The organism is Haloactinospora alba, assembly GCF_006717075.1.
Classification (GTDB): Bacteria; Actinomycetota; Actinomycetes; order Streptosporangiales; family Streptosporangiaceae; genus Haloactinospora; species Haloactinospora alba.
The window spans coordinates 1,689,605-1,746,211 of the sequence record NZ_VFQC01000001.1; the positions used below are offsets into that span (position 1 = coordinate 1,689,605).

The window sequence follows — 56,607 nt, forward strand, 5'->3', positions numbered from 1 at the left end:
GACGGCCGCGACGGCGGCGAGAGAAACGCCCGCTGTTGCTGTGCCGAGACTGCATCGGCGAGTTCATGGCCGGGCTCCGACAGTGAGCGATCTTCTCGCCCCCGAGCCCGCTCCCGGCGGGGCGCTGGTCGGATACGCGCGGGTCTCCACCCGCGAGCAGAAGCTCGACCGCCAACTCCGCGCGTTGGAAGAAGCCGGATGCGCCAAGGTCTTCGCTGACAAGCAGTCCGGAAAGGACGCCCAGCGCCCCGAACTGAAAGCCTGCATGGCCTACCTGCGTCCCGGTGACACCCTGGTGGTGCCCGCCCTGGATCGGCTGGCCCGCTCGCTTCATGACCTGATCACTCTGGTCGGGGATCTGCGCCGTGCCGGGGTGGGGTTCCGCTCCCTGCATGAGGCACTGGACACCACCCCCGGCGGACGGTTGGTCTTCCACGTCTTCGCCGCGCTCGCGTAGTTCATCCGCGAACTCATCGTGGAGGGCACCCGCGAAGGGCTCGACGCCGCCCGCGCGGCGGGCCTCGGCGATGGGTGAGGAGCAGGTGCGCCACGCCCGCGACCTGCTCACCCGCCCGGAGAACAGCGTTACGCCCATCGCCCGCCTGCTCGGGGTGCCGCGCTCCACGCTGTACAAGTACCTGCCCGAGTTGTCCGGCGGCCGGGCCACTCTTCCCCAGGACCACTGAAAGGCGCCGTGATGGCTGTTCCCCCTTCGCCTACTACGGCGGCAAGTCGCGCCTGGCGGCCCGGATCGCCGCGCTGCTGCCCGAGCACGCCCACTACGTCGAGCCGTTCGCCGGCGGACTGTCGGCGCTGCTGGCGAAGACGCCCAGCCGCATGGAAACGGTGAACGTGAAGATGTCAACCTCGACTGGCCCCGGAGCAACGGCCTGAGGTGGACCCGCGCGAGCTCTCTTCAGACTGACGGTTGTTGGTCGAGCAGCCCGACGGGGTCGGCGCTGTAGGCGACCATCCAGCTGGGGTCGATGCGATACCACACGTTCTCGTCCCAGAACGGATCGTCGCCGTCGTCGTCGTAATGGTTGACGAGGTAGTCGCGAACGGTCGGCCAAGTCGGGGCGCTGCTCGTCCCCTCGGGGTTCAGCGGAACGGCGTGTCCATGCGTGAAAATGCCGAGCTGCTCGCCGCGCATGAAGGTCGCGCTGATGCCGGGCCGCGCCGCGAGATGACGGGCTTTAGCGGCCTGGCGGTGGGTGCCGAAGATCCAACGGCCGTGCAGGAGGTGCCCGTCGGCGCCGCTGATGCGTGGCTCACCGCGCCGGGTGACTGTGGCGATGGCCAGGGTGCACATGCCTTGGCAGACTCGGACAACCTGCTCGGCGTCCAAGGTGCTTTCACTTGGTCGGATGATCGATTTGAGGTGGCTGCTGGAGCCAGCCAAAGACGTGTCGAGCAGGATTTGGAGGCTGTGGAGCTCGTCGGGAGTTTCGAACATTCGGCTAGTTAATCAGCTCCCACCGACAGTGTCGGCTCAGTGCGCAGTCGCCGACCGGGCGTGGGCGAGTCGGTAGGAGGTAGTGCCGGTCTCGAGGATGTTGCCGGCGAAGGTGAGTCGGTCGATGATCGCGGCGCAGTTCGGGCACTCGTGGCGTTCGACTGCGCTCGCGGCCTGCTCGGGGGTGAGATCCATCCTGGAAGTCCTCTCAGAACCCTCTCGCACAACGCTCGGGTTTCGAGAGGACTTCTGCGAATGGTGATCAGGTGGAACCGAGGTCGGCCCGGGGTTCTCAGCCCTCTCTCACAACCAGTCGTTTATGAGAGAGCCCTCGGCGTCCCAGGCGGCCAGTGCCGCTCGGAGCTCGCGCGCTACCTCGGGGGCGACCCCGGGACGGTGTGCGGTGTGGCGCAAGTACTCTTCGGCGCCCTGCTCCAGAGCGGAACGCGGATGGCGAATCACGGCAGCGACCAGCGTGTGGTCGTCGCCGATGTGGTCCCAGGAGTCCAAGCACGGACTCGGGCTCACTGCGGAGGGGATATGTCCGTCGACGTAACGCCCGTCGGGCCGGTAGCACCTCCACTCCTCCCGCAGCGCGCACCGACAGGCCAGGATGCCGACCATGTTCGGGTGGCGACGCTGCCATTCGGCGTCCAGGGGCAGGGCCTCCGCGCGCTGGCCGAGAGGCTTACCGCACAGGCAGCAGGTCAGGCGGATCTTCGGGCGTGGCACGGGCTGCTCCTCATGACTCGGTGCGCCCCATGCTGCCAGCCTGCCCATCGCGCGGCCGGGAGTCCGCGCCGGTCCCGTCGCGCTTCGTCGACGTCTACCCCCGAACCGTCGCGGCCCGCCCGGGGAAGAACCCGGGCGAGTCGCGACGACGTCGTTCACTCCTCCTCGTCGTCCAGGGGGTCGTCGGGATCGCGTAGTTCCCGGCGGCCGCCGGGCATGTCGGGGAGCAGGAACGAATAGTGCCCGTTTACGTTCACGTGCTTGCGCGCGAACGGGGACAGGTGGACGACATCCTCCTCGCGCACCGGGTAGCCCTCGCCGCGCAGCTGCTCCAGGGCGGCGTCCATGTAGACGGTGTTCCACAGGGTGATGCAGTTGAGCACCAGCCCCAGGGCGCCAAGCTGGTCCTCCATCCCGTCGATGTAGCGTTGGCGCAGCTCGCCGTGCTTGCCGTGGAACACCCACCGCCCCAGCGCGTGGCGGGATTCCTGCAGGCTGGTCTGGCCCTTGATGGCACGCCGGTAGGACTCGTCGTCGATGTAGGACAGCACGTGCAGGGTCTTGTGCAGGCGCCCGAAGTGGGCGATGGCATTGCCGAGCTGGGTGGGGTTGCCGTCGCGCGCGAGCATCCGGATGACGTCGTAGGCGCGCACGGCCCCGGTGTGGATCGAGGCGACCACCCGGCAGATGTCGTCCCAGTAACGGCGGATCCGCTCGGTATCGATGCGGCCGCGCGCGGCGGTGTTCAGCGGCCCGTAGTCGGCCGCACGGCTGATGCGCCACAGCCGGGCGCGCACCATCTCTTGGCCCGAGCGGTGGGTGGGGCCGCGGCGCAGCCGCTCCAGGTTGGAGGTCCGCGCCCCGTCGGGAACGGCGAGCAGGGCTTCCAGGCCGGCCTGCTGGCCAGGTGAGAGAAGGGCGCACAGCTCTGCCCACAGCCGCTCGGTCACCTCCTCGCGCACCTGCGCGACCAGCCGGGCCAGGACCGTGACACCCGGAAGGAGCATCGCGCGACGACGTAGCCGGGACACCGCGCCGTCGAAAAGCGCCTTGGGGCCGTCGGTGGTGGTCCACACCTGGGCCTCCAGCCATACCCGCAGCTCGTCCTGCTTGGCGGCGAAGTCCTCGAACCCGCATGCGTCGCGGGTCTCCCAGGCGTGCCGGTCTCGTCGGTGTGTAGCTGCGAAGCTCCGGACGCATCCGGTGGGACACGTCTTGCGGGCCACCCGAGCCCCATCAGGACCGAGCACTGCCAGGTACCGCCGCACCATCCGTGGGGCGCCCTCCGTCCCCACCCCGGACCACGAGTCGCCGAACGGCCCGTCGGACAGGGCGCAACGTGTCCAACCGGGGAAGTTCCAGTGCCGGGGTGGGGACGGCAGGAGTCGGCGATCAGCTGGGCTGTGTTCTCCGTGGTCGTCACCAGTTTGGTCACTGGTTGTGGCAGCTGGGGATGTAGCGGTTTCAGGACTCGCTCTCACTGGCGGCGATGCGTGTGGCGCCTTGTCGTGGAAGCCGAGTGCCTGGGCCAGGACCGGAGCGGGAGCCTGGAGCACGAGTTGGCGCAGGGCCGCGGTGCGGAGCGGGCCGCTGGGGATGCCGATCTCTGTAACCGGGGCTGCGAGGTGCAGCGAGTCCAGTGGTCGGCCCCGACCCGTCCAGGGAAGAGCCAACGTGGCTCGGCGGAGGCGACGGTCTTGGCTGCTGGGCGGTGATGACTTGGGCGTTCCGCTCGACCGCGTTGTTGTACAGCGATCCGCGCAAACGCGTCACCGCCAGCTCGACCACAAGTTGACACCCCAGGGTTGACAGAACCTCGCGTTCGGAAGACGATGGCAATATGAGTTGTCAACCCGGGGTTAACGTGGAGTGGGACGCGGTGCTTGCCCACCGGCCGGACGACGTGCGCGCTCAGGTGGCTGAGCGCTTCATCGCATGCGGCGTCACTCCTGATCAAGTCGCTGCTGTGCTCGCAGACATGGGCGACGATCTGTATGCCGCGGCGACCAGCGGTGACGAGCATTGGGCGGAAACCTACGGCGGTGGGCTCGCAGTGGCCTTGTTGTCCGCCGAGGTGAGTTCGCTGGCTGCTCATCTCAACTCTCGCGCATCTGCGGTACGGGCTGTCGCCGTCGACGGCCTGCTAGAAGACTTCAGTGCCGTCACGGTTGCGGCACACCTAGGGGTCTCCCGGCAGAAGATCTACGGCGTGGCCCGTGGAAGCGTGAACGGACCCTTCATCAAACGTGCCCCTAGAGGCGGCCATGCCTGAACTCACTGAACTCGTTGATCTCCCCGACGCCGACACCCAACCACTGGTGCATCCGCTGGACGTCCACGCGGCCCGCCGACCGTTCCTGCGTGCACAGCTGGTCGCCGCACTGACCAGCCCTCCGGTCGGACTCTGCCTCGCAGGAATCACCTGGTTCGCCGCCCAAAACTTCGTTGCCCCCTTGCTCGCCGGCTCCGCGGTCGTCGGATTCGGGACCTTGGCCGCTCACGTCTTCCGTGAGCAGGCCTGGGCGTTCATTCCCCGCAAACGTCAAGACCGTCGACGCGCATTGCCCCTGGCGTGGGAGCTCGGATCGACCCTGGTGTTAGCCGCGGTCCTCGCGGTGGCGCTGGCGCTGGTGGTCGTCCGCCTGGCCCAGCCTGATATCTCCGTCGAGGTCCGCCAGTTCACCTTCGGTATGGCCGCGGTGGCCGGTCTCCTTATGGCAAGCGAGATCCTCGTCAGATTGGCGCGCAGGCAGGGCAGGCGGGCTCTGCTCACGGTGCCCGGGGTGCTCGTCGTCGCAGGGTCCCTCACCGCCTACTACGTCCTCCTGGCCGGCTCCCCCCAGCCGGCCGCTTCGCCAACCGCCGCGGCAGGCGCGGGAATGATGCTGGTGGTCGCTGCTGGCGTCGGCACGTGGAAATACATCGAGCACCGCCGCACGGTCTCACCGTAAGCGTCTTGCAAACCAACTCTGGCGGTACGTACGAAACCGGGTTCCCAGTGAGACGGCCTCGGAAGTTTGAGGACTCTGTCCCATAGTCAGGTGGAAGCGTCCGTATGGGGTGGTGTTGGTCAGAACAGAGGGCTCAGCATGCGGCGTTCGTGGGGACCAAGGAGTTCGTCCCAGCCAGGACTGTCGAATACGTGCAGCGTATCGCGCGGGGTGTCGGCCACCACTGGGACGTCATGGATCGGCGGCTTGGGCGATGCGTTGAGCTGTGTCCCGTGCGTATGTCACGAGTTCGTCCGGCGACTCGATCCTGTACGGGATTCCGGTTGCCGTCAGAGTGATGAGGAGCCACTCCCACGAGTGGATGGTGATGGTGTAACGGCAGCTGGACTCGTCGATATCTTCCAATCGCCCCTCATGGTGCGGAAGAAGCTCGGAGAGCGTCGCGGCCGGAGCGTGGAAACGTACCACTGCTGGAGGAGGCGTTTCGGGGAAGCGGTGACTGTCCCGCACGAAACGCACGACACCGGAGGAGGGGAGATCACGCGGGTCGAAGGTCGTCCCCGGGACGGTGAGGTCGGTGATCCGGTCGACCCGGTAGGTGCGCCAGTCCTCCCGGTCCAGGTCCCAGCCGAGAAGGTACCAGCGGCGTCCGAGGAGGACCTGGTGGTAGGGCTCGGTGCTGCGCTGGCTGTGTTGGTGGGCGTGGTCGGTGTAGTGGAACCGCACGTGCTGGTGCAGGGAAGCCGAGGTGGCGAGCTGCCGTAGCGTGTGCGGGGCCACCTGTTCCGCGGTGTGGACGGGAGGGGTGGGAGGTAGGAGCGCTTCCATCCGGTGACGGAGCCGTGAGGGCAGGAGTCGTTCCAGCTTGGCGAGGGCCGTGTCGGCGGCGCTGGTGGTTTCCTCGATCTGGTCCAGCACCGCGAACCGTAGTCCCACTGTGGCAGCGAGCGCTTCCTCGTCGGTGAGTACCAGCGGAGGCATAGCGTCGCCGGACACGAGTTGGTAGCTTCCGCCCGAGCTGCGTGCCACCGGGTAACCGAGGTCCCGTAGCCGGTGGATGTCGCGGCGCAGCGTGCGTGGCGAGGTGCTGGCCCGCTCGGCCAGTTCCGCCACATGCCAGGCACGTCCGTCCTGCAGCAGCGACAGTAGTGTCACGATCCGTTCGCTCGGCCCGGCCATACGGTTCAGTGTGCCACGGGTGGTCAGGTCAGGGGCAGGGCTGAGCGCCGGTTTCGGTGCATGGAGTTCACGTGTCACCCGCATGCGCCTTCGCGTCTTCGAGAACCCCGCGCAGCATCGCGGGGGTGAGCCGTCCGGTACTGGTGTTGCGTTGGCTGACGTGGTAGGAGCCGCACAGAGTGAGAGGGGGTCCGCTGTCGTGCGCCGGCAACGTGACACTCGAGCCGTGTCCGAAGCGCGGGCGGGGGCGCTGCAGGTGCCACCCCACGGTTTCCAGAACCGGCAGCAGCGCCTGCCAACCGAACCTCCCCAGGACCACGACCACGCGCAGGGTGGGGCGCAAAAGTTCCAACTCGCGTTGCATCCAGGGACGGCACGTGTCCCGTTCCTGCGGCGTTGGTTTGTTCGCTGGGGGCGCGCACCGGACGGGTGACATGATCCGTACGCCGAACAGCTCCAGGCCGTCGTCGCGCCAGACGGCGTGTGGCCGCGATGCCAGCCCGACGTCGTAAAGAGCCTGGTAGAGCACCTCTCCGGAACGGTCACCAGTGAACATCCGGCCGGTGCGGTTGGCTCCGTGCGCTGCTGGAGCGAGTCCCACGATGCCGATGGAGGCGTCGTGAGGACCGAATCCGGGAACGGGCCGGCCCCAGTACTCCTGGTCTCGGAAGGCTGCCCGCTTGGTGCGAGCTGTGTGCTCCCGCCACTCGACCAGACGCGGGCAGGCGCGGCAGTCGACGATACGTCCGTCGAGGTCCACCAGGTTGGCTGCGTTCGGTGCTTCGTCGGCAGGGAGCATGACCTTCCCTCTCCGTCAGGGCCCCGTCCGCTTGGGGACGGCCGTCGCCTCACAGCGTTTGACCCTACCTGCCTGGCGGTTCTCCCCCGGCTGTTGTGTGGTGCTGCACCCCAGTACCACCCGGATGTGCACATGGTTCACAGAAACGACGCCGCGTCCAAGGGGTTTCGGTCTTCTGGCGTGTATTCCCTCCAGCCCCACGCACGGACACTGTGCGGCGGAGTCCGTACAGAGTGCGTTGCGGACCGGTGTCGTGGAACGTGGGGGTCGGCTGGATGGACGGTGGGTTTTCGGAGTTCGTGCCGCTGACCGGTTGGATGCGGCTCGCGTGGGCGGTGGCACTCTGCGCGGTGCTGGTGCTGCACGTGCGGCACGCCCACGGCATGGCGGGCAGCGGCCGCTGGTGGCACGGTGGGCACAGCCTCATGGCGGGTGGTATGGCACTGATGTACCTGTTTCCCCGCATGGAGCAGCCCGGCTTGCACCGTGCGGGGACGCTGCTGTTCGCCGTCACGACGCTCGCGGCGTTGACGGTGGTGGTGGGGCTGTGGCGTCACCGGCGCCGGATCGACGTGCTGTGGTTCGTGTTGACCCTGGACACGGCAGTGATGACCTACATGACGCTTGCCCCCTCGATTCGCCCTGACTGGTTGTCCCTACTGTCGGCGGGATACGCGGCAGGGATGGTCCCGCTATGGGGGTGTGGCCTGCTGGACCGGTTCCTGGCCACCGGCACCGACGGGACTGTGCGTTCACGTTCGACAACCGCACCGTGGAGGCGGCGAAAGGTGTGGGTGTTCCTGCTGACCCGGTCGTCATTGGCCGTGATGGCAGCAAGCATGGCCCACATGCTCGCCGCCATGTGACAGCGCGGCGCGTTGCGCGTCTGCGCGGCTTCCCGCGGTGCCCCACGATACGGTCCCATGTCGTATCCACGGGAGACTATGACCACTTTTCCGGAGAACCTTCCGGATGCATTGTGGAGTGCCTCCTTTGGGGCGGTAATTTTGCGACCATGCATGAACCAGCCCGTGCGTCCGATCCCCACCCCGACCAACGACAGAAGCCCTCTGCCATCCAGTGGGGGACGGATCCGCTCGACACCGCGCGCCGTCCCCGCCTACCGGACTCGGACCTCGCTCACCTCCGCGCCGAGCGGGGGAGTGCTCGGGGAAACGGTGGCTCCCGCCTCGTGCTCGTTCATAACCACCTCCGGGAGCAGCTGGTCCAACTCCGGGAACTCGTGGCCGAGATCAGCGACGGACGAAGCGACGCCGCCGCAGTTCGGGGACGGATCAACGAGCTGAGCATGCAACAGAACTACCGCAGGCTCGGAAATTTCTGTGGTTCCTACTGCCGCGTGCTGCACGTGCACCACACCATCGAGGACCAGGCGATGTTCCCGGAGCTGGTGTCGGCGCGACAGTCCCTCGGTCCCGTCGTGCGACAGCTGGAATCCGAACACCAGGTGATAGCCGAGCTCCTCACCGCACTCGACGCATCCCTGCTGTCCCTGGTCAACGGGGATGGAACACTCACCGACGTGCGGGAACACGTACAGGCCCTGGACCGGATGCTGCGGTCCCACCTGGACTATGAGGAAGAGGAGCTGGTGGAACCTCTGAATCTCCTCAATATCGACGTGTGACACCTGTATCAGGGCGGAGTGGTGGTTTCTCCCACTCATTCCGGGAGAGGACACGACTGTCCCGGACGAGAGGGCGTGCTGCTTGTCGAGCAGTGCTTCGGCATTCCCGTGGATCGGTTGTTGGGTGAAGCATTCCCCGTCGGCGTCCCCCACCGAATAGGGGCCAAGGAGCACGGGGGAGTCGATGGCTTCCACCGAGGCGGTCGCTGTCCGATCCTCCGTGTCGCTCGTCGGGACCTTTCCGGTGCCCGGTTCTCGTGTTCGTCACGCGCCACCACAGAAGGGACGCGGAACCCCGTGCCAGGCTCCCCACCCCTGTGCCCCCGGAGCACTTCTCGGCTCCGTCGTCGGGAGCGCCCTGCTTCCGCAGCCCTCCAGCCACCTCCGGCAGCGGTAAGGGAGCGTCCCGGCATGCTGATGTGGTGACGCACCGCGCCGACCTCCCGCTGTCACCCGGGTGTATTCGTTCGGTTGTCGGCCGTGCCGTCCCTCCACCGCGTCCACCACCCCGGTCCGGCGGGGATTGCTAATTTAGTGAGCGCTCATTAAATTAGGGGCATGCAAGAGAAATACGGAAGGAACAACGGAGAGGGCGACCCCCCTCGGCGCGGGCGCCCGCCCAACAGCGACGGCCGTGCGACCCGGGACCACCTGCTCGACGCGGCCCTACGACTGTTCGCCCGTCAGGGGTACGCCGCTACGACGGTCCGGCAGATCGCTACCGAGGTCGGTGTGCGTGACAGCGCGATCTACGCTCATTTCGCGGGGAAACAGGCGATGTATGACGCCCTGTTCGCTGAGGCGGGGCCGGTCTCACCCGAGCTGTTGGACCTCGACATCGACGCGCTGACCGAGGCCGGACCCAACCGCGCCGTCACGGAGCTTGTCGAGCGGGCCTTCACGGCATGGTCGACGTACCGAGCGTGTCTCTTCTTCGAACTCCTGGTGCAGCACAATGTCGGCTCTGCGGGAATCGACAACCTGCTCGCCGGTATCGAGACCACGCGTGACCGGCTCGCGGAACCGTTCCGTCAATGGCAGGAGGCGGGTCAGGTCCGTGCCGATCTGGAACCTCGCCAACTGGTCTGGGAACTGTTCGCTCCGATACAGGTACCCCGGGTTCTCCACCTACGCGGTGACGCGTCGGATTCCGATGTCGCCGCGGCGCGCAGCATGGTCGACGACCACCTGGACTTCTTCCTTACCACGGTTCTCACATCAGAAGGGAGCGAATGATGCTCTGTTCCACCGCCGTCGTCCATGAACTGCCCGACCGGCCGCCCGGATTCGTCCCGCCCGACTTGAGCCCCGACGGCCTACGGCTGATTCCGGCGGAACTGGAAAACGGTGTCTATGCCCTGATGGCCGACCGGGTTCCCAAAAACAACAACGGACTGGTCGTGGGGGAGGACGCCGCTCTCGTCATCGATTCTGGGATCACTCCCGAGATCGGCCACTATATTCAGGAGGTCGTCTCTCGCCTGACCGACAAACCCGTCCGCTACCTCGTCAACACCACGTATCATGGGGACCATTCTTTCGGGAACAGTTCCTTCGGTTCCGGGGTGACGGTTCTCTCCTCCCGTTACAACCACGCGGCGATGAACGATCTCACCGCTGAGAAACGGGCTCGGCAGGAGAGTATGCGCGGCGATACCACGGATCTGGACAGCGTTACCGGGTGGCGGCGTCCGGAGGTCGTGTTCGACCGGTACTGCGAGATCGACCTGGGCGGGAGAACCGTGCAACTGTGGCATCTGGGGCCGGGAAACGGGTCCGGGGATACCGTGGTCCATGTCCCGGACGCCGGGGTCGCCTGGACCGGGAACCTCACCCCTCCCGCCGGGATGCCTCCGATGATGCTCATCGGGGACCCGCCCTCGTACATGCGTACTCTCCGAGAGCTACGCACCACGCTGGACATTGACACGTTCGTACCGGGCCACGGCCCCCAGGGCCCCATTGATCCGGTGGTGAACAGCATGCTGGTTTACATGGAGAACATGACCGCCGAGGTCACACGCCGACGGTCGGCCGGCGAGACGTTAGAGGAGATGTACGGTTCGATTCCGATGCGCGGTATCGAACCGGTTCCCTCCGCACCGGAGAGCTATTCGAAACTGTTGACGTCCTTCCACGAACTGAACATTCTTCTGACCCACCGGTGGCTGGAAGGGGCGACAGAGCTGACAGTGTGACCGCTACCGTCACGTCCGTTCCCCGCTGCCGTGTGCCAGCGCTCGCATCCGGGTAACGGTGTTCCAGTTGCGAGTGGTAGCCGTCCCCGACACGTGTTTGTGGGCGAACGCCGGGAGCCGCGCGTTACGCACGCCTTCCGGCAGCGAGAAGTACACGTCGCGTTCGCCCACCCCCATCTCCTCCGGGGCGAAGGATGCGGTGTCCATACGGGCCAGTCGGTCCCGGTCCGGTTTCCGGGAGAGGAACATGACCAGGAACCTGGTCGGGTCCCCCACCTCGATCGGGCACTGTGCGATCAGAGTGTCCAACTGTTCGGCGGTGCGTACTACGGTTCCCACATTCATCCCGGAATCGTGGGCGAGACGGTGTTCGATCGCGGAAGCGACGGTCTCCTCCGGTTCCTCCGGCGCCACGAAGACGACGTTCCCGCTCTGCAGATATGTGCGGACGTTGTCGTAGCCGAGCCCAGCCAGAGAAGTACGCAGGTCGGCCATGGCGATACGTCGGTTTCTGCCGATATTCACTCCACGGAGCAATGCCACGTATACGGTCATGTGGTTTTCCTACCAATAGGATGTGACAGGAATCGGAAAGATTCCGGTCGAAGACCGGGTCGTGCTGACGAGTCCCTGATGCGGTCTCCGAAGGGAACGGGTATCGGTGCCACCGGTTTCGCACAGTCCAGCAACGGTGCGGGGACTGCAGGAGAGAGCGGCCAGGGCTCTGCCCGCGGAGCATGTCGAGGACCTCGACGGATGGTGGCTGCGCTACTCCGCGGGTTCGTCCTGGTGGGTGGGAACGGTGCTGCCGCATGGACATGATCCGGGGCGTGACGAACTGGTGTTCCTGGTCGCGGCTGCCGAGAGGTTCTACACGGATTACGGGATCAGCGGCCAGGTTCCAGACACTGGTTTGGCTCTCGTGGGCTGAGCTGTTGTGGGGACCAGCGTCACTGGTCCCCACAACAGGATTTCCCCTTACTTCCAATACCTGTGGTCTCCGGAGTGCGGGGGAACTGACTTGTGTGGGGCAGTGTTCCGCTTCGCGTCCGTCAGCCGCGGTCGGAGGGCAACGTGCGGAATCCGGTCAGGTCAACCGTCCACGCATCCACGATCTCCACGCCTTTTTCGGGAGGGATGGGCTCTCCGGTACCAGCGTCCGTGTGGAACACGGTGTACATCTGTCCCGCTTCGAGCGGGTGGAAGGCGCCTCCGTGGACCCTCCAACCACAGACGCGCTTCACGGGGATGGTGGTCCCGTTGGTCAGCGTATGGGAGACCTTGTCAGTGAACGAACGCAGTATCACGGCTGCGTCATTTCCACCAATGAGCGTTGTGGCGAGGTGGTCGAGCACTTCAGAGTGTTCGACCGCGTAACCGTCGTCGTGCTGGTGGAACTCGGTGCTCACTGGGTTCGTGGTTAGCACGGTCAGGATGTGGCGCCGTAATGGAGTGCCCTGGCTCAGGGCAGTGAGTAGGGTTTCGGTGCGCGAAGAGTGCATGGAATCGAGTATGCGCACAGCGACCGCGGGCACGAGGGAATCCACAAGCTGTTCAGTTTGCCGCGGAAGTTCACCCGTTCGGGTTTCGACACGACACATCAACGTTCGTTGTTTCTGAGGAAACGCGTAGCACTGGGAAGGAACATCGTGACCAGTGCTCCCAGCACGGCTGTTAGGTGCAGCGCACGTACCAAGAAGAACACGAGGGATTCCGCGTCCGATATTCCAAGGGCGGTGGCGAGTGGTTCACCTTGGACAAGTTGTGTGATCGGGCCGTAGATCAGTGTCGCTGTGCCGATACCGCCCAGCAGCACCGCGAGGACGACACGTGACCAGCCGCGCCCGTGAAGCAGCGCCACGACGATACAGCCGAATACCACCGTGACGAGCAGCCGGACACCGATGATGAGCGTGACGGGGAGTATGCCCATCCCACTGTTCGGGTCGCTGAGCTCTCCTGCGGCACCCAGCACCGTTTCGGCCATTCCCGCGGCAAGCGCCGTGCACCACAGCGCCACCGCAACCCGTATGGCCACCGGGGCGTTCTTCTCCGCAACCCGTGCAGCGGTCTTGGTGTGCTTATCCTGCGTCACGGTCGACCGAGTCCTCTCTGCCGGATCTCTCCGGCTGGGATACCGCGCCCACGATAGCTTCGCTTCCCACCGGCACAGATAGAGCGTCCCGGAGTACTCGTAATGGCCGACGACCCCGCCGAACTGTTGTCCACCGGTGCCACCGTCGTGATTGAGTGACCGCCGTCGTCGGCTGCTTTGCGGATCAGGACAGGTCCGGTGCCCGAAACCCTCCAGCAGTGGCAGAGAATCAGGCACCTGTGTGGGAACAGGCGGAGAATCCCGGACCGCGGGGATCACTGGCTGTCCGAACGGAGCGGGTTGTACGGAAGCGCCACGGCACCGGGTCCGCGGAACCGGTCGGGCCTGTCGGCCCGGGACAAGAGCCTTGCTCCCCGGACAGACGGATCCCAGCTTCGAGGGGAGATGGCTCATCCATGATGCTGCTGGTGTGCCCCATCAGCTTCGGACTGCCCGTAGCGCCCTACTTCAAACGCTGCCGTCGGGTGGAGGGGTTTCGTTGCACCCCGGGGTGACCGTCAGCCGGCCCCCTCTTCGCTCCTCTCGATTTAACTTCCGATAAGGCCCACTTATCGGAAGTGAAGATGCAGGGGGAGGTGTATGTGTTTCTGTTTTAAAACGTTATTTAATTACGTTTCCAACGCTATGAAACAAATGAAAGTGGGGACATACGGGGAGGTTCCAACGCCATGCCCCCAGGCGAGGGCAGGCCGAATGAAGCGGATGCGGCAACGCTGGGAAGGAACCGGGCTGGAGTGGGAGAAGAAGGAGACTCCCTAACAGCAGCACCCGGCCGTCGTCCCCACCGGAAGCTGGGACGCAGAGCTATGCGCCACCCGAAGCAGAACCGAGATTGTGTGTTGCCCGTAGAGCCACAGTTAACGAATTTCCCGTGTCCTCGTATGAGCCAGGAGCATGGGGACACACAAGAAAACTGACGACTTTTTTCCTGGTCACGGGGCTGGGTTCAGCCCCTCTGTCTGATGCTGCGTGTGTATACACAAGCCACCTGACCTGCAGAAACGAAGTAAGGTCCAGTACGTTGACGGGCGTCCGGCACCGACCGGGGTGAGTGGCCAGGTGCGGGGTAATGGCGCTGCCCGGCGCCGTTGGGGCCGGACGCTCTCCTTCGGCGAGATCGAACGAGGGTTGAGCGACAAGCACTATCCCGCACCGGACACGAGCGGTGGCCAGGGATTGCACGCGGAAGGCCCAAACGGGGGTTCCCGCGGCGACGGGTGGGTGCTATTTTCATCGCATTACGCAAAAAATTGCGTAAACTTTTTCATCCGGAGCGATGGGTCCGGTCATACGTTCCCGGCTCATCCCACGCTAGGGAGAAGCGATGAAACACCGTACGATCCTGTGGCCCGTTTCGGGACTGTTAGCAGCGACTGTGCTCGCGGCAACACCCCTTGCCTACGGAACCTCCTCCACCGACACTCCCCCCACCGCCTCCAGTGTCAGTTCCCCCTCCACCGCCCCCACCGAAGGCGCCGTTATGGCGCACATGTTCCAGTGGCCCTGGGACTCGGTGGCTCGGGAATGCACCGATTTCCTCGGCCCGAATGGCTACGACGGAGTCCAGGTATCACCTCCCCAAGAGCACGTTGTCCTCCAGGGTGAGGGCTTTCCGTGGTGGCAGGATTACCAGCCGGTCAGCTACCAGTTGGACAGCCGCCGCGGCGACCGTTCTGATTTCTCCGAGATGGTTGCCACCTGCAACGAGGCCGGTGTGGACATCTACGTGGATGCCGTCCTCAACCACATGACCGGAAGCGGGTCCGTCGAGAGCGGCCCGGGAAGCGCCGGATCGGAATTCGAGAAGTACAGTTACCCCGGCATATACGAGAACTCCGACTTCAGTGAGTGCCGTGCGGACATCTCCAACTGGGACGACCCTGACGAGATACGCAATTGCGAACTGTTGTCACTGGCTGATCTGAGGACCGGAGAGGAGGGCGTTCGCAGCACCCTCACCGGTTACCTCAACGACCTTATCGACCTGGGAGTTGCCGGGTTCCGAATAGACGCGGCCAAACACGTTCCTCCGCAGGACCTGGAAGCTATCGTCTCCCGACTGGATGGCGATCCCTACGTCTTCCAGGAGGTGATCGAGGACAGCGCGATCAGCCCAGCGGAGTACACCGGAACCGGAGAGGCCACCGACTTCGCCTACAGTGAAGAGCTCTCCGGAACCGTACGCGACGGCTCTCTCGCACAACTCAAAGGAATCAACGGTACAGAGGCTCTCAACAGCGACCAGGCGACTGTGTTCGTTGACAACCACGACACTCAGCGCAATGATCCCACTCTGACCTATAAGGACGGAGATCCTTACAACGTCGCCACGGCCTTCATGCTCGCCCATCCCTATGGCACGCCCAAGGTGATGTCGAGTTTCGATTTCGAGGATCCGGAATCAGGACCGCCAGCTGCATCGAACGGTATGACGTCACCCGCCAACTGCGAGGATGAGGACTGGGTGTGTGAACATCGTCAGCAACCGGTGGCCGGAATGGTGGAGTTCCGTTCCGTTGCCGCGGGCTCAGGGGTAACCGACTGGTGGGACAACGGCAACGATCAAGTGGCTTTCGGCCGCGGTGAGAACGGGTTCGCCGTGTTCAACCGCGGAGCTGACCTCTCCCGCACTTTCCAGACGTCGCTTCCGGAGGGAACGTACTGTGACGTGGCCAGTGGCTCCGTTGTCGACGGTCGCTGCACCGGAGAAACCTACGAGATAGATACTGGCGGTGTACTCAGTGCGAGCGTCGCCTCCGACAGTGTGCTGGGGCTGCACGTCGGAACACGACTGTAGAACCTAACCATTTCCATTTCGGCGTGGTACTTCCGCAATAAGCAGTTCCTCGTGTCCGTGTTTTCGCTGACGTCCCAACGAGAACACGGACACGAGGACGCGACCCGTTGCAGCGGTCACCTGCTCGATGGCTCAACTACTGTCCTCGCGCGTGACATTTGTCTGCTCGGGCCGCTCCCTGATCGGGGCGCTTGGCCATCCGCCCCGATGCGACGGTCGCCCCTGGTTCTCACGGCCGTCCCTGCTTCCAGAGGAGTAACCTTACGGTGCGCACCCGCGGACGGCCGGGAAACGGAGGATCCCATGCGTGCAGGAAGACCTCTCAGCAAGGTAGATTTCTGATTTTTCCACACAGCTCATTCCATGGGTGTACCCGTATCTCGGGTACGCTTGCGAAGAGGTGGATACAGAAAACATCTCACGGCTTTTTGCCTGGTCACAGAGGTATCGGCAAAGTCGTTGCCTCTGGAGGGCTGGATGCTCGGTAACCTTTTGACCTGCAAAAACATGGTTCCTGGTTGGGCGTGATGTCAGAAGGGCCGGGACGAACGTGCCGCCCCTGGGGTTGTTGCTCTGCGGCTCCTGACCGAGTCCCTCCAGGATCGAGCGTTCGTGCCTCACGCATCCCCTCGTTCTACGGAGTCCGGAGATGCCGTCGACAACTTGTGACGGTTCGGGGACCGGTCGGTGATCACAGTAATTTCGCCGTAACCCTGTGGCAGCGAAGGTGAGGGCCGGTCCCGAAATGTTCCTGTTCGCACCGGAGCGGACTCCGACGGACGCTGCCGCCCGCGTCAGCCGAGGTATCCATTGCTCGCCCTGCGCCTACTCCAGTCGGCATGAGTGCACGTCAACACCCTGCTACTGCAAAACGTCCTCGACGATCCCGGGGAGCGGGCCCCAGCTCGGCTCCCACGAACGCCGAGCGCTGCGCCCATTGCTCTGGTCCAACATCACCCCGCGGACTTCACTTCCGTCTGGACACGAGCAAACGTCCCGACCTCTCGAGTCCGTCTCGCCAAGAGACCTTCCTGCGGGGGCAGGCGGGCTACTCGAAGGCCGACATGAGATGAGCCAGAAGCTGTGCTGGTGCGTCTTCCTGCAGGACGTGGCCAGCACCTTCGATCCAGTGCAGCTCGGCGTGCGGGATCCGGTCGTGCAGCCACCGCGCGTAATGGGGTGGGAGGATGCGATCCTCGGTGCCCCAGATCAGGCGCGTCGGGATAGTGATCTCGCCGAGCAGTTGCTCGTACTCCTCCGTATGCTCCTGCTTGATCTGACTGTACTGGCGGTAGAAGGCGGCCTGTCCGGTTTCGCCGCGCCAGGGGGTGAGGAGCGCGTCGAGGATCGCTGGTCGGTAGCCGAGATTCGTGGCGTGGCGCATGTGGCTGGCGACCAGTTCCTGGTGGGCGTACCCCGGAAGCTGATGGAACACCTCGGGGTGCTCCAGGATGAGCTGGAAGAGGCCGCGTTCCCACTCGCCACCGCTCACGGCGTCGAACAGAGTGAGGTCTCGGAAGCTCGCCCCTTCCAGCAGCATGCTCCGCAGCGTGACCGCGCCGCCGATGTCATGAGCCACGACGCTGGGGTGAGACAGTTCCCAGTGGTCGAGGAGTCGGGCGAAGTTCCGGGCGTGCGCGGCCAGGCTGAGGTCTTGTCCCTCCCGTTGCTCGGACTGGCCGAAGCCGAGCAGGTCGAATACGTAGACCCGTCGTATGCGGGCGAGTGCCGGAACGAGCTCGCGCCAGAGGAAGGATGAGTACGGCGTTCCGTGCACGAGTACGAGCGGCTCACCGCTTCCCCGGGCCATCCACCGGATTGTCCCGCCTGGTGTTTCGAACGCGTTGTCCAGTGACCAGGTCATCGTGGTTCTCCTGTTGTTGGTCGTCGTACAGCGCGGGGATCGATCCCTCTTCCGGCTTCGCGTACGAACTCGCGTAGTCGGTGCATCGCCCGCCTTCACAGGTCTGTGAAATTGCTTGTCCGACCATAGATACACAGTTCTGTGAAGTCAACTGGGGGATAATGAGCACCGACACCGGACCGGAGCAGCCGCTGACGCCAGGCGCCCAGCGGATCGCCGACCTCGTCGAGGTGTTCGCCGTCTCCCGCACCGCACCCTGCAACGGCACTCGGCTTCTGCCGCAGCTCAGTGACCAGCGGTTTCTCTCTGCTTTGCTGCGCAGGACAGTTTCAGGAGCACGGGACCGTTAACGGGGAGAAGCTCGGCGTTGGGGATCATCCTCCAACATGGAACGGTCCCAGGAGGCGTTGTCGGCAGCGGCTTCGTAGGTACTTTGCAGGAACTCCAGAAGAGTACGCTCCGGGTCGGGCGAGGTGCGTACGTCCTCGTACGGAAGTAGGAACTCGCCGGCGGCCGCGTTGTAGTGGGCAGCTTCCGGGCGAACAGGGTGCTCTGCGAAACCGGGGGGTTCCGGGTAGGCGTAACAGTAGAACGCTCCCTCCTGTCCACCTCCCGGCCAGAATCCGCAGCTGCTGAGCTCATGAGAGTATCCCTCGACCATCACCCAGTTCCCACAGTTGGGAGCGCCTCCCGGATGTGTCGGTGCGGTTCGTCCAGAGAAACGGGTGACCGCGAGGTCCATAGCTCCCCAGAAGAAGTGAACCGGACTGACCTTTCCGATGAAACGGGAGCGAAACGTACTCAGGACGCGGTGCGCCGCTGTGAGCTGGTACCAGAAACGTCGCGCATGGTCCGGGTCGTACGAGGCGTGTTCCGTGTCCTGCTCGAAGGGGACGGCATATTCGACCTCCCGCGGCGACGTCATTATGGGGACATCGATCTCGAGTGAACGGAGCGTTGACATGACCTCGCTGTAGAAATCGGATACCGACCTCTCCTCCAACCTGACTTTCCGCTCCTCCCCGTTGGTGGAACGTGTCAACAGTTGGTGGTTGCAGAAGTCGAACTCCATGTCGAAAAGATGGCTGTTGTACGGTATCGCCGATGTTGCGAGTCCGCGCGCGGAAACGTACAGCGGAACCTGCCACCAGTGGTTAACCATGGGTGACTGGGCCAACCTTATTTTCCCGACGATTTGCATCCACATGTGCAAGGTTTCGCGTGTCGCGGTCCACTCGTCCACAGGAAGGGACGGCCATCCCGCGTTGGGCCCTGTCGGTGCTGCACCACCCATTTTCTCACCCCCGGGAAACTGGTGTCCTGACCGTGCTGCAGGGGAGCGGGCGCAAACCGTTCGCCCCCGATGTCTGATGCTAGTCTGGTTCTTTTCCCGAGGTCATCCGTATGAACGGCGGGTCGCACTGTAGGGAGAGGATCTTGCGATCTCCGGTGCAGACAGGACGTGCGGATGAAAAGGAAAGCGGAAAGCAGAGGTTCCTGTATTCATTCCTGGTGTTCTTCCTTGCGAGTCGACCCGCTGGAGGGAAAGCGGGTGGGTGCGTTCGCCGTTGCTGCTCGGTTCTGGAGTTTCTCCCCGGCCAGGCTGGCATAGGGGGAAACGCCGCTCCTCATGGCCGGGAACCGTACGCGGAGAGGCCGGCCCCGTGTACGGAGCAGCTTCCTCTCCGTCCGGGAGGACTGGCGTCGTACCACGCCTGCGGTGGTCCTTCCCTCCGGGAAACCGGCCACTTCCTGCCAGGTTGACACGAGGAGCGGATGGAACTAGGAAATAGAAGCGTGTCGCGTGGTGCCGATGAAGCGAAGGTCGGTGCCATGGAGGCACTGCTTTTCTGGGAGATTATTTCTTGCGAGAAAATTCCGTATCGAACGCCGACGTTCGTAACGGCGAGGTAGCTGACTTCAATCAGCGGGTGATATCCGAATTCCGCGCGAACAGTGGGGAGGCCGGAGGGCCATTATCCGGAACGGACCTTCTGCTACTCACCACTGTGGGTGCTGTGTCAGCCGAGGAGCACACCGTTCCTCTCGGCTACGTTTCCGACAACCAGGGGGTGGTGGTCGTCGCCTCTTCCGGCGGTTCCGACCACCACCCCGACTGGTACCGCAATCTCCTGGCCCATCCCATGGTGACCGTGGAGACAGGTACCGAAGAGTACGCCGCTGTCGCTGTTCCCGCTGTCGGAGAGGAACGCGACCGGCTGTTCCGGTACGTGGTACAGCACCAGCCGGGATACGCCGAGTATCAGAGCCGTACCAGCAGAACTATTCCTGTGGTGCGGTTGGAACGTTCTTTCGGTGACGACAGCAGCTCGTCCGCCACGGTCGCGGACAAGCTGGTGGAAGTGCACACCTGGCTGCGGGGTCAGCTGGACCGTGTCCGTGTGGAGGCCGAAGCCTACTTCACGCGACGCTCGGAACCGGGAGAGGCGGAGTCCGCTCCTGTTTCCGGGGTGGAAATACAGATCCGGCAGCACTGTCTGGCGTTCTGCGAGGCCCTCCACTCCCACCACTCGGGCGAGGATTCGCGCATGATTCCCGACCTGAGACGTATGCACCCTCACCTGGGGGAAACGCTGGACCGGTTGCAGGAGGAGCACCGTTCGGTGGCGCACATCCAACGGGAGTTGGAACGTTTGCTCGCCGACATCACCACAGTTGCTCCGGAAACGTTCCGTGCCGAGCTGGGGCGGATGGACACGGAGCTGAGAGCTCACCTGCGCTACGAGGAGACCTCGCTCCTGCCGGCGCTGGCGGAGATTCCCCTTCCGTCCGGGCCGGTCGCAGGCGGGGGAGAGGCTCCCTGAACACCGCGACCGCGGGGGTGGTGCTGGGAGCTGCGCTCCACCCCCGCCTCGGCATCGGAGCCGCCCGCGTCCCGGTGTTAGCCGTGCTCGGTGTGCGGGTGTGCTGGCTACGTGCTCAGTTGAAGGCTTCGCTGTTGTCGTGGACCCACTGTTGGAACGTCCGCGCGGGAGAGCCGGTAACGGTTTGCACGGTGGAGAGCGCTCCGGGGGACTCGAGGGCACACACGCCCGGCACCATCAGCCCCTGAGCCGTGTGGTCAGGGGCTTCGTCGGCGATACGCCGGAGCTCTTGCGGGGAATGGTATTCGTCGAACCGAAGCTCACGCCCCACCGCTGTAGCGATCGCTTGGGTTTTCTCCCGTGGTGTCAGGGATTGTGGTCCGGTCAGGGGATAGGTCTGGGTGTGGTGTCCCTCCTCGCTCAGCGCCCGGGCCGCGACCGCCGCGATGTCGCTCGGATGGACCGCCGGAGACGGTAGTCCGCTGAACGGAACACGTACCGTTCCTTCGCCACGGATGGTTGGTGCCCACGCCAGCGTGTTGGAGGCGAACTCCCAGGGTCGTAGCAGAGTCCAGGCGAGACCGCTGTCCTGGGCTTCCTGCTCGTTTTTCCGTGCGGATCGACCGATGAACGATTCCGGGTGTGTTTGCGCAAGCAGGGAGGACACCAGAACGACGTGTCGCACTCCGAGGTGGCGTGCTGTTTCCAGGACGGGAGCGGTCCCGCCCACCGCTTGCGGGATCAGGAAAATCCGGTCGGCGCCGTCCAAGGAACGTTTCAGTGTTTCGGTATGCTGCGGGTCTCCTTCGATGACTTCCACGCCGGAGGGGACCTGTGCTCGGTTGGCGTCCCGGGTGAGGGCGCGGAGCGGAACGCCTGATGCGTTGAGCTGCCGCACGAGGGCGGCGCCGATGTTTCCTGTTGCTCCTGTCACGACGATCACTGGTTGTCTCCTTCTCATTGTTGGGGCGGTGCCGCGGCGTCGGTTTCGGCGGCACGGCTGCGGAGCATGGCGAACGTGACGAGTGCGCTGGCGACGGCGGCCGCGGCGATGGTGGCGCGCATACCGGCAGGAGTGTGTCCGAACGTCGCCCAGATGAGGGTGGCCAGAGCGGGGCCGAGTCCGATTCCGAGTTGACGGGCGGTGTTGATGGATCCCGTTGCCGTGCCGAGTAGGGAGGCGGGGGCGTTGAACAGCCCGATGCCGCTTCCCACGAGAAGCAGACGCCAGGCCAGGTCCGGAGTTTCCCACTCCGGGTCCAGTGGTGCGAGGAGAGCCGGGCCGAGGGTCAGGAGGGACGTGCCGGTGACCGCGACGCGTCTGGTTCCCCACCGGTCGGCGAGTACACCACCGACCGGGCCGAGGAGGCCCATGGCGAGTGTTGCGGCGAGAAGGGTCAGCCCGACTGTCTGCGCCGTGGCGTTCAGCTCCTGTCTGAGGTAGTAGGGAACCAGGAACTGGACCAGCAGCAGGGATGCGGACGTTGCTGTCACTGCTGTGTAGGACGCCCCGATACCGGGGATGGCGAGCAGGTCCAGGACGGGGCGGCTTGTCTCACTGCGCTTCCATACCCACAACAGCGGAACCGCGACGGCTGCCAGCGACAACCACTGTGGTCCCACCTCGGCAGCGCGGGAGAGGGCGAGCATGATGACCGCCGCGGAGCCGCCGAGAAGCGCTGTTTCCACCACCCAGTGGCGGTCGGGAGAACGGAGGGGAACCCGGGTCAGGGCTATCGCGCTGACCATCAGACACACGGGAACGTTCACGTAGAAGATCCAGGGCCAGCCCAGTGTGTCGACCAGTAGCCCGCCCAATGGTGGGCCCGCCACACCTCCCAGCGCGCCGAGCGTCGCGATGACACTCATCGCCCGGCCGCGGACGGTGGCAGGGACCGTGGTGGTGACCAGGGGTGCGGCCAGCGCGAACAGGACGGAGCCGAACGCGCCCTGCACGCATCTGGCCGCTATGAGCCAACCGATCCCGGGGGCGAGTCCGGCTCCCACGCTCGCGGCGGCGAACGCGACACCCGAGGCCGTCATCGGAAGGCGTTTCCCGACCCGGTCCAGCCATCTCCCGACAGGGATCCCCAGTGCGATCAGCGGCAGCACGTATCCCAGGACCACCCATTCGGCCGTGCTGGTGGTGGTGTGCAGTTCGTCCTCGATGTGTGGCAGCGCCACGGTGACGATGCTGGCGTCCAGAGCCGCCATGAAGACCGCTGAGCCGACCCCTGCCACCAGTACCCAGGGGCTGTGGTGTTTCGTTGACGCCCCGCCCACAAGAAACGACTCACTCATGACTGTCACTATAGATGACAATATTTGGTGAGTACTATATGGGGTATGAACGAAACCACCGATGGTGCGGGAGTGGAGCTCGCTGACCACGCCAGTTTTCTGCTGTCCCAGCTCGGAGCGCATGCAGCCCAACGTTTCGCCGAACGCCTCCAGCCGCTGGGCCTGGATCCCAAACAGTTCGGCGTGCTGACCCAGCTGGCGAAAAGCGACGGCCAGTCCCAACAACAGCTGGCCGATGCCATGAGGCTGCACCGCAACGTGATGGTCGGCCTCATCGACGAACTGGAAGGCGGTGGCTTCGTTCAACGGCGTCGCCATCCCAGTGACCGGCGTGCCCACGCCGTTCATCTCACCGAGACCGCATGGGAACTGTTACCGCCTGCCCGGGAGGCCCTCGACGCCCTCGACACCGAACTCATCGGGGGGCTCGCTGTTGAGGAACAGCGTCATCTCACGAGGCTGTTGCGGAACCTTACCGATGCCGCGGGACTGGCTCCCGGGGTGCATCCCAACCTGCCGTGACCCTGCGTGTAGCAGCTCGCCGGTTCCTGCTGCCGCCTTCCCGGGAACAGAGCACAGAGTTCAGCGTGATCCAGCGAGGAATCCCGGGCGTGAACGCCCCGGGAGGAATCGGAGTGCTCGGTACGGTCGGTCCGCCCGGTCGTGACCAGTATCGGGCAGGGAGCGTCGAGGCCGTCGCACGCAGCGACGGCCTCACCGGTGCTGTTCTCGCGTGCGGTTCGGTCCCGGGACGACGGGTATCGGAACCGAACCGGCCGCACCTCGCTCCGGCCAGCCGTCCGCACGGTGATCGCCCTCGACCCGCCAGCGGGTTCCGGCCCGTCGTGTTCCCAGGCTGGTGGCGGGAACACGACGGGCCGGTAACACCGATTCCTGTTACGCCCCGATACGGGCCTCGCGGACCGTCCCGGAAGGAGCTCCTCCCTCTGCCGGATGACGCGTCCGGGAGGCGGATGCCGGAGCGTGTCACGGATGCATGACAACCTTGGTGTAGCCGTCCGTATGGCGGTCGAACTTGTCGTAGGCCATCGGCGCCTGGTCCAACGAAACCTCGTGTGACACCACGAACGACGGCGTGGCGCGCCCTGCCGTGATCATGTCGCGCAGTTGCCGGTTGTAACGTTTGACGTTGCACTGGCCGGTTCCCATGCGCAGCCCCTTCTCGAACATCGCGCCGATGTCGAACAGCAGCCGCCCCTCTCGCGCCTGCTCATCGGGGCCTCCCGGGTCAGAGGGCAGGTACAGCCCGGGAACTCCCAGATCACCCGTCGCACGCACCGTCCGGATCAGAGCGTTGAGGACGGCGGCTGGTTCCTCCTCGTCCGGCCGCTGGAACCCGTGTGCCTGGTATCCGACAGCGTCGATCCCCTTGTCGGTGCCACCGCCGTTGTGGTCGTGGATCTGTTCGGCGGGATCACCGGTGGTGAAATCGATCGGAACGGCGCCGATCTGTTCGGCCAGACGCAGCCGGTCGGCCACCTTGTCGACGACGAACACGCGCGATGCTCCGCGCAGGAAGGCCGCATACGCCGACATCAGGCCGACAGGGCCCGCACCGTACACCGCGACCGTGTCGCCGGGAGACACCCCGGCGAGCTCGCATCCGTGGTAGCCGGTGGGAAAGATGTCGGCCAACATCGCGTAGTCGGTCTCGTTCTCCGTACCCTCGGGCAGGATCAGGCAGTTGAAGTCGGCGAACGGTACCCGTAGGTGTTGGGCCTGCCCTCCGGTGTAAGGTCCCATGGCAACGTAGCCGTAAGCGCCGCCGGCGAACCCGGGGTTCACGGTCAGGCAGAACGCGGTGAGTCCCTCCTCGCAGTTCCTGCAGAATCCGCAGGCGACGTTGAACGGCAACACCACCCGCTGGCCGACGCGGATCCCCGACACGGCCGATCCGGTCTCCTCGACGATACCGAGGTTCTCGTGACCGAACACGATTCCTGATCGCGCCGCCGTTCTCCCCTCGTACATGTGCAGGTCGGAACCACATATACATGCCGAGGTCACCCGTATGATCGCGTCGTTGGGGTGCTCGATCCGCGGATCCGGCACCTCCTCCACCGCCACGTCAAAGGGCCCCTGGTAAACCACCGCTTTCACGATGCACCTCCTCACGTGACACCGCGTATAGGGTTCCCCTACCCGCATACGCTTTCCGCACCACATGCACCCGGCGGACAACAAGGCGCCACTCCCACAACCCCGGAAACAGGTTGGGACGGCGACCGCCCGTTGACCTCGAGTGTGGTTGAGGGGGCAGGGTCTGGTGCTGCCCCTACCAACCGACGCTGGACGGGAGAGGCCAAGGTGGCTGCGACGCTCCGGAAAGAGCCACACCGTTGGTCCGCCCGCGAAACGGCCGCAGCGGTCGTCCAGGGGGAGGTGAGCGCGGCCACCGTTGTCGATGCCTGCCTGGAACGGATCCAACGACACGACGGGGAGCTGGGAGCGATCGTCTCACTCGATGCCGAGGGGGCGCGGTCGGCTGCTGCGAGGGCCGACCGGGCGCTGGCGCGGGGAGAGCGTGCCGGACCGTTGCACGGTGTTCCCATGACGCTCAAGGACGGTCATGACATCGCCGGTATACGCACCACGGCAGGAAGCGAACTCCTTGACCGTGTTCCCGACGAGGACGGGACAGTGGCCGCGCGCCTTCGGGCGGCGGGCGCGATCCTTGTCGGTCACAGCAACGTTCCGCCCTGGCTCGCCGACTATCACAGCGCGAACACGATATTCGGGCGCACGGCGAACCCGTGGGACCTGACACGCACCCCCGGCGGATCGAGCGGTGGGGCCGCCGCGGCACTGGCCGCCCGCATGGTCCCACTCGAGGTCGGGTCCGATCTTGCGGGCTCGGCTCCCTGCCTCGTTCTGTGGCGTGTACGGCATGAAAACGACTGAGCACCGGGTGCCCCTCACCGGTTTCATGCGCGAACCTGAGGGCGTTCCCCGGACGGTTCGTGTCGCCTTCCACCATCGGCCCGCTCAGTCGCGACCTCGACGATCTCCGGCTCGCCCTGGAGGTGGTCTCCGGTCCGGACGGCCGCGACGGCGACGTGGCGCCCGTTCCGCTGGACACCCCGCCAGAGCGGCCGTTGTCGGAGCTGCGTCTGGCGGTCGCCCCGACGGTGCCCGGAGCCGACGTCACCGATGACGTCCGGGAACGCATCACGCGGATCGCCGACAGCGCCGAGGGAAGCGGAGTACGGGTGGACAGAACCCTGCCGAACGTGGACTGGGAGGCGCAGCAGGCACTCTTCGCGGACCTGTTCACCGCCCTCACGGGTGTCGCCGACCCTGCGGCCTCTCTACGAGACGAGTAACGCACGCTCCTGTGGTACTTCGAGACTCTCCAACACCGCGACGCGTTCATCCGTGCCTGGGAGGCGTTCTTCGCCGACACCGACGCCCTTGTCCTGCCTGCCGCCTCCACGGCGTTCCCGCACCGTGGGAACCGTCCCACGGCTGAAAGCGCAACGTCGGCGACACTCCTCGGCTATCCGGAACGCGAGCGTCTCCTGGGGTTCCTCAACCTCACGGGACTTCCGGGGCTGGCCGTTCCCGCGGGGCACAGTGAGGCAGACGGTCTTCCCATCGGTGTCCAGATCATCGGGCCCAAGTGGTCAGAACCGCGACTCATCGAGATCACCCGCCAGCTCGAACGCGCCAAGGTCCTGCCCGGGCTCCCGACCCCGCCCTCCGGCTACCGGTGACGTTGGCCATGCTCGGCGACCGGGGTTCCTGTCCGGGACGGGCGGGAAACGGCACCTCCGGCCCCTCGGGGTCGGTGGCTGGCCACGTTGGTACGGCACGCGCCACTTCCCGGAAAGATGCTCCGGAAACGGCGCTGCCAGAGGCGCCGCAGTCGGACCGTCGCAACTACGGTTCCGCGGTTGTCCGGTCCACCGGGAGCGCGGAGTTCTCGGCGAGGGCGTGGTGGAGCCGGCGGACGCCCTCCTCCAGTTGCGCGGTGCCAGAGGCGCTCGCGTAGCTCAGCCTCAGGTGCGGGGCGGGTGCCTCGGCTGTGAAGTAGGGACCGCCTGCGGTGACCGCGGCGCCGTGGCGCAGCGCGGTCGCGGCGATGGCGTGTTCGTCGGTGCCGTCGGGCAGTCGTAGCCACATGTGGTACCCGCCGCGTTGCGGCTGCTGTGGAATGAGGGAGGGAAGTGCGCTGATCAGCGCAGTGTGCAGGGCGGTACGGCGGTCGCGCAGGGTGTCGGACAGCTCCCGGAGGTGCCTGGCCCAGGCGGGAGAGCCGACCAGTTCGAGGGTGGTCTCCTGCAACGGACGTGAGACGAATAAGCTGTCGACCACCTGGATGGCGCGAAGTCGCTCAGAGACCGGGCCACGGGCGGTCAGAGCCCCGACACGCAGGCTGGGGGAGGTGGCCTTGGTCAGTGAGCGCACGTGGACGACGACCCCGTCCGGGTCGTCCGCGGCGAGCGGGGGCGGCAGGGGCGGGGAGTCGGCATGCACCAGGCGGCGGGCGAAGTCGTCCTCGACGACGAACGCGCCCGACGCTCGGGCGATGTCGAGCACAGCGGTGCGCCGCTGTGGGGACAGGACAGCACCGGTGGGGTTGTGGAACAGGGGCTGGCAGACGACCGCGCGGGCCCGGGTGGCAGCGAACGCCTCGGCCAGGAGGTCGGTACGCACGCCTTCGGCATCGACCGGCACTGGTACGGGCCGCAGCCCGGCGGCGCGGGCTACGGCGAGCATGCCGGGATAGGTGGGGGATTCGACCAGGATGGGGGATCCGGGAGGGGTCAGGGCGCGGAGGGCCGTGGTGAGCGCCCCCTGGCCCCCGGCGGTGATCAGGACGTCCGAGGCGTCGAGCGAACCGGATGGTCCGCCGATGTCGCGGGCGAACCAGTCCCGCAGTTCGGCCAGGCCCTCAACCGGGGGGCGGGACCAGGCACCGGGCCTACGTCCGGCCCGCGCGAGAGCTGTGGCCAGAGCCCGTTCCGGTTGGAGCGTCGTGTGCGGGTAACCGCCGTTGAGGTCGATGACCTCGGACGGTGGGGCGGCGAGGGTGGCCAGGACCCCGGTGGCGTCCGTGCCGCGGGGCCCCGTGTCGATAGCGGCGGGTGGGGGATCCGCGCTCAGGGTCACCTCCTGCCAGGAGACGTCGCCGAGAGCGCCCCTGCTGCGGCGGGTGGTGGCCTTGAACACGCCGGCTCCGGTCTGGGAGGTGACGAGTCCTTCGGCGGTGAGGGTGGCGATCGCCCGCGAGACCGTCACCGGGCTGACCTGGTGCTGCGTCACCAGCTCCCTGTTCGACGGGAGCTTTTCTCCTTCTGAGTAGCGGTCCAGTTCTTTTCGCAGGGTCTTTGCCAGTCGGGACACGCTGTTATCGTTTTTCATGACAGTACAAGATAACGCTACTCAACCTTCGACGATAGCGGTCCGCAGCGGTACCGTTCTGGCCGCGCTCGGCGTGGTCTCCTTCTCGTTCAGTTTCCCCGCCACCGTGTGGGCGCTGGACGGTTTCGGCCCGTGGACGGCGACCGGTGTGCGAGGTTTGCTGGCGGGTCTGCTCGCCGGGGCCTGTCTGTTCGGTGCCCGGGTTCCAGTGCCCGAACGGCGGCACTGGCCAGGCTTGCTCACGGTGGCCGCCGGTTGCGGTGTCGGGTTCCCGCTGTTGACCACGCTGGCCCTGCAAACGTCCAGCACCGCGCACTCGGCCGTCGTCATCGGTATGCTGCCGTTGGCCACCGCGGCCATCTCGTCCGCCCTTACCGGCCGTCGCCCCTCGCGGGGGTTCTGGACGGCCGCCGGAACCGGCTCCCTCACCGTGGTCGCCTTCACTCTGCAGCAGAACCATGGTCTGCCTACCCTCGGCGACGTGTACCTCTTCGGCGCGCTGTTGATGTGCGCCGCCGGGTACGCCCAGGGCGGCCGGCTCGCTTCCCACATGCCCGGCTGGCAGGTCATCGCCTGGGGTGTGGTCGCGGCTCTTCCGGTATCCGTACTGGTAGCGGCCCTGGCCCTGCCCGCGGAGCCGGTGCAGCTGACCACCAAGGCTGTCACCGGCATGGCCTACGTCGCGGCCGTGTCCCAGTTCGGTGCCTTCGTGGTGTGGTACCGCGGCATGGCCATCATCGGGGTTCCCAAGGCGAGCCAGCTCCAGCTCGCCCAGCCCCTGCTCACCCTCGTCTGGTCGGTCCTGCTCATGGGCGAGGAACTCTCCCCCCTCGCTCCTGTCGCAGCCCTGGCCGTCCTCGGTTGCATCGTGGCCGCCCAGCGAGCGCGCAGCTGACCCATTCCGTCTGCCCCACACCAGCCGTACGGGTGTGGGGCAGACGTATCTTCGTGTGCACCACAGGTGTCGCTGGGAACCGATCATGTTCCGAGTGCGCGGAAGAATGAGGCCAGGAATCGTCCTGGTCCGCTCGTAGCGTCCTCTCCATGGAGATCGAAACCACATCCACACCCGTGTTCCGCTACGCAGCCGTCACGTTCGACTGTCCGGATCCGGCCGAGCTGGCTCGCTTCTACGGTGACGCCCTCGGTCTTCCCGCCGCCTACTCCAGTGACCACTTCGTCCTGCTCGCCCAGGAGAACGCGGCCGGGCTGGGGTTCAACCGCCAGGAGAACTACCGGCGCCCGACCTGGCCCGACCCCACCCAGGGAAAACAGGCCCACATCGAACTGGGCGTGGACGACCTGGACACCGCGCAAACCCATCTGGTGGGGCGGGGCGCAACCGTGCCCCACCAGCAGCCCGACCCCGACCGGTGGAGAGTCCTGCTGGACCCGGCCGGCCATCCGTTCTGCATCTCCACCCTGGTCTGAGCGGAGGTCTAGAGACTCCCGCGACGTGTGGGCAAGCTTCCGCGCGCGTGAGTACGGTTCCGGTTCCTCACCTGGTGAGTCTGCGTCCCAGATGATGCAGCCGACGCGTGACCTCACTGGGGGCGTCGATGGTGAACTCGGCGCCGAGAGCGGCGATCACGGCAACGTACTGGGTCACCAGCTCCGGCGAGTCGGCACTCAGCCGGACGGTGGAGCACTCGGGGCCGTGGTCGTCGACCTCTCCGGGGATGGGACCGAAGACACCGGCGCGTACGGCGTCAGCGGACAGTCCGACAGTCATACGCGCCGTGTAGAGGTAGGAGGCGTTCGCGAACGAGCGGGTGAGGTAACTGGCCGCGTCCGGGGCGGGCAGTTCACGTGGTGGGTTGCGATGGTGGGTGCGGACGGGGGCGCGGATCCGGTCCACCCGGAAGGTACGCCAGTCGTCACGGCTCGGGTCGTAGCCGAGCAGGTACCAGAGGGCGTGAACGGTGACCAGGCTGTGCGGCTCGACCCGACGGGTGGTCTCCTGACCACGGCGGTCGCGGTAGTCGAAGGAAACGTTCTCCCGGTCACGGCTGCATGCGGCCAGCGTGGCCAGCACGGCGGGGTCCACCGGCGGTGTGTCGTGTTTTCTCGGCACGGCGGTGGTGGCGGCGGTGAGGGCGGACAGCCGGGAACGCAGGCGGTTCGGGAGCATCTGTTCGATCTTGGCGAGTGCCCGCACGGAGCTCTCCTCGATGCCAGAGAGGGTGTCACCCGTGGCGCCCACCAACCCGACGATGACGGCGACCGCCTCGTCGTCGGTCAACAGCAGAGGCGGCAGGTTCGTCCCGGGGGTCAACCGGTACCCGCCGGTGGCCCCGGTCAGACCGACCACCGGATAGTCGAGTGCGCGCAACCGGTCGACATCGCGGCGCACCGTTCGCTCTGTCACACCGAGCCGTTCCGCGAGCTCGTTTCCGGACCATACGCGCCGACTCTGCAGCAGGGACAACAGCCGCAGCATCCGTTCGGGTGTGTCCCTGCGTGTTGGATCTGCGCCCATGAGTTCCACGGTGACACACCTTCCGGACAGGCAATGTCCGGAAGGGTTCCTAGCCTTCCGGCATGGTTGACACGACACGAGACATGCTCACCGCCTCGGAAACACTGTCCCGTCACGTCCGCGGCCGTGTGAGAACACCGGGCCCGGACGGTGGCGACACGGCCGGGAACGGGTTCCAGCTGCTCGCCCCCCACCGCCCCACGACGGTCGTCGAGGCAGCCGGTCCTGGGGACGTGGGTGCCGCCGTCGGGTTCGCGGCCGACCACGGCTGCCGCGTAGCGGTGCAGGCGACCGGCCACGGCCGGGGTACCGCCATGCGGGGCGGCGTACTGATCGACACGCACCGCCTGTGCGGAGTCCGGGTGGATCCGCACAGGCGCAGCGCGTGGGTCGAGGCCGGCACACGTTGGCAGCACGTCATCGATGCCGCTGCTCCCTACGGGTTGGCGCCGCTGTCCGGAAGCTTCCCCGGCGTTGGCGCAGTGTCCTACACGTTGGGTGGAGGGGTGGGGTTGTTGGCTCGCCGGTACGGGTTCGCCGCGGACCATGTGACCCGCCTTGAGGTCGTGACCGCTACGGGGAGGTCCCTTCGGGTGAGCGCGCACGAGGAACCGGACCTGTTCTGGGCGTTGCGCGGCGGCGGGGGGAGCTTCGGCATCGTCACCGGTATGGAGATCTCCCTGGTGCCGGTGGAGCGCATCTACGGTGGCGCCCTGTTCTTCGACGTCGACCGGACGCCCGGCGTGCTGGACGGCTGGTGTGAGTGGACGAGCACGGTTCCCGAGGAGATGACCTCCGCGGCCACGGTACTGCCGTTCCCGGACCTGCCCACGGTTCCGGAGCCGTTGCGTGGCCGGCACGTGGCGCAGCTACAGGTGAGCTACGTCGGCTCCACGGAGTCAGGGAAACGACTCGTGGAGCCGCTGCGCGGACTCGGCCCGGTCCTGCGCGACACGTTGCGGGAACTTCCCTACTCCGAGTCGGCGACCGTGTTCGACGAGCCCGACCAGCCACACGCCTACCGGGGGGAGAACATACTGCTCGACGGGCCCGACCGGCAGGAGCTGTCCACGTTGCTGCAGCGGACCGGCCCCTCGGCCCCTGCCATGTGCGTGGTCGGGATCCGACACCTCGGCGGTGCGCTCGGCCGGACACCATGGGTGCCCAACGCTGTCGGCCACCGGAACGCCGCCTACTCCCTGGGCGTCCTGTCTCCGGTGGAGTCGGGGAACGAGGACAGCGTCCGCGGGATCCACCGGAGACTCCTCGCGCTGTTCGCCCCCCGCACACTCGGGCGTTCACTCAACTTCACCTTCGGTGGACTCGGCGCTGACCAGGTGCGCTCGGCGTTCGCTCCTGCTGACTACCAGCGGCTCCGCCGGATCAGGGCCGGTGTTGACCCGACCGGACTGTTCCACGTTGCCCATCCGATCCCGCCGCAGGAAAGCGGGTAGGGCCCTCCCGGGTTCGGGCCTGTCCGATGGGCGCTTGTGTTGGCTGCGCCTCGCTTGGCACCGCTCCTCGGCCGTGCCCGCTGCGGCCCTGGAGGTGCCGCTCGTGGCGGACAGCGCCCGTCGCACAGGGCCCGGCCGGGACACGTCGCCCAAGGGGCGCGGAGGCGGGGCACGTACGGTACGGCGCGCGGTGCTCGGGGTGCGTGGCGTTTCCGCTTTTTCCTGCGACGATTCCGCCACGGGACACCGTTGCCGAGGGGGAGTTATGTTCGTCGCGGAGTTGGGGTCGTCGTGGGAGAAACTGGGGTTGGTGCTGGTGAGTGCACCGGTCGCCTACCTGGCCCTTATCGCGTTCTCCCGGTTGGCGGGGTTGCGTTCGTTCTCCCAGATGACCAACTTCGACCTGGCGGCGACGGTGGCGTTCGGGTCGATGCTGGCGACGACGGCGGTGAGCACGGAGGTCTCCCTGGTGCAGGGTGGTCTCGCTCTGGCGGTGCTGTTCGGTGTGCAGGCTCTGACGGCCCGGGTGCGTCGCTACAAGTCGTTCGAATGGATCTTCGACAACCGTCCGCTGCTGCTGATGCGGGGAACGGAGATGCTGCCGCAGAACATTCGCCGGGCGAAGGTGACCGAGAGCGATATCCGCGCGAAACTGCGACTGGCCGGTGTCACGCATCTGGGACAGGTGGATGCCGTGGTGCTGGAAACGACGGGGGATGTGTCGGTGCTGTTGAAGGATCCGGAGGGTCGCCCGCTGGATCCGGCACTGCTGTCCACTGTCGACTGCGGAGACGACCCCTCCCGTGTTAAGGCGACGTAGCCACCCGGCGCGGGCCACACCGCCGGGAATGCTGCGTGTTCCGCTAACCCAGCTCCCTCGCGAGCATGGGGATCTGCCCTCCCGCGAGAACCGAGGCGGTCTGGGCGGGGGACAGGTTGTGGCGCAGCAGGTACTGATCTCCCTTCGTCGTGTTGCGCACCGTCAGTTCCGAACCGGTGGGTAGTGAGTCCCGCAGGTTCTCCAGCACCAGGATGTCGCCGTTCTCGATCCGCTCGTAGTCCGCCGCCTGGGTGAACTCCAGCGCCAGCACTCCGAAGTTGGCCAGGTTCTGCCAGTGGATCCGGGCGAACGATTTGGCCACCACCGCCCGCAGACCGAGGTAGCGGGGAGCTATCGCGGCGTGTTCCCGCGAGGAACCCTGCCCGTAGTTCTCCCCTCCGACAACGATGTGCCCCGACCCGTGCGAAAGCTCCCGCGCCCGTTTCGGGTAGCTCTCGTCGATCTGGGTGAACGTGAACTCGGCGAGTTCGGGAATGTTCGACCGGAACGGAAGGGCGCGGGCGCCGGCCGGCGATATCTCGTCGGTGGAGATGTTGTCGCCGACCTTGAGCAGAACCGGCGCCTCGATCCGTTCCGGAAGCGGTGGGAAGTCGGGAAGGGCGGAGATGTTGGGGCCCTTGACGAGTTCCTCGTTCTGGGCCTCCTCCGGTGGGAGGGGCGCCACCAGCATCGTGGTGTTGACACTGGCGTCGCGCGGCAGGTCCAGCCTGGGGTGGGCCATCTCGACCTTGTCGGCGAAGTCGCGCGGGTCGGTAACGACGCCGGTGAGTGCGGAGGCGGCCGCCGTCTCCGGGGAGCACAGCCACACCGCGTCCTCCCGCGTACCGGAACGTCCGGGGAAGTTCCGCGGGAAGGTACGCAGGGAGTTCCGCCCGACCGCGGGAGCCTGACCGATTCCGATACAACCGAGACACCCGGCCTGGTGGATGCGCGCTCCAGCGTTGATGAGGTCGAACGTCGCCCCGCTCTTCGTCAGGTCGGAGAAGATCTGGCGTGACGAGGGGTTGACGTCGAAACTGACAGCGTTGTTGGTCTGGCGGCCCTTCACCATGGCCGCGGCTATGGCGTAGTCGCGCAGCCCCGGGTTCGCCGAGGACCCGATGACGACCTGGCTCACCTCCTCACCGGCCACTTCCCGCACCGGAACCACGTTGCCCGGCGACGAGGGTTTCGCGATGAGTGGTTCGACAGTGGAAAGGTCGATCTCCTCGGTCACGTCATAGACCGTGTCCGGGTCGGCATGCAGTTCCACGAAGTCACCCTCTCGGCCCTCACCACGCAGGAACTCGCGCACCGCCGAATCAGCCGGGAAAACGGTGGTGGTGGCCCCCAGTTCCGCTCCCATGTTCGCGATGACGTGGCGGTCCATCGCGCTCAGGCTCTCCACGCCAGGCCCGTGGTACTCCACGATGCGGTTCACTCCGCCGGAGACGCCGTGCCGCCGGAGCATCTCCAGGATGACGTCCTTGGCCGAGGTCCAGTCAGGTAGTTCGCCGGTGAGACGGACGCCCCAGATCTCGGGCATACGAATGCGCAGGGGGCGGCCGGCGATGGCCATGGCGACCTCCAGGCCTCCGACCCCGATCGCCAGCATTCCCAGAGATCCGGCGGCGCACGTGTGCGAGTCGGAACCCACCATGGTTTTCCCGGGGACGCCGAAACGCTGCATGTGCGTGGGGTGGGAGACGCCGTTGCCCGGTTTGGAGTACCACAGGCCGTACCGGCGGCACGCCGAGTGAAGGAACGCGTGGTCCTCGGCGTTCTTCTCATCTGCCTGGAGGAGGTTGTGGTCCACGTACTGCACGCTGACCTCGGTTCGGGCCCGGTCCAGCCCCAACGCCTCCAGCTCTTGCATGACGAGGGTTCCGGTGGCGTCCTGGGTAAGGGTCTGGTCGATGGCGAGAGCGATCTCCGTCCCGGCGTCCATACTCCCCTCGACCAGGTGGGATACGATCAGCTTGTGTGCGACGCTGTTCCCCATCGCGCTCCTCCTCGGTTGGGACCGTTGCCGTCACTTTCCCTGCTGGAGGAAGCTGACCGTTGAGGGGAGCGGACAAACGGGCAACCGGAAACGAAGTCTCCGCCCCCGCACTCGGGAGTGACGAGGTCCCGCAACGGGAAGCCGCCGCTGCGGGACACCTCCTGCTCGCTGGGCCACCGGAGAGGACGTTTCAGATGAGCAGCGTTCCACCGTCGACGTGCAGGTCCTGCCCGTTGACGCCGGTGTTGGTGAGCAGGAACTCGGTGGCGTCCACGACCTCGGCCACCGTCACGAGCCGCCCGATGGGCGTCCGGGCGATGCTCGGGTGGTCCGTCACGTCCGCCCATCTCGGGCTGTCACCCACCACTCCGGGATGGACCGCGTTGACCCGGTGAGGAGCGAGCTGCACCGCCAACGTCGCGACCATCCCGCTGACGGCCTGCGTGGGCACGGTGGCAACCGTGGACTCCGGAGTCGGACGGTCCTTGGCCACCCCGCCGAACAGGACGACCGACGCGTGGGGTGAGAAACGCGGATGCAGTACCCGGGCGAGTTCGAGGGAGCCGACCACTTTGCTGTTCACGGCCCGCAGGGCGGCGTCGGTGTCGAGCTCAGCCACGGTTGTGCCGCTGCGCTCGGTGGCGGTGACGACGAGATTGTCCACTCGCTCGGTTCCCGCGAACACCTCCGCGATCGAGGACGGCGCGGTGAGGTCCAGCGCGATCCCGTGGGCGGGACCGGGCAGTTCGGCAGCGGCCGTGGCGGCACGCTCGGCTGACCGGCTGGTGACGACAACGTGGTCTCCCCGCTCGGTGCGCCGGCGGGCGATAGCCAGACCGATCCCGGAACTGCCACCGACGACGACACTCGTAGCTGACATGCACCACTTCCTGTCACACGAGACGACGCGCTGCTCCGAACGGGGCAGCGACTCCTCCGAGTGGGCACCGTCCGCCCCTGTTCCCGCAGTGGCACTCAGTCAGCCCCGGCGCGCCGACGATGTTCCACAGGCCTCCTCCTGTCCTCCTCTACCTCACGGGAGCGGAGGCCGCCAGCGAGTACATCAACGGCAGGCGCCTGGACCGGTCGGGGTAGACAAAACGGGCACCCTCGGCGACGAGGGAACCGTAGCGCTGGAACGGGATCGTGTCGTGCTCGTGGACGAACTCGATACGCAGGCCGGCACCGGCAACGGCACTGATGACGTCACCGAGCGAATGGTGCCACTCGGTGACGGTGTTGTGTGTGGTCTCGGCCGTCCAGTCGGCGTAGGAGCCCGGGGAGTCGTAGGTGCGCGCCGCGCGGGAGAAGTAGTCGCGTGTGACGGTGTCACCGCGGGCGTCGTCGAGGACGTCGGTCAGTGGGTGGAACTCCGCCAGGTAGAGCCGTCCGTCCGGCCGCAACAGCTCGGCCACGGTGCGGGCCCAGTGGTCGATGTCGGGCAGCCACATCAGCGCGCCGTTGCCGGTGTAGACGATGTCGAACGCCCCCGCTCCGAGAGCCTCGACGGCATCGTTGGCGTCGGCGGTGACGAACCGTGCCCGGTGGTCCAGGCCGATCTCCCGGGCAAGGTCGGTCGCTGTCCGTATGGCCGGTGCGGAGAAGTCCAGGCCGCTGACGCGTGCGCCGCGGCGGGCCCAGGACAGGGTGTCCAGACCGATGTGGCACTGCAGGTGGGCCAGGTCAAGGCCGGTAACGTCACCGAGTTCGTCGGTCTGGAACCGGTCGAGGTCCTCGTCGCCGGCGCGGAACCCGTCGAGGTCGTAGAACGAGCTCGCCGTGTTGATCGGGACACGCTCGTCCCAGTGCCGCCGATTGTCCTCGACCGGGGCGGCAGCGCCGCTGGTGTTGTCCATGCCGGAAGTCTAGGGACGGCCCGTCCTGTGCCGGCAAGCCGTTTTTCGTCTCCTGACTCTGCCGTTCCGCGGTGCGGGGCAGTCGGTCGGAGCCGCGCGGCGCTCCTCGCCCCTTGTGGTGCGGTTGGGTGCGGCCCGGTCCGGCGCAGGGCCGCACCCGGAGCTGTCAGCTCTGGTCCACGTTTCCGGAGCCGTTGCCACCCGTCGTTTCCTGACTGCTGGAAGCTTCGGTCGGAACATCCGGTTCGCTGCTGTCGTCCGTGTCTCGGAGCATCCCCGGTTCGGTTCTGGCGATGATGCGTGTGCCCGCAAGGTCCCCGGTCACGTTGCACATGGTGCGCACCATGTCCAGGATCGCGTCGATGCCGGCCACCAGGGCGACGGGGGCGAAGCTCAACCCGGTCTGGGAAACCGTCATCGACAGCATGATCAAACCGGCCCCGGGAACGCCGGCTGTTCCCACAGAAGCCAGCACCCCCACCAGGACGACGGTGGCGAGTTGGCCGACGGTGAGTTCGACACCCTGGACGTTGGCGACGAACACCGTGGCAGTGCCGACGTAGATGGCGGTTCCGTCCATGTTGATGTTGGCGCCCAACGGCAGCGTGAAACTGTAGACGCTGTCGCGCACCCCGAGCTTTTCCGCCGCGCGGGTGGACACCGGAAGGGTGCCGCTGCTGGAGCGCGTGACGAACCCGGTGACCATCGGGTCCTTGGCGGCGTTGAAGAACCGCCGCACTCCGATACGGAAAACCAGCATCAGCACCGCGTAGACCACGATCTGCAGCGCCACGGCTCCGTAGACGACACCGGTGAGCTTGGCCAGCGGCAGAAGCGCGTCGACGCCGGTCTCGGCCATGACAACGGCGATGAGTGCGAAGACACCCACCGGGGCGTACTGCAGCACCCCCCGGATGACCAGAAAGGTGAGTTCCACGGCCCCGTCGACGCCGCGGCGGAGGAGGTCGCCCAGTTCCCGGATGCGTTCGCTGTCGCTGCCCCGCATGAAGGCGAGTGCGATGCCCGCGATCACGGAGAGGAACATGACCGCCAGCACGTTTCCCTCGACCAGGGCGGCTACCGGGTTCTCCGGGACGATTCCCAACAGGGTTTCGGAGAGTGGTGGGGCCTCCTGGGGCTCCTTGCCCCCGCTCGGCATCGACAGTCCGGATCCCGGAGACACCGCGAGCGCGAGCACCAGCCCGAACGTGATGGCGAACGCTGATGTCACCAGGTAGAAAGCGAAAACCTTGGTTCCGATGCGTCCCAACCGTGCGGGGGTCACGGAAGAAACACCCGTGATGAGCGTGGTGACGATCAGCGGCATCACCATCATCTGCAACAGGCGCAGGAAGATGTCGCCCAACGGTTCGATGACGGTGACGGGCTCACCGATGGCCAGCCCCGCGATGGCTCCGCCAACGAGACCGATCGCTAATTTCCAGATCAGGGGAAACTCGAGGTAACGCCGCCAGAGCGTTTTTTCTGACTGTCGCTGGGACATCCTTGCCCTTGTCTGTTGTGGTTCCGCTCGGGACGACAGACTCCTGGCCGTGCGGTTTTCCTTTCCTCTCGTGTCCGGAGTGCGTCTGCCGTAGGGGACACGTTCCTGGACGGGTGGGCGGCGCGGCAACAGGTGTTCCCCCGCCCCACGAGGGGCCTGTGTCGTTTCGCAGCGCACCGGGGGAAACCCCGGCGGTTGGCCCGCGATACCACCACATCCCCGGGAGCTGCCTACGATTGCCCCATGTCTGTGCGCGAACTCGTGATCCTGGGTAGTTCCAGCGCTGTGCCGACGAAGCGCCGTAACCACAACGGTTACTTCCTGCGGTGGGACTCCTCCGGGATCCTGTTCGATCCCGGGGAGGGGACGCAGCGGCAGATGCGGTACGCCGGCCTGTCGGCACACGACGTCACCCACATGTGCGTCACCCATTTCCACGGCGACCACTGCCTGGGAATCCCCGGAATCATCCAGCGCATGTCCCGGGACCAGGTCGCACATCCGGTCCCCGCGGCGTTTCCCGCCTCGGGGGAACGGTTCTGGCGGCGTCTCCGGAACGCCACCGCCTTCGCCGACGACAGCCCCACCGTCGGCCACCCGTTGCACGGTGCGGAACCGGTCGTGTTCACGGAGGACACGTTCACCGTCACCGCGGGAAGGCTGCAGCACCGGATCGACACCTACGGGTACCGCCTGGCAGAACCCGACGGGTGGCGGATGCTGCCGCAACGGCTCGCCGAACGCGGCGTCTCCGGGCCCGCTGTCGGGAGGCTACGCAGCCAGGGTGTGGTCCTCAACGACGCCGGGGAGCGAGTGGAACTCACCGAGTGCGCCGTACCGCGCCGTGGTCACGTGTTCGCGTTCGTCATGGACACGGCGCCGTGTCCCCAGGCGGTGCGGCTGGCCCACGACGCGGACCTTCTCGTGGTGGAGTCCACGTACCTGGAGCGGGAAGCCGAGCTCGCCGCGACGTATCGGCACATGACCGCCAGGCAAGCCGGGCAGGTCGCCGCGGAGGCGGGGGTGGGGACGATGGTGCTCACCCATATCTCCGAGCGCTACGAGCCCGGTGACGACGCCCGTTTCCTCGCCGAGGCCGGTGAGGTTTTCTCGGGCGACATCGTCCTGGCCCGTGACCTGGAACGGATCCCCGTGCCGCGGAGACGGGAGGGATAGTCCCCGGAACCAGCCCGGCAGCGACGCGGTCTCCCGACTTCTGTCCTCGCATCGTCAAAATCCCGTCACCGAGGCGAGCGACCCTCTAGGATTCCGGATATGGACAGTTCTCCTTCAGCGACCGTCGTCCTCGTGCACGGGAACTTCCTCGGTCCCTGGTCGTGGCGGGAAGTAGCAGCGCAACTCGGCGCGAACGGAATCAGCACCGTCATCGCCGAGCTCCCCAGCAGTGTGGAGAATCTCAGCTCTCTGGGGGACCTGCACGACGATGCGGCCGTGGTGCGTCGGATCCTGGACACCTCGGCGGATCCGGTTGTGTTGTGTGGGCATTCCTACGGCGGTGCGGTTATCACCGAGGCAGCGGCCGGTCCGCATCCGGCCGTGCGCAGGTTGGTGTACCTTGCCGGTGTCGTCCCGGACAAGGGGGAGAGTCTCGTTTCCCTGGCACCGGAGGAGGCGCGTAGGAACACCTCCAGTAAGCCGGGTGAGGAGGTAACGTTCCGCACTGACGGCCGGATCGAGCTTGCCGAGGAGTCCGCGAGGCGCACCCTGTTCCACGACTGCGCCACCGACCGGGCTCGTAGCGGGATACGGCAGCTACGGCCGAGCAATCCCGCTGCCGGGGCGCAGACGGTACGCGGAGCCGCCTGGCGCCAGATCCCGGTGACCTATGTTCGCTGCATGCACGATGTTCTTCCGGAACTGGTGTCGGAATCGTTCCCCGAGACCGAGGCCGAACTCGTGGAACTCTCCACCGGGCACTGCCCGAACTGGAGCAACCCCGAAGCAGTGGCGGAAGTGCTCCGAAGGTCCGTCAAACAGGCCATGGGATAGGACTCCGCGGTGTTCGGCGGTCGCCGGGTGCCGCGAGAACGCCTCCGTGGGGAGCTCCGTTTCCCGGCCGCCTGAGAACGTTGACGGATGCCGCAGCCCGGGGGAGACGTACGGGCGGCTACGCCGGCGTTCCCGAGGAGAAGCACACGCTCCCGTCGCCGAGCGACACCCCGCTGCGCCCGTGTCCAGGGCGTCGCGCTACGCCGGGTGCGACCACGTGAGCGGCCGTACGCCCCGAGGGGCACGAAGCGGTCGTGGGGTTGGCGTACGGTGCGCCGTCAGGGATCGCCCGCTTTCAGGCAGGCGAGGGCCCGACCACGAGAGATTGGAGCTTCGTCCGTGACCGACACCGACACGTCCTCCACAAACTCGCTCACCGAGAGGGTCGAGCGCCTCGAACAGGGTCTGGCCGGTAACCGTGTGTCCGACGTCTTCGCCAGGTTCTACGGGCCGCTTGCCGTAGCGGCACTCGTCATGTCATTCCTGCCGCCGTTCGAGGAAGTGCAGGACAAGTTGGCTGGCAGCGGCACGGTACGCACCACGTACGGCACGCTGTGGGAGATGGCGGCTCGCGGCGGACCTGCGACGCTCGCGGTGCTTGTGGTACTCGTGCTCGTCACGCTTCTCGTCGTCGCAACCGTACCGGTCAGCGACAGCCGGGGGCTGCCCGTCGGGATCGCCGCATGCGCGGGTGTACTCATCCTGATGCTGATCCTCAGGCCCGGGACGGGCGAGCCGACGCCCGGTCTCACCGACGCGGGTGTCGCCGAACTCGTGGTGCTGGTCTGCTGTACGGTCGTCGCCGTCGTCCACGCGTTCCAGAGACGCGGAGGAAAATCGTCCGTGTGACGCCGGCGCCGCCGGGAATCCCCGAGAGTCGTCGACCGGGTCGCGCTGACCGTCCCGACCTGACGACTGTTTCGGTCTCCTTCTCCCCGAGACCAGCCCCGGCTCGGGGCGCCTCCCTTCCGATCCGACCCGGTTGGTCAGGGCTCTGGGGCAGCGTGCCGGATCAGCGCTCTGGCCAACCGGAGGATGAGCCGAAACGCCGCCGGTAGGCGCTCGGCGTCAGCCCGACTCGTCTCCGCATCTGCTCCCGCAGGTTGGATGCGGTCCCCAACCCGCTCTTCCGGGCGACGACGTCGACGCGTTCCTCACCCCGCTCGAACAGGCGGCAGGCCACAGTCACCCGCTCACCCGTGATCCACTCCAGTGGTGTGGTTCCGAGTTCAGTACGGAAACGCCGATGCAGTGTCGCCACACTCGTGGCCGCGTGATCCGCGAGGTCGGCGACCGCCAACGGGTACTCCAACCGCTGCCGCGCCCACTCCAGCACCGGCGCCAACGACGTGTCCGCCACGCGGGGCACAGGACGTTCGACGAACTGCTGTTGGCCGCCATCACGGTGTGACGTGAACACCAGACGGCGGCTGACCGCGGTTGCGATCTCGGCACCGTGGTCACGCCGGACGATGTGCAACCCCAGATCCAACGCCGCGGCGCTGCCGGCGGCGGTCAGCACCGCTCCCTCGTCGACGAACAGCACGTCGGGATCCACGTGCACCCGAGGGTAGCGGGAGGTGAAGAGCTCCGCCCACCGCCAGTGTGTGGTGGCACGACGACCGTCCAGCACACCTGCGGCTGCAAGCACGAACGCCCCGGTACAGAAGCTGACCATACGGCTGCCACGAGCCGCGGATTCCCGGACGGCTTCCACCACGCGTGGGTGCGCCCCATGTTGGGGGTCAGGGCGGTTGGGAACGATCACGGTGTCGGCTTCCGCCACAGCCTCCAACCCCCTGACCCCCGTGAGGGTGAAGAAACCAGCGTGCATCTCCACGGTGGGATCCGCGGCGCACAACGTGAACTCGTACCACTGCACACCGAGTTCGGGGCGGCGCAACCCGAACAGTTCCGTAGCGACCCCCATCTCGAACGGGTTCGTGCCCGCGTCAACGATCATGGCGACCCGGTGGGGCCCGCATCCGGGATCTTGCGAGGATCGGCGCGACATACGCTATTCCTAACACTCGATGGTGACACTGAAAGCCGCCACCGTGGGTGCCATGACACGACCGGAACGAGCCATCGATCTCGATGAGGCGCTGAACAGGTTCGACGAACTGTGGAGCCCGAGGATCGTCACCCGCGTGAACGGTTACGACGTCCGTGTCGCCAAGGTCGCGGGAGAACACGTGTGGCACAGGCACCCCGACACTGACGAGTTCTTCCTGGTGCTGCACGGGGAGGTGAGCATCGCGTTGCGCGATGGCCCGGAGGGCGAGGAACGCACCGTCGACCTGCACACCGGAAGCGTTTTCGTGGTGCCGCGCGGGGTGGAGCACTGTCCGAGGTCAGCGTCCGGTGCGTCCCTCATGCTGTTCGAACCGTCGGGTACCTCAAGCGTCGGCCAACCACAGGGGCCCGTGCCGGAACACGTGGACGCTACCACCGGCCACCCGCTCGGCTGAGCGAGACGACCGCAGGGGATCCACCGGGTGGAACGACACCTCCGGCCGAACGCGGCCCGTGGGAGACGGAGCCGCGTCACACCGCGGCTGCCGTGGGGGAGGGCACGTCGGTCGGTTTCCTGTGTTCCCACGGCTGGGCCTGTTCGAGCTGGCCGGCCAGGCGCAGCAGCCCGCTCTCCCCGCCCGAGGGGGCGACGAACTGCACTCCCAGGGGAAGCCCGGAGGCGGTCCAGTGCAGCGGAAGCGAGATCGCCGGGGTCCCGGTCAGGTTGGCCAGCAGGGTGAACGGCGTCGCCGCGAGGTTGTTCATCACCTCCTGGTCGACGATCCCGGTCGCGGAGATGATCCGTTGGGTACGGCTGCGGATCAGTGCCCGTTCCACGGTCTTCAGCCACTCCGGCGGGCTGAGTTTGCCCACGGTCACCGGAGGGCCGGCGATGGTCGGGGTGAGCAGCAGGTCGTAACGACTGTGGAAGTCAGCGAGCGCACGTGTGTGCTGGTGCCAGCGGGTGTGGCACTGCACGTACTCGGGGGCCGACAGCGAGCGTCCCATGGCCGCCAGCATCAGCGTGTCCGGTTCGAATCCCGCGTCGTCCCACCCGGTCATCTCCTTGACCCCGTCGACCAGCCCAGCCAGCGACGCGTACCACAGGGTCATGAAGTCCTGGGTCAGAGCCCGGCCGTCGATGTCGGGTTCGTCCTCGACGACCTCGTGACCCAGTCCTTCCAACAATGTGGCGGTGTTGTGCACCGCGGAGACTGCTTCCGGATGCACGCGTGTTCCCAGCGGTGACCGTGTGGTGAACCCGATGCGCAACCGCCGCGGCTCCCGACCGACCTCCTCACTGTAGGGACGTTCCGGGGCCGCGATGGGGAAGGGGCTGGTCGGCTCCGGGCCCGCCATCGTGTCGAGTAGCGCCGCACTGTCCCGCACCGTGCGCGACACCACCCCGTTGACGGCCGCACCGTGCATGGGCTCGCTCCAGGCGGGACCGATCGGGACGCGGCCCCGGCCCGGTTTCAGGCCGACGAGTCCGCAGCAGGCCGCGGGGATACGGATGGAACCAGCACCGTCGTTGGCGCCGGCGGCGGGCACGATCCCGGCGGCCACCGCCGCCGCCGACCCGCCGGAGGAACCACCCGGCGTGTGTTGGAGGTTCCACGGATTACGCGCGGCGCCGAACGCCTCCGATTCGGTGACACCCTTGGCTCCGAACTCGGGCAGGTTCGTCTTGCCGAGAACCACTGTTCCTGCGTCGAGCCAGCGGCGGACCACCTCGGCGTGTTCGGACGCCGGGATGTCGCGCAGTGCCCGGCACCCCGAGGAAGTGGGGAACCCGGCGTAGTCCTGGAACATGTCCTTGATGAGCATCGGCACCCCGGTGAGGGGGCCCGCCGCGGGGTGGGCCGCCCGCCGCCGCGCTTCGTCGTACATGGGAAGGATGATCGCGTTGATCCGGGGGTTGGTGTCCTCGGCCCGCGAGATGGCGGCTTCCAGGATCTCGGTGGGGGTGGTTTCGTTGGACCGCACCAGTTGGGCCAGGCCCACCGCGTCCTGTGCCGTGTATTCGTCGACTCGCATGCTCGGGAACCTAACATGTGGTATGTGGCACACCGCTGTTCGGTGAGGTGAGACCGGTGCGGTTCTCTTCCCGTGGTCTCCTCGGTGTCGCCTGGTTCCTCCTCGGCCGCGTCATGTTCTTCCGCACGGGGAGAGGCGCGTGCCACGCGGGTTTTCCCGTGGGCGGTGTCGAACCGTTGGCCCGGCGGCCGGGCACGCTCCCGCACCACTGTTTCAGGCGTGTTCGGAGGTACCTGGACGTTGTTGTTCGGGGAGGCGGCACGGGAGCTGGTCATCCGGTTCCCGCATCCGACGCAGCATGTCCTGGGTGCTGCGTTTGCGGTTCCTGTAGCGCCGTTTCGTCGCGGTACCGGTGTAGCGAAGCCAGTGTTTGACGGGGGGAGACTCCGCTCCGGAGAGTTCGTAACCGTTGTCCCGCAACCGGCTTCCCAGGGCGCTCTCGCAGAGTTGCAGTTCCCAGGGGGCGAGGCGTTTCTCCCACGTTCCGGCCGTGGACTGGGTGACGGCACCGTGCGTGTTCTCGTGCCATGTTTTGCGTTTCGGCACGGCGACGTCGGCGACCTCCCGGGGTTCGCACATGGCGGGGTCGAACTTTTCGCCGAGGAAGTCGCACAGTGCCGTCAGCTCCCGTTGCGGATCGGCGATCAGGCTTTCGTAACGGACCTGGTAGAAGGTGTCCGGTCCCAGCCGGGCCGCAGCGGAACGGCCGTAGTCGATGGCCTCGGCCCACGTGGAGATCGCGTGGTAACTGTTGTGGCGGTACCACGGCATCTGTTTCAGCGATCCCACGCAATCGCGTCCGTCCCGGATGAGTTGCACGATTTGCGCGTCCGGGAACAGTCGCATGATCGCGTTGATGTTCTGGTAGTAAGCGGGGCGCTTGTCTCCCCAGCGGGGTTTTCCGAATCTGCGGGCGTAGGCGCGGAACACGATCCCCAGTGCGGAACCAAGGGTGGGCGGTCCTGCAACGATCTCGTCGACGATCTCCCGGGGAGCGAGTCCCAGATCTCTGAATCGGGTCTTTTTTCTCCCGACTATCCATTCTGCGAGTGACCGACGGTTTTCGGGCACCCGCAGATCGCCGAAGTATTCACGCTCCCGGTACGCTCTCAGTAGGAAACGGGTTTCCGGTGGTACGGCGATCCGCGGGTGGGAGTGCAGCATGAGCTGCATCAGGGTGGTTCCCGACCTCGGGCATCCGAGCACAATTATCGGACGTTCAGTTCCTGGCATGCTTCCCAAGAATAGAGGGTCGGGCGGGCCTCAGGAATCTCTGTCACTATTTATGTCACGGCATGTTCCTTTTTTGCGTGTCGCCCCTATCGGGGATGGAAGCACGGCAGACGTCGAGAGAGTCCGTTCGGTAGGAACGGCCCGAGGAGTCCGTGAGAGCGGGGGCGGTGGTTGCCCGAGTTCCGCGCCGGTACCGCCAGGTCGCACACTGTTCAGGTGTTGGGGGGAAGAGACGTTCCCGCACCACGGTGACGCGTGGCGACGAGGTCCCGACGTTCCCGCGGCAGGGTCTCCTCCTCCGCCCCTTCGACGGTGAAGCCGGCCTCGTGGATCATCTCCCGGTCGGAGGCGCCCGGCTGGCCCTCACTGGTGAGATAGTCGCCCAGGAACACCGAGTTGGCGATGTGCAGCGCGAGCGGCTGCAGACTACGCAGATGGACCTCGCGCCCGCCTGCGACACGGACCTCGACATCGGGAAAGACCAGACGTGTGGCGGCCAGGATACGCAGGCAGTGCTGGGGCGTCAGGTGCCACTGCCCGGCCAGCGGGGTCCCGTCGAACGGGATGAGGAAGTTCACGGGAACCGAGTCCGGATCCAGGTCGCGTAGTGCGTACAGCGCGTCGACAAGATCGTCGTTGGTCTCTCCCAGACCCGCTATCAGGCCCGAGCAGGGGGAAAGCCCGGCGTCTTTGGCGTTGTGCACCGTCTGCACACGGTCGGCGAAGCTGTGGGTGGTGCAGATGTCGCTGTACCGGGCCTCGGACGTGTTGAGGTTGTGGTTGTAGGCATCGACCCCGCACCCGCTCAGCTCCTGGGCCTGGTCTCCGGAGAGCAGGCCCAGGCACGCGCACACTTCCACGTCGGGGTTGTCCGCCTTGATCTGTTCGATGGCAGGAGTGAGACGGGCGACATCACGGTTGGTGGGACCTCGTCCACTGGCCACGAGACAGACACGCGAAGCTCCCGCGGCGATGCCGCAGGAAGCCGCTTCGCGTGTCTGTTCGGTACTCAACCACGTGTAGGTCGCGATGTCGGCCGCTGATCCCAGACGTTGCGAGCAGTACGTGCAGTCTTCCGGGCACAGACCGCTTTTGAGGTTCACCAGGTAGTTGAGCTTGACGCGGCGACCGAAGTAAGCCAGACGCACCCGGAACACGGCGCTGACGAGGTCGAGCAGCTCATCGTCGGAACTGGTGAGCACGGACAACAGGTCGGTGCGGGGGAGCGGTTCCCGTTGCAGAACCTTTTCCGCCAGGGAGTCGAATGTGGCCATGCCCCCGATCGTTGGCCATGCCGGCTCTACGGCGCAGCTGCCGAACCCGACAAAGTTCGACGTGTGGGTTTGTCAGCCGCGCGGTTGGCTGTCGGCGTTAAACGTGGCGTCCGGTCAGCGCCAGAAGCCGCGTCTGGTTGTCGGCGTCCTCCGCCACCGGGACGGGAGCATCGAACAGTTCCCCGCTCTCACCCTCGGTGAACTGGCCCCTGGCCCACTGCAGGACCTCGGCGGCCAATCCGGGATCCAGTTTCTCGTCAGCGCCGATGGCCCGGGCCATGTCCCAGGCGTGCACGGTCAGGTCGAACGTCATCTGCCACAGGTAGAGAGAGGACGAAGCGTCCCCGAAGGACAAGTGGACGGTGCGTTCCGTAGCGCCGGGCTGGAGCCAGGCGGAACGCGACTCCCGGGAGGCCACCTCCCACGTGGCCACAGGTTCCTCACCGAGGACGTCGCCGTCGTAACGGTCCCCTGCCTCCTCGATCGTTCCCCCGTTGAGAAGGTGAGGTACCCACAGCTGCTCGCTGACGAGGTGGTTGAGCAGATCGTGAACGTCCCACTGCCGACACGGCGTCGCCTGCCCCCATTGGTGCACCTGCACCTGGCGCGCCCGACGGTCGAACTCCGCCATCGCCTGAGCGTGCAGGTCCAGCAGTTCCGACATCACAGCTCCATCCTGAAGTAACAGCTCCTAGCGCCGGAGCGGTGGTTCTTCCAGTGCCCCGAACGCGGCGGTACACCCCGCCTCTGCCCTGCTGGCGCATGACCGCGGTGTACCTTCACACGGCGGTTCCCCAGTGTTTCATCCTGACGCCCCGCCATCGTGTGCCCTCCGCACCGTTGCCGCCAGGCAGACAGAACCCGGGACCCGCCACACGCCGCCGGGTGACCGCACGGGAGCAGCCCGCCCCTGTTCACGTACCCGACGCGCTACCACCCCTCATGCGTCATACATCACTAATGTGCGTTAGTGTTACCGATCATGCGCATGATCCATGTCATAAGTCCGTGCACTAAAGAACCTCATCGTTAATTACTACTGAAACCCCATGCCCTATCGCAGGCGCCGCCCCCCACCCCTCCGGGATGCCGCGCGTCTCGTAAGCATGGGGAACCGGGCCTCGGACAAGGAGTAATCGTGGCAACACCCGACCCCAAGGGAGTCAAGTCCGCTGGGGAACTGAACATCGTCCACGTGGTCCTCATCGCCGCCGCGGCGGCGATGGGCGGTTTCCTGTTCGGCTATGACACCTCCGTTATCAACGGGGCGGTGGAAGCGATCCAGGGACACTTCGGTGTGAGTTCCGCGATCACCGGTGTCGCCGTCGCCGCCGCTCTTCTCGGTTCCGCGGTGGGCGCGGCGGCCGCCGGCCCGCTGGCCGACCGGTTCGGCCGCATCCGTGTCATGCAAATCGCCGGCCTGCTCTTCGCCGTGAGCGCCATCGGCTCGGCGCTGCCACTCAGCGTGTGGGACCTCACCGCCTGGCGCGTCGTCGGAGGCATCGCGATCGGGATCGCCTCCGTCATCGCCCCGACCTACATCGCGGAGGTGTCCCCCGCGGCGTACCGGGGCCGGCTCGCCTCCCTGCAACAACTCGCCATCGTGATCGGTATCGCGCTGTCGCAGTTGGTGAACTACATGATCGCCAACATGGCCGGGGGCAGCGCCACCGACAGCATGGGGCCGCTGCAGGCATGGCAGTGGATGCTGGGAGTGGAGCTCCTGCCCGCGCTGCTGTACATCGGGCTGAGCCTCACCATCCCGGAGTCGCCCCGCTACCTGGTGCGGATCGGCCGTGAGGACCGGGCCCGCGCCGTGCTCAGCGAAGTCGAGGGGAACGACGTCGAGGGACGTATCCGGGCGATACACGAAGCCCTCGGGTCCGAGGTCAAGCCGCGGCTTCGTGACCTCAGGGGACGTTTCGGTCTGCTCCCGATCGTGTGGATCGGTATGGCGCTGTCCGCCTTCCAGCAGCTGGTCGGCATCAACGTGATCTTCTACTACTCCGCGTCACTGTGGCAGTCGGTGGGTGTCGAGGAGAGCAACTCGCTGCTGCTCAGTCTCTTCACCTCGATCGTGAACATCATCGGTACCTTCGTGGCCATCGGCCTGGTGGACAAGGTCGGCCGCAAGCCGCTCCTCCTCATCGGCTCCGGCGGTATGACGGTCATGCTCGCCGTCACCTCCTTCGCGTTCAGCCACGCCACGGTCGTGGAGGAGGAGGCCTCCCTCCCGTTCGTCTGGGGAGTCCTCGCACTGGCATCGGCGAGCCTGTTCGTCCTGTTCTTCGCGCTCTCCTGGGGCGTGGTCACCTGGGTCCTGCTCGGCGAGATGTTCCCGCTGCGCGTCCGGGCCGCAGCCATGGCCGTGGCCACGGCGACACAGTGGGTCGCGAACTGGCTGGTCACCGTCACCTTCCCCATCCTTCGCGACTGGAACCTCAGCGGCACCTACGTGATCTACACCGCGTTCGCGGCCCTGTCGTTCCTGTTCGTGTGGAAGTGCATCACCGAGACCAAGGGCAGGACCCTGGAATCCATGCGCGGATAGCACGGCACCCGCCACGGGTTGGGGCCCACAGCCCCAACCCTGCGCTCACCCCTCACGCCCAGCGTTCGGGAGGTGGACAACCTCCACAACCGTTCGGCTGGATACGACGAGCCCGCTGAACACCGGCATGTCTCCGCTGGTCCGACTCCCGGAGACAGGGGCAGTGCCGCTTCCCCCACGTCGCAGCCCAAGCCGTCACGGCACCGTCGGTTCCCGGAGCGCTGCGGCACCGCACCGACGCCGAGACCGAGACCAACCACGTCGGCACCCACGGTGCCTCGGTGGTGGGTTTCGCCTCACCGGCCTGTTCGGTTTCCACCTGCCATCCCGGTTGAAACGTTGGCTCCATCCGGCTGTACCGACACGGCGGCGGCACCCGGGACCGCTGTTCTGGTCGCATCGACCCCTACGGGCGCTTCCGGCTGAACACGGAGTCCCATAAACCAGCCGTCTCGACAGGGAACCCAACTGCTGTGGTGTCGCGACGGCGGGAGCGTGTTGCTGGGTGCCATACTTGGCGCATGCGAGGGCAGGAACCACGGCAGTGAGGCCTCTTCGAACCTGGCTGGCCAGTGTTCTTGCTTCGCAGGAGCGGCGCCTCTCGGCCCGGTGCTGAGCCGGTTTCACAGGGCGTCGGGGTGCCAACGCTTGTGAGGGATGCGTTTTCGTGGCCTCCATCCGTCCATGCCTCGTTGCTTGTGGGTCTCCCACGAGCTGCCGAGCGGACGCTCCGAGGAGATCCGGGCCGGTAGCGAACCAAGAACGGCATAGATAGGGTGCTGCGCCGAATGTCCAGGCGAACGCACTGGCGTACCGCGGAGTATGTGCGCAACGGTATCTGGCATACCGCGGAGTACGTGCGCAACGGTATCTGGATCATCCCCGCCTTTTTCGTGGTGGTGGCTATCGCGGCCGGAACCGTTCTCCCGATCGTCGACGAGAAAACCGGCATGACGATCGGGATCACGTTCGGCCCGGATGCCGCCCGCGGCATGCTCGGCTCGTTGGCGGGCGGAATGATCACCTTCACCGGCTTCGTCTTCTCGGTCCTGCTGGTCGCCGTGCAGTTCGGCTCGAGTCAGTTCTCTCCGCGCATGCTGGTCCTGTCCCTGCGGGACCCCGTTACCCAGGCGGCACTCGGTACCTTCATCGCGACATTCCTGTACTCACTGCTCGTGCTGAGCTCCGTCGGCCGGCCGGAGAACCCGGACTTCGTTCCCAACAGCTCGATCTCTGTCGCCCTGTTCCTGCTCATCGCGAGCATGTTCATGTTCCTGCAACTGATTGCGAACACGACATCCGGACTGCGGGTGGCTTCGGTGCTGAACGAGCTCGGCCGTGAGGCGCGCAAGGTGATCGATCGGGTGCACCCGGAACCTGCGGTGAAGGACGAGAGGGGTGAGCGCGGACTCGCACCGCTGCCAGAGGACTCCGACGTGATCACCTACCGTGGTGACCCGGGCGTGATACAGAGTGTGGACCGGCAGGGTCTGTTCTCCCTTGCCACCGATGCCGATGCGATGGTCGAGCTGGTACCGGCGATCGGCGATTTCGTAGTCCCGGGCGATCCGCTCTTTCGGGTCCACGGGGGCAGCGGGCCGCTCGAGGAGCGTGAGTTTCAGTCCGCGGTTGCGGTCGGTGACGAGCGGACCATGGAGCAGGATCCTGGCTTCGCCTTCCGCCTGCTCGCGGACATCTCCGCCAAGGCGCTCTCCCCGGGGACCAACGACCCCAGCACCTCCACACAGGCGCTCGACCAGATCGAGACCCTGCTGCGGATCATCGCCCACCGCCGCCTCACGCCCGGCGTCATGTACGACACCAAGGGGGCCGCTCGGCTCCGCTGGCGAACACCCTCCTGGGAGGACTACCTGAGTCTCGCACTCCATGAGACCCGTCAGTTCGGGGAGGGGTCGGTACAGGTCTCCCGGCGCCTGTGGACGTTGCTTCAGCGCTTGCGCGAGACCGTTCCGAGCTACCGTCGGCCGGCCGTCGAGGTTCAGCTCGAACAGGTGAGGTCGGGGGGCCGCCGGGCGTTCAGCGACAGGCTGGACCGTGACGCCGCCACCACGGTCGACCCACAGGGGCTCGGCTCGTCACGGGGGCTCGAGTGAACAGCCTGACCGCCGGGCGCCGAGACTCGTGAGGAGATGTCAGTCTCCTGCGATAGGAGACTCCAGCAAGAGGCTTGGATCAGCGAGGGGTTTACTGCGCCGCGGTACGGACGGCACGCCCGTTGTCACGGCCGCGGCTCGTCACGGCGCCGACCGCCACCCGTAGGCGTAGATCGGGTTTCGAACCGTTCGCCGCCTTGACCACGGCACAGTGGGACCCTATGGCGTGATCGTGATCTTGCCGACGTGGGTGTGCCGCGAGAATTCGTGCTGGGCGGCATGGATCTCGGAGAGCGGGTAGCGGGCGGCCACTCGTGGGGTGATGTGGCCGTGCCGGGCTGCTTCGGCGAGTTGGGCGAAGTGGTCCGGGGTGTGCATCGATGAGCCGATCAGGGTGAGGTTGTGCAGGTACAGCCGCCGCAGATCGAAGCTGATAACGGAACCAGCGACGGCGCCGGCGATCACCCACCGTCCGCCATCGCGCAGTAGGGGGACGATCTGGTTCACGGAGTCCCCGCCGGCCACGTCGGCCACTGCGTCGAGCCCCTTCGGAACGGCCTGGGCGATTGTCCCAAGGGCGTCGTCCGCGTCGCGGTGGATCACTGTGCGCGCTCCGGCCCGGGACACGAGCTCGCCCTTGTCTCGGGTGGTTATCGCGATCACGTGGGCACCGCGCGCGGCGGCGAGCTGCACCAAGGCCAGCCCGACGCCGCCGGAGGCCCCGGTGACCAGCACCGACTCGCCCGCGGTGATCCGTGCGCGTTCGAGCATGCCCATGGCGGTGCCGTAGGCGATCGGCAGGCAGGCCAGCTGTTCGTCGGACAACGGCGAGCCGGTCATGGCATGTACCCGTGCCGAGGCCACGACGACGTACTGGGCGAAGCCGCCGTTGGCTTCACTTCCCAGCAAGCCGACCGGAGTGGCGTCGGTAGTCTCGGCGTCGTAAAGCGCGGGGTCCACCAGCACTCGCGTGCCGCACAGTGCGGGATCGACCGCCTCTCCGGTCTCGACGACCGTGCCGGCGATATCGCCGCCCTGGATCCGGGGAAAATCGATCGGGCCGCGCCATCCGGCCAACGCCGACGGGGCCTCGGGCAGCCCGTAGGCGCCCTGCCGGGTCCAGAGGTCAGTGTTGTTCACCGCCGCGGCGGCCACCCGGATCAGTACCTCGCCGCGCCCGGGGCACGGCACCGCGGTATCGTCCTGCACCCGCAGCCGCTCGGGCCCACCGAACCCGGTCAGCACGGCCGCCATCATCGACGTGCGCACGCGCCCACCCCCACCTTAACTACTATACTGGTCTGTGAACCTGACATGGTCCAAACCTAGGTATACAACTCTGTAAAGTCAACGGTGATGGGGACACATGGACACCGACTCCAGCCCGGACGAGCAACTGACCCCCGGAGCTCGCCGGATCCTCGAGGTCGCCTCCGAACTGTTCTACTGGCGCGGAATCCACGCTGTGGGGGTGGATACCATCGCCGCCGAGTCCGGAGTCACCAAACGCACCCTCTACGACCGGTTCGGCTCCAAGGACGCCCTCGTCACGGCCTACCTGCATGCCCGCGACCGGCGCTGGCGCAAGCTGGTGCTCACCACGCTGGACGACGCGGGCCCCGATCCTGTGGCGCGGCTCCTGTCCCCGTTCGACGTGCTGACCGACTGGCTGACCCCGAACAGCCGGGGCTGCAGTTTCGTCAACGCTTTCGCCGAACTGACCGAGCCCGACCACCCCGGGCAGCAACTGGTCGTGGCGGAGAAGGTCTGGCTACGCGACCTGTTCCGCCAACTTCTCCAAGACACCGGTATCACCGATGCAGACACCCTCGCCGCGCAGCTACTGAGCCTGCACGAAGGTGCCATCATCAGCTACTCCATCGCCGGCGAGACAACAGCCGCAAACACCGCACGAGCCGCCGCGGAAGCCCTCATCACCAGCGCCGGCCCTCCTCCGTTGGCTCGCGGGACAGCCCCGCCCAGCGGGCCGTCCCGCTGAGGGAGCCCGGGACCGGGAGGTCGAGGCGTTTGCTCATGTCGGGGCGGAAACGCTCACTGCCAGCGGGCGCAGAAGCCCCGAACCCGATCCCACCCTGACGGCTCCTGGCGTCGCCGACGGGGCACCCACTCGACGCCCGAACGGGCGAACAGTCGGCGATGTCACCGCCAGTACCCCCATACGGGAGAACAGCCGCAAACCGCCACACCATAACCTGGGAGGACACCAACAACCGGTGGGTTAGTACGGGGAGGGAACCAACGTGCGGGTACTACTCGTGGACAACCACGACTCGTACACCTACAACCTCTTCCACCTCATATCCCGGGTCACCGGGCACGAACCGACCGTGGTCACCAACGACGAACTGCGCTGGGACCGTGCCCGCTCCACCGGTGTGGACGCCGCCGTCATCTCCCCAGGACCGGGACGCCCCCAGAACCCCAGGGACATGGGCAACGTGTGGGACCTCCTCGCGGACCCCGACATCCCCGTGCTCGGGGTCTGCCTGGGACACCAGGCGATCGCCTACCTCGCCGGAGCCCCCGTACGCTCGGCCCCCGCGGCACGCCACGGTCACCTGAGCAGCATCCACCACACCCAGACGGGCCTGTTCACCGGCATCCCCCAGGACTTCACAGCGGTGCGGTACCACTCCCTGGCGGTCCCCGCCGCGCTTCCCGAACCGCTCACAGCGACCGCCTGGGCCGACGACGGTGTGGTCATGGGTCTCCAACACCGCACCCTGCCCCGCTGGGGCGTCCAGTTCCACCCCGAATCGGTCGCCAGCCAGTACGGGTACCGGCTGGTCGCCAACTTCCTGCAGCAGGCACACCACCACGGGAAGCAGCCACCACCCCCACCGGGGCGGACCGCAGCCCCCCGTTCGGGCTCGTCCCGACCGGAACAACCGACCGCACGTTCCCCCCGGGTGGCGACCCTGCCCTACGCGGTGGACACCGAGGCCGCCTTCACCCACCTCTACGGCGACTCCACACACGCCTTCTGGCTGGACAGCAGCTACCACGGAGACACAGGCCGTTTCTCGTTCCTGGGCGACAACAGGCCGGGGGGAGAGGTCCTTACCTACCGGACCACGGACGGAAGCGTCACCGTCGAGCGGGAAGGCGGAGCGTCCCACCAGGAGCCGGGGACCATCTTCGACGCGTTACGCCGGCGGGTGGCTCCCCACCCCCGCCCGTCGGCCCTACCGTTCGACTTCGCCGGCGGCTACGTCGGCTACTTCGGCTACGAGCTCAAAACCGACTGCGGGGCTCACACCCGGCACCACGCCCACACGCCGGACGCGGTCTGGCTGCGCTGCGAGCGGTTCGTCGCTGTCGACCACGCGCAGGAACGCACCTATGTGGTGGCCGTCGACGCGAGCGAGGACGCCCCCACCTGGGTCGAGGACACACGTGCCCGACTCACCGACCTTCCCTCGGCCGACCCCCCGGCCGCTACCGGCGACGCCCCCGACGTGGAGACGACGCTGGAACGCTCCCGACAGGAGTATCTGGCTGACGTCGAAACGTGCCTGGACTTCCTCACGGCCGGGGAAAGCTACGAGATATGCCTGACCAACCGGTTACGGTTCCCGGCCCCCAAGGACGACCTGGCGTTCTACCGACGGCTGCGTCGGTCCAGGCCCGCGCCGTACGCGGCCCTGCTGCGTTTGGGGGAGACGGCCGTGCTCAGCGCTTCCCCGGAACGGTTCCTGCGCATCACCGGGAGCGGGGAAGCGGACAGCCGCCCGATCAAAGGCACCGCTCCCCGCCACGCCGACCCGGACACGGACGCCCGCAACGCCGCTGAGCTACGCACCAGCGCGAAAACCCGGGCGGAGAACCTCATGATCGTGGACCTGCTGCGCAACGACCTCGGCAGGGTGTGCGAGACAGGCAGCGTGCACGTTCCCGCCTTCATGTACACCGTCTCCTACAGCACGGTGCACCAGCTCATCTCCACGGTCCGAGGGCGGCTACGTCCCGACGTGTCAGCGGTCGACGCGGTTCGGGCGTGCTTTCCCGGCGGGTCCATGACCGGGGCCCCGAAGGAACGCACCATGGAGATCATCGACCGGTTGGAGCACTCGGCGCGCGGCGTGTACTCGGGGGCGCTGGGCTATCTCTCCGACACCGGAACAACCGACCTCAGCATCGTGATCCGCACCGCGGTACGCACCGGTTCCGAGATCACCGTCGGTGCGGGGGGCGCTATCGTTCTCGACTCCGTCCCGGAGGAAGAGTACGAGGAGATGCTGCTGAAGGCCGCCGTGGCGCTCGAGGGATACTGCTGACCGCCTCTCACGGTTGGGCCCGCCCCCGGGCTCCGCGCCCGGGAAGCCGGTCACCGGCGAACCGCCGCGCTACCGACGCTCTGCTCGAGCTGGGCGCGTGCCCCCAGCAGCGCGGGAGTGGAAGCCGTGATGAGCACTGTCGCGATGCTCTTCACGTAGTCGGTCATGCTGTGCTTGTCCTCGAAACGGCGCCGGAAGTCGCTGGCCTGGAGCACGGAGGTGATCCTGGGCAGGATGCCTCCGCCCAGGAAGACACCGCCCGTGGCGCCCAGGGTGAGGGCAACGTTGCCGGCGAACCCTCCCAGTAGCCCGCAGAAGAGCTCCAGGGTCTCGCGGCAGAGGGGATCGTTGTCCGCACTACAGATCTGGGCCGGCGTGAGTTCCTCAGCATCGGCACCGTGCAGCTGTGCGACCGCGCCGTACAACCGCACCAGGCCGGGACCGGACAGCATGTCCTCGGCCGTCACCGTCTGCTGCTGGGAGCGCAGCACACGCACCGCCGCGAGCTCGCCCTCCGTCACGGCGGGGACATCCACGTGCCCGCCCTCACCGGAGACAGGAACCCACCCTCCGGAATGAGGTACCAGGCCGGCGACACCCAGCCCCGTTCCGGGACCCAGAACAGCCATGCTCCGACCGGAGTCGGTCGCTGGCCCGCCCACGGGCAGGACCTCGTCGTCACCCAGCCAGGGGAGTGAGAGGGCCAGC

The 56,607-nt window shown here is 66.5% G+C and carries 55 protein-coding genes and 1 pseudogene (1 of these 56 running past the window's edge); 29 read left to right on the top strand and 27 right to left on the bottom strand.

The window, feature by feature from the left end:
- Positions 1–82: 82 nt before the first annotated feature.
- The 3 genes and pseudogenes from FHX37_RS23480 to FHX37_RS24205 all read left to right on the top strand — a co-directional run.
- A complete protein-coding gene (locus FHX37_RS23480) occupies positions 83–457 on the top strand; it encodes a recombinase family protein (protein WP_246062177.1) in 375 nt (124 codons plus the stop codon).
- A 70-nt stretch (positions 458–527) separates the two neighbouring features.
- Positions 528–686, top strand: a complete 159-nt coding sequence (locus FHX37_RS24200; protein ID WP_141923118.1) for a helix-turn-helix domain-containing protein — start codon at positions 528–530, stop codon at positions 684–686.
- A 43-nt stretch (positions 687–729) separates the two neighbouring features.
- A pseudogene (locus FHX37_RS24205) lies at positions 730–894 on the top strand (hypothetical protein); the annotation flags it as partial.
- A 22-nt stretch (positions 895–916) separates the two neighbouring features.
- Here the strand turns inward: FHX37_RS24205 and FHX37_RS07630 are convergent.
- The 4 genes from FHX37_RS07630 to FHX37_RS07645 all read right to left on the bottom strand — a co-directional run bounded on the left by FHX37_RS07630 (position 917) and on the right by FHX37_RS07645 (position 3,459).
- The gene (locus FHX37_RS07630) at positions 917–1,456 is read right to left on the bottom strand and encodes a pyridoxamine 5'-phosphate oxidase family protein (RefSeq protein WP_141923120.1); all 540 of its coding nucleotides are present in this window, start codon (positions 1,454–1,456) and stop codon (positions 917–919) included.
- A 36-nt stretch (positions 1,457–1,492) separates the two neighbouring features.
- Positions 1,493–1,651: a hypothetical protein gene (locus FHX37_RS23185; RefSeq protein ID WP_211351941.1), complete on the bottom strand. Its 159-nt coding sequence runs from the start codon at positions 1,649–1,651 to the stop codon at positions 1,493–1,495.
- Positions 1,652–1,759: 108 nt separating this feature from the next.
- Positions 1,760–2,188 (bottom strand): hypothetical protein, encoded by a 429-nt coding sequence (locus FHX37_RS07640; RefSeq protein WP_141923122.1) that lies wholly within the window; start codon positions 2,186–2,188, stop codon positions 1,760–1,762.
- Positions 2,189–2,343: 155 nt separating this feature from the next.
- Positions 2,344–3,459, bottom strand: a complete 1,116-nt coding sequence (locus FHX37_RS07645) for a Tn3 family transposase (protein WP_141923124.1) — start codon at positions 3,457–3,459, stop codon at positions 2,344–2,346.
- Positions 3,460–4,052: 593 nt separating this feature from the next.
- On the opposite strand from FHX37_RS07645, the gene FHX37_RS07650 reads away from it, so the two are divergent.
- Together FHX37_RS07650 and FHX37_RS07655 are read left to right on the top strand one after the other, a co-directional pair.
- Positions 4,053–4,460 carry a hypothetical protein gene (locus tag FHX37_RS07650; protein ID WP_141923126.1) on the top strand — a complete coding sequence of 136 codons (408 nt, stop codon included), beginning with the start codon at positions 4,053–4,055 and terminating at the stop codon, positions 4,458–4,460.
- A complete protein-coding gene (locus tag FHX37_RS07655; RefSeq protein WP_141923128.1) occupies positions 4,453–5,139 on the top strand; it encodes a hypothetical protein in 687 nt (228 codons plus the stop codon). Before FHX37_RS07650 ends, FHX37_RS07655 begins: the two co-directional genes overlap by 8 nt.
- 231 nt (positions 5,140–5,370) lie before the next feature.
- Here the strand turns inward: FHX37_RS07655 and FHX37_RS07660 are convergent, their stop codons facing one another.
- Positions 5,371–6,318, bottom strand: a complete 948-nt coding sequence (locus FHX37_RS07660) for a helix-turn-helix transcriptional regulator (protein ID WP_141923130.1) — start codon at positions 6,316–6,318, stop codon at positions 5,371–5,373.
- A gap of 67 nt (positions 6,319–6,385) precedes the next feature.
- Positions 6,386–7,117 (bottom strand): uracil-DNA glycosylase, encoded by a 732-nt coding sequence (locus FHX37_RS07665; RefSeq protein ID WP_141923132.1) that lies wholly within the window; start codon positions 7,115–7,117, stop codon positions 6,386–6,388.
- A 275-nt stretch (positions 7,118–7,392) separates the two neighbouring features.
- Between FHX37_RS07665 and FHX37_RS07670 the strand changes: the two genes are divergently transcribed.
- The 4 genes from FHX37_RS07670 (at position 7,393) to FHX37_RS07685 (ending at position 10,963) form a co-directional block, all read left to right on the top strand.
- Positions 7,393–7,983 (top strand): DUF5134 domain-containing protein, encoded by a 591-nt coding sequence (locus FHX37_RS07670; protein ID WP_141923135.1) that lies wholly within the window; start codon positions 7,393–7,395, stop codon positions 7,981–7,983.
- 326 nt (positions 7,984–8,309) lie between these two features.
- A complete protein-coding gene (locus FHX37_RS07675; RefSeq protein WP_211351768.1) occupies positions 8,310–8,765 on the top strand; it encodes a hemerythrin domain-containing protein in 456 nt (151 codons plus the stop codon).
- A 558-nt stretch (positions 8,766–9,323) separates the two neighbouring features.
- Positions 9,324–10,001, top strand: a complete 678-nt coding sequence (locus FHX37_RS07680; protein ID WP_141923139.1) for a TetR/AcrR family transcriptional regulator — start codon at positions 9,324–9,326, stop codon at positions 9,999–10,001.
- Positions 10,001–10,963 (top strand): MBL fold metallo-hydrolase, encoded by a 963-nt coding sequence (locus FHX37_RS07685; RefSeq protein WP_141923141.1) that lies wholly within the window; start codon positions 10,001–10,003, stop codon positions 10,961–10,963. Before FHX37_RS07680 ends, FHX37_RS07685 begins: the two co-directional genes overlap by 1 nt.
- Positions 10,964–10,972: 9 nt before the next feature.
- Here the strand turns inward: FHX37_RS07685 and FHX37_RS07690 are convergent, their stop codons facing one another.
- Positions 10,973–11,518: a DUF1697 domain-containing protein gene (locus tag FHX37_RS07690; RefSeq protein WP_141923143.1), complete on the bottom strand. Its 546-nt coding sequence runs from the start codon at positions 11,516–11,518 to the stop codon at positions 10,973–10,975.
- A 136-nt stretch (positions 11,519–11,654) separates the two neighbouring features.
- On the opposite strand from FHX37_RS07690, the gene FHX37_RS23190 reads away from it, so the two are divergent.
- On the top strand, positions 11,655–11,894 hold the full coding sequence (locus FHX37_RS23190; protein WP_211351770.1) for a hypothetical protein: 240 nt from the start codon (positions 11,655–11,657) through the stop codon (positions 11,892–11,894).
- A 121-nt stretch (positions 11,895–12,015) separates the two neighbouring features.
- Here the strand turns inward: FHX37_RS23190 and FHX37_RS07700 are convergent, their stop codons facing one another.
- Positions 12,016–12,372, bottom strand: coding sequence for a hypothetical protein (locus FHX37_RS07700; RefSeq protein WP_141923145.1), 357 nt, complete (start codon positions 12,370–12,372; stop codon positions 12,016–12,018).
- A 191-nt stretch (positions 12,373–12,563) separates the two neighbouring features.
- Entirely contained in the window at positions 12,564–13,058 is a 495-nt protein-coding gene (locus FHX37_RS07705; protein WP_141923147.1) for a hypothetical protein, read from the bottom strand.
- A 1,345-nt stretch (positions 13,059–14,403) separates the two neighbouring features.
- Here FHX37_RS07705 and FHX37_RS07710 point away from each other — a divergent pair.
- Complete coding sequence (locus FHX37_RS07710; protein WP_141923149.1) at positions 14,404–15,876, top strand: alpha-amylase; 1,473 nt, start codon at positions 14,404–14,406, stop codon at positions 15,874–15,876.
- A 1,048-nt stretch (positions 15,877–16,924) separates the two neighbouring features.
- Here the strand turns inward: FHX37_RS07710 and FHX37_RS07715 are convergent.
- On the bottom strand, positions 16,925–17,740 hold the full coding sequence (locus tag FHX37_RS07715) for an alpha/beta fold hydrolase (RefSeq protein ID WP_141923151.1): 816 nt from the start codon (positions 17,738–17,740) through the stop codon (positions 16,925–16,927).
- A gap of 161 nt (positions 17,741–17,901) precedes the next feature.
- Here FHX37_RS07715 and FHX37_RS07720 point away from each other — a divergent pair, with 161 nt between their 5' ends.
- The gene (locus FHX37_RS07720) at positions 17,902–18,090 is read left to right on the top strand and encodes a hypothetical protein (protein WP_141923153.1); all 189 of its coding nucleotides are present in this window, start codon (positions 17,902–17,904) and stop codon (positions 18,088–18,090) included.
- Here FHX37_RS07720 and FHX37_RS07725 read toward each other — a convergent pair.
- Positions 18,087–19,034, bottom strand: coding sequence for a DUF5996 family protein (locus tag FHX37_RS07725; RefSeq protein WP_141923155.1), 948 nt, complete (start codon positions 19,032–19,034; stop codon positions 18,087–18,089). The genes FHX37_RS07720 and FHX37_RS07725 overlap by 4 nt on opposite strands.
- 637 nt (positions 19,035–19,671) lie before the next feature.
- On the opposite strand from FHX37_RS07725, the gene FHX37_RS07730 reads away from it, so the two are divergent.
- Positions 19,672–20,565, top strand: a complete 894-nt coding sequence (locus FHX37_RS07730) for a nitroreductase/quinone reductase family protein (protein ID WP_246062178.1) — start codon at positions 19,672–19,674, stop codon at positions 20,563–20,565.
- Positions 20,566–20,680: 115 nt separating this feature from the next.
- Here the strand turns inward: FHX37_RS07730 and FHX37_RS07735 are convergent, their stop codons facing one another.
- On the bottom strand, positions 20,681–21,508 hold the full coding sequence (locus tag FHX37_RS07735) for an SDR family oxidoreductase (protein WP_211351771.1): 828 nt from the start codon (positions 21,506–21,508) through the stop codon (positions 20,681–20,683).
- A gap of 14 nt (positions 21,509–21,522) precedes the next feature.
- Complete coding sequence (locus FHX37_RS07740; protein ID WP_170181523.1) at positions 21,523–22,866, bottom strand: MFS transporter; 1,344 nt, start codon at positions 22,864–22,866, stop codon at positions 21,523–21,525.
- Between the two features lie 45 nt (positions 22,867–22,911).
- On the opposite strand from FHX37_RS07740, the gene FHX37_RS07745 reads away from it, so the two are divergent.
- Positions 22,912–23,388: a MarR family winged helix-turn-helix transcriptional regulator gene (locus FHX37_RS07745; protein ID WP_141923164.1), complete on the top strand. Its 477-nt coding sequence runs from the start codon at positions 22,912–22,914 to the stop codon at positions 23,386–23,388.
- 465 nt (positions 23,389–23,853) lie between these two features.
- On the opposite strand, the gene FHX37_RS07750 is transcribed toward FHX37_RS07745, so the two are convergent.
- On the bottom strand, positions 23,854–24,987 hold the full coding sequence (locus FHX37_RS07750; protein WP_141923166.1) for a glutathione-independent formaldehyde dehydrogenase: 1,134 nt from the start codon (positions 24,985–24,987) through the stop codon (positions 23,854–23,856).
- Between the two features lie 207 nt (positions 24,988–25,194).
- On the opposite strand from FHX37_RS07750, the gene FHX37_RS23830 reads away from it, so the two are divergent.
- From FHX37_RS23830 to FHX37_RS24060, 3 genes are read left to right on the top strand one after another with little or no spacing between them, the layout of a single operon-like run.
- Positions 25,195–25,788 carry an amidase family protein gene (locus tag FHX37_RS23830; protein WP_170181524.1) on the top strand — a complete coding sequence of 198 codons (594 nt, stop codon included), beginning with the start codon at positions 25,195–25,197 and terminating at the stop codon, positions 25,786–25,788.
- A 35-nt stretch (positions 25,789–25,823) separates the two neighbouring features.
- Positions 25,824–26,210 carry an amidase family protein gene (locus tag FHX37_RS23835; protein WP_281288312.1) on the top strand — a complete coding sequence of 129 codons (387 nt, stop codon included), beginning with the start codon at positions 25,824–25,826 and terminating at the stop codon, positions 26,208–26,210.
- Positions 26,211–26,219: 9 nt separating this feature from the next.
- Positions 26,220–26,600, top strand: a complete 381-nt coding sequence (locus FHX37_RS24060; RefSeq protein ID WP_141925098.1) for an amidase family protein — start codon at positions 26,220–26,222, stop codon at positions 26,598–26,600.
- A gap of 166 nt (positions 26,601–26,766) precedes the next feature.
- Here the strand turns inward: FHX37_RS24060 and FHX37_RS07775 are convergent, their stop codons facing one another.
- Positions 26,767–28,251 (bottom strand): aminotransferase-like domain-containing protein, encoded by a 1,485-nt coding sequence (locus FHX37_RS07775; RefSeq protein ID WP_141923174.1) that lies wholly within the window; start codon positions 28,249–28,251, stop codon positions 26,767–26,769.
- Here FHX37_RS07775 and FHX37_RS07780 point away from each other — a divergent pair.
- Entirely contained in the window at positions 28,250–29,146 is an 897-nt protein-coding gene (locus tag FHX37_RS07780; RefSeq protein WP_141923176.1) for a DMT family transporter, read from the top strand. The two genes, FHX37_RS07775 and FHX37_RS07780, sit on opposite strands and share 2 nt — an antisense overlap.
- 149 nt (positions 29,147–29,295) lie before the next feature.
- Positions 29,296–29,682, top strand: a complete 387-nt coding sequence (locus FHX37_RS07785) for a VOC family protein (RefSeq protein ID WP_141923178.1) — start codon at positions 29,296–29,298, stop codon at positions 29,680–29,682.
- Positions 29,683–29,749: 67 nt separating this feature from the next.
- On the opposite strand, the gene FHX37_RS07790 is transcribed toward FHX37_RS07785, so the two are convergent.
- Positions 29,750–30,730 (bottom strand): helix-turn-helix transcriptional regulator, encoded by a 981-nt coding sequence (locus FHX37_RS07790; RefSeq protein ID WP_141923180.1) that lies wholly within the window; start codon positions 30,728–30,730, stop codon positions 29,750–29,752.
- A gap of 62 nt (positions 30,731–30,792) precedes the next feature.
- Here FHX37_RS07790 and FHX37_RS07795 point away from each other — a divergent pair, with 62 nt between their 5' ends.
- Positions 30,793–32,184, top strand: a complete 1,392-nt coding sequence (locus FHX37_RS07795; RefSeq protein WP_141923182.1) for an FAD-binding oxidoreductase — start codon at positions 30,793–30,795, stop codon at positions 32,182–32,184.
- A gap of 265 nt (positions 32,185–32,449) precedes the next feature.
- The gene (locus tag FHX37_RS07800; protein WP_170181526.1) at positions 32,450–33,004 is read left to right on the top strand and encodes a DUF421 domain-containing protein; all 555 of its coding nucleotides are present in this window, start codon (positions 32,450–32,452) and stop codon (positions 33,002–33,004) included.
- A 43-nt stretch (positions 33,005–33,047) separates the two neighbouring features.
- Here FHX37_RS07800 and FHX37_RS07805 read toward each other — a convergent pair whose 3' ends face one another.
- From FHX37_RS07805 to FHX37_RS07820, 4 genes are all read right to left on the bottom strand, one after another.
- Complete coding sequence (locus FHX37_RS07805) at positions 33,048–35,006, bottom strand: aconitate hydratase (protein ID WP_141923184.1); 1,959 nt, start codon at positions 35,004–35,006, stop codon at positions 33,048–33,050.
- Between the two features lie 190 nt (positions 35,007–35,196).
- Entirely contained in the window at positions 35,197–35,886 is a 690-nt protein-coding gene (locus tag FHX37_RS07810) for an SDR family oxidoreductase (protein WP_141923186.1), read from the bottom strand.
- A 148-nt stretch (positions 35,887–36,034) separates the two neighbouring features.
- On the bottom strand, positions 36,035–36,862 hold the full coding sequence (locus FHX37_RS07815) for a class I SAM-dependent methyltransferase (RefSeq protein ID WP_141923188.1): 828 nt from the start codon (positions 36,860–36,862) through the stop codon (positions 36,035–36,037).
- Between the two features lie 166 nt (positions 36,863–37,028).
- Positions 37,029–38,366 carry a dicarboxylate/amino acid:cation symporter gene (locus tag FHX37_RS07820; protein WP_141923190.1) on the bottom strand — a complete coding sequence of 446 codons (1,338 nt, stop codon included), beginning with the start codon at positions 38,364–38,366 and terminating at the stop codon, positions 37,029–37,031.
- A 243-nt stretch (positions 38,367–38,609) separates the two neighbouring features.
- Here FHX37_RS07820 and FHX37_RS07825 point away from each other — a divergent pair, with 243 nt between their 5' ends.
- The 3 genes from FHX37_RS07825 (at position 38,610) to FHX37_RS07835 (ending at position 41,225) form a co-directional block, all read left to right on the top strand.
- Complete coding sequence (locus FHX37_RS07825; RefSeq protein ID WP_141923192.1) at positions 38,610–39,542, top strand: ribonuclease Z; 933 nt, start codon at positions 38,610–38,612, stop codon at positions 39,540–39,542.
- A gap of 99 nt (positions 39,543–39,641) precedes the next feature.
- Positions 39,642–40,376, top strand: a complete 735-nt coding sequence (locus FHX37_RS07830; RefSeq protein WP_141923194.1) for an alpha/beta fold hydrolase — start codon at positions 39,642–39,644, stop codon at positions 40,374–40,376.
- A 339-nt stretch (positions 40,377–40,715) separates the two neighbouring features.
- Complete coding sequence (locus FHX37_RS07835) at positions 40,716–41,225, top strand: hypothetical protein (protein ID WP_141923197.1); 510 nt, start codon at positions 40,716–40,718, stop codon at positions 41,223–41,225.
- 163 nt (positions 41,226–41,388) lie between these two features.
- Here FHX37_RS07835 and FHX37_RS07840 read toward each other — a convergent pair whose 3' ends face one another.
- Positions 41,389–42,339, bottom strand: a complete 951-nt coding sequence (locus FHX37_RS07840; protein ID WP_246062179.1) for a helix-turn-helix domain-containing protein — start codon at positions 42,337–42,339, stop codon at positions 41,389–41,391.
- A 103-nt stretch (positions 42,340–42,442) separates the two neighbouring features.
- On the opposite strand from FHX37_RS07840, the gene FHX37_RS07845 reads away from it, so the two are divergent.
- Positions 42,443–42,847, top strand: a complete 405-nt coding sequence (locus FHX37_RS07845; RefSeq protein ID WP_141923201.1) for a cupin domain-containing protein — start codon at positions 42,443–42,445, stop codon at positions 42,845–42,847.
- 76 nt (positions 42,848–42,923) lie between these two features.
- On the opposite strand, the gene FHX37_RS07850 is transcribed toward FHX37_RS07845, so the two are convergent.
- The 4 genes from FHX37_RS07850 to FHX37_RS07865 all read right to left on the bottom strand — a co-directional run bounded on the left by FHX37_RS07850 (position 42,924) and on the right by FHX37_RS07865 (position 47,600).
- Positions 42,924–44,429 carry an amidase gene (locus FHX37_RS07850; RefSeq protein ID WP_141923203.1) on the bottom strand — a complete coding sequence of 502 codons (1,506 nt, stop codon included), beginning with the start codon at positions 44,427–44,429 and terminating at the stop codon, positions 42,924–42,926.
- 213 nt (positions 44,430–44,642) lie between these two features.
- Complete coding sequence (locus FHX37_RS07855; RefSeq protein WP_141923205.1) at positions 44,643–45,662, bottom strand: sulfotransferase family protein; 1,020 nt, start codon at positions 45,660–45,662, stop codon at positions 44,643–44,645.
- A gap of 212 nt (positions 45,663–45,874) precedes the next feature.
- The gene (bioB, locus tag FHX37_RS07860) at positions 45,875–46,936 is read right to left on the bottom strand and encodes a biotin synthase BioB (RefSeq protein ID WP_141923207.1); all 1,062 of its coding nucleotides are present in this window, start codon (positions 46,934–46,936) and stop codon (positions 45,875–45,877) included.
- Between the two features lie 97 nt (positions 46,937–47,033).
- Positions 47,034–47,600, bottom strand: a complete 567-nt coding sequence (locus tag FHX37_RS07865; RefSeq protein WP_141923209.1) for a TIGR03086 family metal-binding protein — start codon at positions 47,598–47,600, stop codon at positions 47,034–47,036.
- A gap of 474 nt (positions 47,601–48,074) precedes the next feature.
- On the opposite strand from FHX37_RS07865, the gene FHX37_RS07870 reads away from it, so the two are divergent.
- Positions 48,075–49,487, top strand: a complete 1,413-nt coding sequence (locus FHX37_RS07870; protein WP_141923211.1) for a sugar porter family MFS transporter — start codon at positions 48,075–48,077, stop codon at positions 49,485–49,487.
- Positions 49,488–50,275: 788 nt separating this feature from the next.
- Complete coding sequence (locus tag FHX37_RS07875) at positions 50,276–51,601, top strand: DUF2254 domain-containing protein (protein WP_141923213.1); 1,326 nt, start codon at positions 50,276–50,278, stop codon at positions 51,599–51,601.
- Positions 51,602–51,820: 219 nt separating this feature from the next.
- Here the strand turns inward: FHX37_RS07875 and FHX37_RS07880 are convergent, their stop codons facing one another.
- The gene (locus FHX37_RS07880; RefSeq protein WP_246062181.1) at positions 51,821–52,870 is read right to left on the bottom strand and encodes a zinc-binding dehydrogenase; all 1,050 of its coding nucleotides are present in this window, start codon (positions 52,868–52,870) and stop codon (positions 51,821–51,823) included.
- A gap of 97 nt (positions 52,871–52,967) precedes the next feature.
- On the opposite strand from FHX37_RS07880, the gene FHX37_RS07885 reads away from it, so the two are divergent.
- Positions 52,968–53,600 carry a TetR/AcrR family transcriptional regulator gene (locus tag FHX37_RS07885; protein ID WP_141923216.1) on the top strand — a complete coding sequence of 211 codons (633 nt, stop codon included), beginning with the start codon at positions 52,968–52,970 and terminating at the stop codon, positions 53,598–53,600.
- A 262-nt stretch (positions 53,601–53,862) separates the two neighbouring features.
- Positions 53,863–55,899: an aminodeoxychorismate synthase component I gene (gene pabB, locus FHX37_RS07890; protein ID WP_141923218.1), complete on the top strand. Its 2,037-nt coding sequence runs from the start codon at positions 53,863–53,865 to the stop codon at positions 55,897–55,899.
- A gap of 50 nt (positions 55,900–55,949) precedes the next feature.
- Here pabB and glk read toward each other — a convergent pair whose 3' ends face one another.
- Positions 55,950–56,607, bottom strand: the 3' portion of a protein-coding gene (glk, locus tag FHX37_RS07895; protein WP_141925101.1) for a glucokinase. It continues 326 nt past the right edge of the window; only the last 658 of its 984 coding nucleotides appear in the window; the start codon falls outside the window, past its right edge; it ends in the stop codon at positions 55,950–55,952.

Coding starts and splice junctions, on each gene's coding strand:
- FHX37_RS24200 (WP_141923118.1), top strand. CDS start 528: ATGGGTGAGGAGCAGGTGCGCCACGCCCGCGACCTGCTCACCCGCCCG.
- FHX37_RS07630 (WP_141923120.1), bottom strand. CDS start 1,456: ATGTTCGAAACTCCCGACGAGCTCCACAGCCTCCAAATCCTGCTCGAC.
- FHX37_RS23185 (WP_211351941.1), bottom strand. CDS start 1,651: ATGGATCTCACCCCCGAGCAGGCCGCGAGCGCAGTCGAACGCCACGAG.
- FHX37_RS07645 (WP_141923124.1), bottom strand. CDS start 3,459: ATGGTGCGGCGGTACCTGGCAGTGCTCGGTCCTGATGGGGCTCGGGTG.
- FHX37_RS07655 (WP_141923128.1), top strand. CDS start 4,453: ATGCCTGAACTCACTGAACTCGTTGATCTCCCCGACGCCGACACCCAA.
- FHX37_RS07660 (WP_141923130.1), bottom strand. CDS start 6,318: ATGGCCGGGCCGAGCGAACGGATCGTGACACTACTGTCGCTGCTGCAG.
- FHX37_RS07665 (WP_141923132.1), bottom strand. CDS start 7,117: ATGCTCCCTGCCGACGAAGCACCGAACGCAGCCAACCTGGTGGACCTC.
- FHX37_RS07670 (WP_141923135.1), top strand. CDS start 7,393: ATGGACGGTGGGTTTTCGGAGTTCGTGCCGCTGACCGGTTGGATGCGG.
- FHX37_RS07680 (WP_141923139.1), top strand. CDS start 9,324: ATGCAAGAGAAATACGGAAGGAACAACGGAGAGGGCGACCCCCCTCGG.
- FHX37_RS07685 (WP_141923141.1), top strand. CDS start 10,001: ATGCTCTGTTCCACCGCCGTCGTCCATGAACTGCCCGACCGGCCGCCC.
- FHX37_RS07690 (WP_141923143.1), bottom strand. CDS start 11,518: ATGACCGTATACGTGGCATTGCTCCGTGGAGTGAATATCGGCAGAAAC.
- FHX37_RS07710 (WP_141923149.1), top strand. CDS start 14,404: ATGAAACACCGTACGATCCTGTGGCCCGTTTCGGGACTGTTAGCAGCG.
- FHX37_RS07715 (WP_141923151.1), bottom strand. CDS start 17,740: ATGACCTGGTCACTGGACAACGCGTTCGAAACACCAGGCGGGACAATC.
- FHX37_RS07720 (WP_141923153.1), top strand. CDS start 17,902: ATGAGCACCGACACCGGACCGGAGCAGCCGCTGACGCCAGGCGCCCAG.
- FHX37_RS07725 (WP_141923155.1), bottom strand. CDS start 19,034: ATGGGTGGTGCAGCACCGACAGGGCCCAACGCGGGATGGCCGTCCCTT.
- FHX37_RS07740 (WP_170181523.1), bottom strand. CDS start 22,866: ATGAGTGAGTCGTTTCTTGTGGGCGGGGCGTCAACGAAACACCACAGC.
- FHX37_RS07745 (WP_141923164.1), top strand. CDS start 22,912: ATGAACGAAACCACCGATGGTGCGGGAGTGGAGCTCGCTGACCACGCC.
- FHX37_RS07780 (WP_141923176.1), top strand. CDS start 28,250: ATGACAGTACAAGATAACGCTACTCAACCTTCGACGATAGCGGTCCGC.
- FHX37_RS07775 (WP_141923174.1), bottom strand. CDS start 28,251: ATGAAAAACGATAACAGCGTGTCCCGACTGGCAAAGACCCTGCGAAAA.
- FHX37_RS07785 (WP_141923178.1), top strand. CDS start 29,296: ATGGAGATCGAAACCACATCCACACCCGTGTTCCGCTACGCAGCCGTC.
- FHX37_RS07790 (WP_141923180.1), bottom strand. CDS start 30,730: ATGGGCGCAGATCCAACACGCAGGGACACACCCGAACGGATGCTGCGG.
- FHX37_RS07795 (WP_141923182.1), top strand. CDS start 30,793: ATGGTTGACACGACACGAGACATGCTCACCGCCTCGGAAACACTGTCC.
- FHX37_RS07800 (WP_170181526.1), top strand. CDS start 32,450: ATGTTCGTCGCGGAGTTGGGGTCGTCGTGGGAGAAACTGGGGTTGGTG.
- FHX37_RS07805 (WP_141923184.1), bottom strand. CDS start 35,006: ATGGGGAACAGCGTCGCACACAAGCTGATCGTATCCCACCTGGTCGAG.
- FHX37_RS07810 (WP_141923186.1), bottom strand. CDS start 35,886: ATGTCAGCTACGAGTGTCGTCGTCGGTGGCAGTTCCGGGATCGGTCTG.
- FHX37_RS07815 (WP_141923188.1), bottom strand. CDS start 36,862: ATGGACAACACCAGCGGCGCTGCCGCCCCGGTCGAGGACAATCGGCGG.
- FHX37_RS07820 (WP_141923190.1), bottom strand. CDS start 38,366: ATGTCCCAGCGACAGTCAGAAAAAACGCTCTGGCGGCGTTACCTCGAG.
- FHX37_RS07825 (WP_141923192.1), top strand. CDS start 38,610: ATGTCTGTGCGCGAACTCGTGATCCTGGGTAGTTCCAGCGCTGTGCCG.
- FHX37_RS07830 (WP_141923194.1), top strand. CDS start 39,642: ATGGACAGTTCTCCTTCAGCGACCGTCGTCCTCGTGCACGGGAACTTC.
- FHX37_RS07840 (WP_246062179.1), bottom strand. CDS start 42,339: ATGATCGTTGACGCGGGCACGAACCCGTTCGAGATGGGGGTCGCTACG.
- FHX37_RS07845 (WP_141923201.1), top strand. CDS start 42,443: ATGACACGACCGGAACGAGCCATCGATCTCGATGAGGCGCTGAACAGG.
- FHX37_RS07850 (WP_141923203.1), bottom strand. CDS start 44,429: ATGCGAGTCGACGAATACACGGCACAGGACGCGGTGGGCCTGGCCCAA.
- FHX37_RS07855 (WP_141923205.1), bottom strand. CDS start 45,662: ATGCCAGGAACTGAACGTCCGATAATTGTGCTCGGATGCCCGAGGTCG.
- bioB (WP_141923207.1), bottom strand. CDS start 46,936: ATGGCCACATTCGACTCCCTGGCGGAAAAGGTTCTGCAACGGGAACCG.
- FHX37_RS07865 (WP_141923209.1), bottom strand. CDS start 47,600: ATGTCGGAACTGCTGGACCTGCACGCTCAGGCGATGGCGGAGTTCGAC.
- FHX37_RS07875 (WP_141923213.1), top strand. CDS start 50,276: ATGTCCAGGCGAACGCACTGGCGTACCGCGGAGTATGTGCGCAACGGT.
- FHX37_RS07885 (WP_141923216.1), top strand. CDS start 52,968: ATGGACACCGACTCCAGCCCGGACGAGCAACTGACCCCCGGAGCTCGC.